The organism is Mesorhizobium sp. M1273 (assembly GCF_040318195.1).
Classification (GTDB): Bacteria; Pseudomonadota; Alphaproteobacteria; order Rhizobiales; family Rhizobiaceae; genus Mesorhizobium.
The window spans coordinates 1-57,168 of the sequence record NZ_JAMYLV010000004.1; the positions used below are offsets into that span (position 1 = coordinate 1).

At 63.4% G+C, this 57,168-nt stretch carries 50 protein-coding genes, 1 tRNA gene and 2 pseudogenes (1 of these 53 only partly in view); 28 read left to right on the forward strand and 25 right to left on the reverse strand.

The window, feature by feature from the left end:
- The 9 genes from NKH30_RS05890 to NKH30_RS05930 form a co-directional block, all read right to left on the reverse strand.
- Positions 1-1,959, reverse strand: a 1,959-nt coding sequence (locus NKH30_RS05890) for a transglutaminase family protein (protein ID WP_352994525.1), incomplete at its 3' end; no start/stop codon positions are given.
- A gap of 443 nt (positions 1,960-2,402) precedes the next feature.
- Complete coding sequence (locus NKH30_RS05895; RefSeq protein WP_352994528.1) at positions 2,403-3,608, reverse strand: acyl-CoA dehydrogenase; 1,206 nt, start codon at positions 3,606-3,608, stop codon at positions 2,403-2,405.
- Between the two features lie 238 nt (positions 3,609-3,846).
- Positions 3,847-6,159, reverse strand: a complete 2,313-nt coding sequence (locus NKH30_RS05900; protein ID WP_352994531.1) for a Tex family protein — start codon at positions 6,157-6,159, stop codon at positions 3,847-3,849.
- A gap of 119 nt (positions 6,160-6,278) precedes the next feature.
- The gene (locus NKH30_RS05905; protein WP_352994534.1) at positions 6,279-7,460 is read right to left on the reverse strand and encodes a serine hydrolase domain-containing protein; all 1,182 of its coding nucleotides are present in this window, start codon (positions 7,458-7,460) and stop codon (positions 6,279-6,281) included.
- Positions 7,461-7,610: 150 nt separating this feature from the next.
- On the reverse strand, positions 7,611-8,645 hold the full coding sequence (locus tag NKH30_RS05910; protein WP_352539328.1) for an ABC transporter substrate-binding protein: 1,035 nt from the start codon (positions 8,643-8,645) through the stop codon (positions 7,611-7,613).
- A gap of 23 nt (positions 8,646-8,668) precedes the next feature.
- Positions 8,669-9,469: an ABC transporter permease gene (locus NKH30_RS05915; protein WP_352469567.1), complete on the reverse strand. Its 801-nt coding sequence runs from the start codon at positions 9,467-9,469 to the stop codon at positions 8,669-8,671.
- Positions 9,462-10,382: an ABC transporter permease gene (locus NKH30_RS05920; RefSeq protein WP_352767162.1), complete on the reverse strand. Its 921-nt coding sequence runs from the start codon at positions 10,380-10,382 to the stop codon at positions 9,462-9,464. The genes NKH30_RS05915 and NKH30_RS05920 overlap by 8 nt, the downstream gene beginning before the upstream one ends.
- Positions 10,382-11,476 carry an ABC transporter ATP-binding protein gene (locus NKH30_RS05925; protein WP_352682561.1) on the reverse strand — a complete coding sequence of 365 codons (1,095 nt, stop codon included), beginning with the start codon at positions 11,474-11,476 and terminating at the stop codon, positions 10,382-10,384. Before NKH30_RS05925 ends, NKH30_RS05920 begins: the two co-directional genes overlap by 1 nt.
- A 139-nt stretch (positions 11,477-11,615) precedes the next feature.
- Positions 11,616-13,283 (reverse strand): amidohydrolase, encoded by a 1,668-nt coding sequence (locus NKH30_RS05930; RefSeq protein WP_352994537.1) that lies wholly within the window; start codon positions 13,281-13,283, stop codon positions 11,616-11,618.
- A 141-nt stretch (positions 13,284-13,424) separates the two neighbouring features.
- Between NKH30_RS05930 and NKH30_RS05935 the strand changes: the two genes are divergently transcribed.
- The 6 genes from NKH30_RS05935 to NKH30_RS05960 all read left to right on the forward strand — a co-directional run bounded on the left by NKH30_RS05935 (position 13,425) and on the right by NKH30_RS05960 (position 20,318).
- Positions 13,425-14,456 carry a histone deacetylase family protein gene (locus NKH30_RS05935; protein WP_352994540.1) on the forward strand — a complete coding sequence of 344 codons (1,032 nt, stop codon included), beginning with the start codon at positions 13,425-13,427 and terminating at the stop codon, positions 14,454-14,456.
- A gap of 232 nt (positions 14,457-14,688) precedes the next feature.
- Positions 14,689-16,332, forward strand: a complete 1,644-nt coding sequence (locus NKH30_RS05940; RefSeq protein WP_352994543.1) for an MFS transporter — start codon at positions 14,689-14,691, stop codon at positions 16,330-16,332.
- Positions 16,333-16,469: 137 nt separating this feature from the next.
- Positions 16,470-17,330: an FAD binding domain-containing protein gene (locus tag NKH30_RS05945; RefSeq protein WP_352682552.1), complete on the forward strand. Its 861-nt coding sequence runs from the start codon at positions 16,470-16,472 to the stop codon at positions 17,328-17,330.
- The gene (locus NKH30_RS05950) at positions 17,330-17,806 is read left to right on the forward strand and encodes a (2Fe-2S)-binding protein (RefSeq protein WP_023675443.1); all 477 of its coding nucleotides are present in this window, start codon (positions 17,330-17,332) and stop codon (positions 17,804-17,806) included. The genes NKH30_RS05945 and NKH30_RS05950 overlap by 1 nt, the downstream gene beginning before the upstream one ends.
- Before the next feature lie 2 nt (positions 17,807-17,808).
- Positions 17,809-20,073 (forward strand): xanthine dehydrogenase family protein molybdopterin-binding subunit, encoded by a 2,265-nt coding sequence (locus tag NKH30_RS05955; protein ID WP_352994737.1) that lies wholly within the window; start codon positions 17,809-17,811, stop codon positions 20,071-20,073.
- Positions 20,073-20,318: a MoaD/ThiS family protein gene (locus tag NKH30_RS05960; protein WP_023675441.1), complete on the forward strand. Its 246-nt coding sequence runs from the start codon at positions 20,073-20,075 to the stop codon at positions 20,316-20,318. Before NKH30_RS05955 ends, NKH30_RS05960 begins: the two co-directional genes overlap by 1 nt.
- An 85-nt stretch (positions 20,319-20,403) precedes the next feature.
- Here the strand turns inward: NKH30_RS05960 and NKH30_RS05965 are convergent, their stop codons facing one another.
- Entirely contained in the window at positions 20,404-20,856 is a 453-nt protein-coding gene (locus NKH30_RS05965) for an Lrp/AsnC family transcriptional regulator (RefSeq protein ID WP_352994546.1), read from the reverse strand.
- Between the two features lie 118 nt (positions 20,857-20,974).
- On the opposite strand from NKH30_RS05965, the gene NKH30_RS05970 reads away from it, so the two are divergent.
- The gene (locus NKH30_RS05970; protein ID WP_352994549.1) at positions 20,975-21,985 is read left to right on the forward strand and encodes a nucleoside recognition domain-containing protein; all 1,011 of its coding nucleotides are present in this window, start codon (positions 20,975-20,977) and stop codon (positions 21,983-21,985) included.
- Between the two features lie 57 nt (positions 21,986-22,042).
- On the opposite strand, the pseudogene NKH30_RS05975 reads toward NKH30_RS05970, so the two are convergent.
- Positions 22,043-22,243 (reverse strand): annotated as a pseudogene (locus tag NKH30_RS05975) (chloride channel protein); the annotation flags it as partial.
- 202 nt (positions 22,244-22,445) lie between these two features.
- Between NKH30_RS05975 and NKH30_RS05980 the strand changes: the two are divergent.
- A complete protein-coding gene (locus NKH30_RS05980; protein ID WP_352612856.1) occupies positions 22,446-22,730 on the forward strand; it encodes an SCP2 sterol-binding domain-containing protein in 285 nt (94 codons plus the stop codon).
- 60 nt (positions 22,731-22,790) lie between these two features.
- Here NKH30_RS05980 and NKH30_RS05985 read toward each other — a convergent pair whose 3' ends face one another.
- A complete protein-coding gene (locus NKH30_RS05985; protein ID WP_352994739.1) occupies positions 22,791-23,393 on the reverse strand; it encodes a GNAT family N-acetyltransferase in 603 nt (200 codons plus the stop codon).
- A gap of 209 nt (positions 23,394-23,602) precedes the next feature.
- Complete coding sequence (gene odc2 / locus NKH30_RS05990; protein ID WP_352612858.1) at positions 23,603-24,736, reverse strand: ornithine/lysine decarboxylase; 1,134 nt, start codon at positions 24,734-24,736, stop codon at positions 23,603-23,605.
- Positions 24,737-25,298: 562 nt separating this feature from the next.
- Between odc2 and NKH30_RS05995 the strand changes: the two genes are divergently transcribed.
- The 4 genes from NKH30_RS05995 to NKH30_RS06010 all read left to right on the forward strand — a co-directional run bounded on the left by NKH30_RS05995 (position 25,299) and on the right by NKH30_RS06010 (position 29,290).
- The gene (locus NKH30_RS05995) at positions 25,299-26,498 is read left to right on the forward strand and encodes an amidase (RefSeq protein WP_352994552.1); all 1,200 of its coding nucleotides are present in this window, start codon (positions 25,299-25,301) and stop codon (positions 26,496-26,498) included.
- A 1-nt stretch (position 26,499) separates the two neighbouring features.
- Positions 26,500-27,399: a LysR family transcriptional regulator gene (locus NKH30_RS06000; protein WP_352994555.1), complete on the forward strand. Its 900-nt coding sequence runs from the start codon at positions 26,500-26,502 to the stop codon at positions 27,397-27,399.
- An 86-nt stretch (positions 27,400-27,485) separates the two neighbouring features.
- The gene (locus NKH30_RS06005; protein WP_352469555.1) at positions 27,486-28,154 is read left to right on the forward strand and encodes a DUF1007 family protein; all 669 of its coding nucleotides are present in this window, start codon (positions 27,486-27,488) and stop codon (positions 28,152-28,154) included.
- Positions 28,151-29,290, forward strand: a complete 1,140-nt coding sequence (locus NKH30_RS06010; protein WP_352994741.1) for a nickel/cobalt transporter — start codon at positions 28,151-28,153, stop codon at positions 29,288-29,290. Before NKH30_RS06005 ends, NKH30_RS06010 begins: the two co-directional genes overlap by 4 nt.
- A gap of 25 nt (positions 29,291-29,315) precedes the next feature.
- On the opposite strand, the gene denD is transcribed toward NKH30_RS06010, so the two are convergent.
- The 4 genes from denD to NKH30_RS06030 form a co-directional block, all read right to left on the reverse strand.
- Positions 29,316-30,293, reverse strand: coding sequence for a D-erythronate dehydrogenase (gene denD / locus NKH30_RS06015; protein ID WP_352682541.1), 978 nt, complete (start codon positions 30,291-30,293; stop codon positions 29,316-29,318).
- Between the two features lies 1 nt (position 30,294).
- Positions 30,295-30,501, reverse strand: a complete 207-nt coding sequence (locus NKH30_RS06020; RefSeq protein WP_352539338.1) for a hypothetical protein — start codon at positions 30,499-30,501, stop codon at positions 30,295-30,297.
- 62 nt (positions 30,502-30,563) lie between these two features.
- Positions 30,564-31,547, reverse strand: coding sequence for a cation diffusion facilitator family transporter (locus NKH30_RS06025; protein WP_352767151.1), 984 nt, complete (start codon positions 31,545-31,547; stop codon positions 30,564-30,566).
- Positions 31,548-31,660: 113 nt separating this feature from the next.
- Positions 31,661-32,347, reverse strand: a complete 687-nt coding sequence (locus NKH30_RS06030; RefSeq protein ID WP_352918228.1) for a GNAT family N-acetyltransferase — start codon at positions 32,345-32,347, stop codon at positions 31,661-31,663.
- Positions 32,348-32,430: 83 nt separating this feature from the next.
- On the opposite strand from NKH30_RS06030, the gene NKH30_RS06035 reads away from it, so the two are divergent.
- Together NKH30_RS06035 and NKH30_RS06040 are read left to right on the forward strand one after the other, a co-directional pair.
- A complete protein-coding gene (locus tag NKH30_RS06035) occupies positions 32,431-33,615 on the forward strand; it encodes a pyridoxal phosphate-dependent aminotransferase (RefSeq protein ID WP_352568120.1) in 1,185 nt (394 codons plus the stop codon).
- A gap of 22 nt (positions 33,616-33,637) precedes the next feature.
- Positions 33,638-34,018, forward strand: a complete 381-nt coding sequence (locus NKH30_RS06040; RefSeq protein ID WP_352837050.1) for a YciI family protein — start codon at positions 33,638-33,640, stop codon at positions 34,016-34,018.
- Here NKH30_RS06040 and NKH30_RS06045 read toward each other — a convergent pair.
- The 4 genes and pseudogenes from NKH30_RS06045 to NKH30_RS06060 all read right to left on the reverse strand — a co-directional run.
- Positions 34,015-34,322 (reverse strand): annotated as a pseudogene (locus NKH30_RS06045) (transposase); the annotation flags it as partial. The gene NKH30_RS06040 and the pseudogene NKH30_RS06045 overlap by 4 nt on opposite strands.
- Positions 34,323-34,347: 25 nt before the next feature.
- Complete coding sequence (locus NKH30_RS06050) at positions 34,348-34,800, reverse strand: hypothetical protein (protein WP_352448203.1); 453 nt, start codon at positions 34,798-34,800, stop codon at positions 34,348-34,350.
- Between the two features lie 191 nt (positions 34,801-34,991).
- Positions 34,992-35,747 (reverse strand): SDR family oxidoreductase, encoded by a 756-nt coding sequence (locus NKH30_RS06055; RefSeq protein WP_352469547.1) that lies wholly within the window; start codon positions 35,745-35,747, stop codon positions 34,992-34,994.
- Between the two features lie 221 nt (positions 35,748-35,968).
- On the reverse strand, positions 35,969-36,715 hold the full coding sequence (locus NKH30_RS06060) for a tellurite resistance TerB family protein (RefSeq protein ID WP_352488764.1): 747 nt from the start codon (positions 36,713-36,715) through the stop codon (positions 35,969-35,971).
- Positions 36,716-36,991: 276 nt separating this feature from the next.
- Here NKH30_RS06060 and NKH30_RS06065 point away from each other — a divergent pair, with 276 nt between their 5' ends.
- Positions 36,992-37,351 (forward strand): YybH family protein, encoded by a 360-nt coding sequence (locus NKH30_RS06065; RefSeq protein ID WP_352539344.1) that lies wholly within the window; start codon positions 36,992-36,994, stop codon positions 37,349-37,351.
- Between the two features lie 22 nt (positions 37,352-37,373).
- Here NKH30_RS06065 and trhO read toward each other — a convergent pair whose 3' ends face one another.
- A complete protein-coding gene (gene trhO, locus NKH30_RS06070) occupies positions 37,374-38,294 on the reverse strand; it encodes an oxygen-dependent tRNA uridine(34) hydroxylase TrhO (RefSeq protein WP_502908719.1) in 921 nt (306 codons plus the stop codon).
- A 169-nt stretch (positions 38,295-38,463) separates the two neighbouring features.
- On the opposite strand from trhO, the gene NKH30_RS06075 reads away from it, so the two are divergent.
- Entirely contained in the window at positions 38,464-39,102 is a 639-nt protein-coding gene (locus NKH30_RS06075; RefSeq protein ID WP_352469543.1) for a 2-dehydro-3-deoxy-phosphogluconate aldolase, read from the forward strand.
- A 43-nt stretch (positions 39,103-39,145) separates the two neighbouring features.
- Here NKH30_RS06075 and NKH30_RS06080 read toward each other — a convergent pair.
- From NKH30_RS06080 to NKH30_RS06090, 3 genes are all read right to left on the reverse strand, one after another.
- Positions 39,146-39,219 (reverse strand) — tRNA-Gln (locus tag NKH30_RS06080).
- Between the two features lie 106 nt (positions 39,220-39,325).
- Entirely contained in the window at positions 39,326-41,179 is a 1,854-nt protein-coding gene (gene mepK, locus NKH30_RS06085; protein WP_352994560.1) for a peptidoglycan L,D-endopeptidase MepK, read from the reverse strand.
- A gap of 359 nt (positions 41,180-41,538) precedes the next feature.
- Positions 41,539-43,116 (reverse strand): sigma-54-dependent transcriptional regulator, encoded by a 1,578-nt coding sequence (locus NKH30_RS06090; RefSeq protein WP_352539348.1) that lies wholly within the window; start codon positions 43,114-43,116, stop codon positions 41,539-41,541.
- A gap of 152 nt (positions 43,117-43,268) precedes the next feature.
- Between NKH30_RS06090 and NKH30_RS06095 the strand changes: the two genes are divergently transcribed.
- The 12 genes from NKH30_RS06095 to NKH30_RS06150 all read left to right on the forward strand — a co-directional run.
- Complete coding sequence (locus NKH30_RS06095; RefSeq protein WP_352539349.1) at positions 43,269-45,104, forward strand: M3 family oligoendopeptidase; 1,836 nt, start codon at positions 43,269-43,271, stop codon at positions 45,102-45,104.
- Positions 45,105-45,494: 390 nt separating this feature from the next.
- The gene (locus tag NKH30_RS06100) at positions 45,495-46,271 is read left to right on the forward strand and encodes a helix-hairpin-helix domain-containing protein (RefSeq protein ID WP_352994564.1); all 777 of its coding nucleotides are present in this window, start codon (positions 45,495-45,497) and stop codon (positions 46,269-46,271) included.
- A gap of 157 nt (positions 46,272-46,428) precedes the next feature.
- On the forward strand, positions 46,429-47,580 hold the full coding sequence (locus NKH30_RS06105) for an aminodeoxychorismate synthase component I (protein ID WP_352539351.1): 1,152 nt from the start codon (positions 46,429-46,431) through the stop codon (positions 47,578-47,580).
- Entirely contained in the window at positions 47,529-48,191 is a 663-nt protein-coding gene (locus NKH30_RS06110; protein ID WP_352539352.1) for an aminotransferase class IV family protein, read from the forward strand. The genes NKH30_RS06105 and NKH30_RS06110 overlap by 52 nt, the downstream gene beginning before the upstream one ends.
- 17 nt (positions 48,192-48,208) lie before the next feature.
- The gene (locus NKH30_RS06115; RefSeq protein WP_352469536.1) at positions 48,209-48,496 is read left to right on the forward strand and encodes a YciI family protein; all 288 of its coding nucleotides are present in this window, start codon (positions 48,209-48,211) and stop codon (positions 48,494-48,496) included.
- Complete coding sequence (locus tag NKH30_RS06120; RefSeq protein ID WP_352539353.1) at positions 48,493-49,449, forward strand: heme-dependent oxidative N-demethylase family protein; 957 nt, start codon at positions 48,493-48,495, stop codon at positions 49,447-49,449. The genes NKH30_RS06115 and NKH30_RS06120 overlap by 4 nt, the downstream gene beginning before the upstream one ends.
- Positions 49,433-50,671, forward strand: a complete 1,239-nt coding sequence (locus tag NKH30_RS06125; protein ID WP_352539354.1) for a hypothetical protein — start codon at positions 49,433-49,435, stop codon at positions 50,669-50,671. Before NKH30_RS06120 ends, NKH30_RS06125 begins: the two co-directional genes overlap by 17 nt.
- Before the next feature lie 122 nt (positions 50,672-50,793).
- Positions 50,794-52,239 carry a homospermidine synthase gene (locus NKH30_RS06130; protein WP_352448220.1) on the forward strand — a complete coding sequence of 482 codons (1,446 nt, stop codon included), beginning with the start codon at positions 50,794-50,796 and terminating at the stop codon, positions 52,237-52,239.
- Positions 52,240-52,426: 187 nt separating this feature from the next.
- On the forward strand, positions 52,427-52,801 hold the full coding sequence (gene omp10, locus NKH30_RS06135; protein WP_023720183.1) for an outer membrane lipoprotein Omp10: 375 nt from the start codon (positions 52,427-52,429) through the stop codon (positions 52,799-52,801).
- A 295-nt stretch (positions 52,802-53,096) separates the two neighbouring features.
- Positions 53,097-55,124 carry a 5'-nucleotidase C-terminal domain-containing protein gene (locus tag NKH30_RS06140; RefSeq protein ID WP_352539355.1) on the forward strand — a complete coding sequence of 676 codons (2,028 nt, stop codon included), beginning with the start codon at positions 53,097-53,099 and terminating at the stop codon, positions 55,122-55,124.
- Positions 55,125-55,274: 150 nt separating this feature from the next.
- Positions 55,275-56,339, forward strand: coding sequence for a ferrochelatase (gene hemH, locus NKH30_RS06145; RefSeq protein ID WP_352539356.1), 1,065 nt, complete (start codon positions 55,275-55,277; stop codon positions 56,337-56,339).
- 130 nt (positions 56,340-56,469) lie between these two features.
- A protein-coding gene (locus tag NKH30_RS06150) for an SPFH domain-containing protein (RefSeq protein WP_352539357.1) crosses the window boundary here: on the forward strand, positions 56,470-57,168 show its 5' portion. 252 nt of this gene lie beyond the right edge of the window; only the first 699 of its 951 coding nucleotides appear in the window; the start codon lies at positions 56,470-56,472; the stop codon falls past the right edge of the window.

Consider the following 57,168-nt stretch of genomic DNA (forward strand, 5'->3'; position numbering starts at 1 on the left):
CCCCCCCCCCACGACCTGGTCGACCTCCGCCCCCAGAGCCCCACCCCGCGGCTTAACACCCCACCCCGGCCGGGCGGGGGGTCCGCCCCACCGCGCGGGGCGCCCGCCGCCGCCGATCTCGGTGATCTCCTGTTCGACACGGTCCTGCTGGCCGGTGGCGGCCGTGAAGGAAACGGCCTGCTGGCGTCGCGCCATTTCGTCGGCGCCTTCCAGTTCGGCCGGAGCGGGCGAAGAAACAGAACCGGGCAAGATCGCCTCACGCGCCGGCAACGATCCGCGCGGCAGCGATGGATCGACGGGCACGATGTAGGGAAACTGTGCCGGCGGCACATACGGCAGCGTACCAAGCGGCAGGCGGTAGCCGACCGGCGAATCGCCGGGCACCAGGAACAGCCGGCCGCGCCGCGTCTTCCACTTCTCTGAGCGCCAGCGCGGTCCGGACGCCTGGCTGTTCCAGCGCTGGACAGGCAGCACATAGCCCGACGGCTTGGTCAGCCCGCGTTCGAACACCCGCGCCATGCGGCTGCGCTCCTCGGGGTCCTCCAGCTTCGAATTGGAAGGATCGACGTTGTCCGGCAGCTTGCCTTCCTTGAGCAGCCATTCGGCGGGATCCTCATAGGCTTCGCTGACCATCGTCTTCTCGATGCCGAGTTCGTCGGCAATCGCCGTCAGCAGGCTTTCGGCCTGCTTCGGTCCGACATCCGCCTCGCTCTTTTCATGTGCGATCAGCGACGGGTCGCTCCACACCGGCTCGCCGTCGGTGCGCCAGTAGAGCGAGAAGGTCCAGCGCGGCAGGCTTTCGCCGGGATACCATTTGCCCTGTCCGTAATGCAGGAAGCCGCCCGGCGCGAAGCGCTCGCGCAACCGGCGGATCAGGGCATCGGCCTTTTCCCGCTTGGTCGGCCCGACGGCTGCCGTGTTCCACTCGGCCGCCTCGAAATCGTCGATCGAGACAAAGGTCGGCTCGCCGCCCATGGTCAGCCGCACGTCGCCGGCCTGGAGTGCTGCATCGACCTCGACGCCCAGCGCGTCGAGCGCCTGCCAGCTCTCGTCGGAGAACGGCTTGGTGATGCGCGGATGCTCGGCGATGCGGTCGACCCGCATGTCGAAACCGAACTCGACATTGGCGAAGCTCGCCATGCCGGAAATCGGCGCGGCATTGCGGAAATGCGGCGTTGCCGCGAGCGGCACATGGCTTTCGCCGGTGAGCAGGCCGGAGGTCGGGTCGAAGCCGATCCAGCCGGCGCCCGGCAGATACACCTCGCACCAGGCATGGAGGTCAGTGAAATCGGTCGCCGTGCCGGGCGGCCCGTCAAGAGCGACGAGGTCGGGCTTCAGCTGGATCAGATAGCCGGAGACGAAGCGCGCAGCGATGCCGAGGTTCCTCAGTATCTGCACCAGGAGCCAGCTCGAATCCCGGCACGACCCCTTGCCGGCGGCCAGCGTTTCCTCGGGCGAGAAGACGCCGGTTTCCATGCGCACGATATACGCGATCTCGCGCTGCAGCCGCGCATTGAGGTCGACGACAAAATTGACGGTGTTGGTCGGGTGGCGCGCGATGGTTTTCAGGAATGCCTCCAACAGCGGCCCCGCCGGTTCCGGCGTTCGGTAGATGGTCAGATCGTCCCGGATCTCTTCGGGGTATTCGAATGGAAACGTCTCGGCCGACGGTTCGACGAAGAAATCGAACGGATTGTAGACCGTCATGTCGGCAACGAGATCGACCTCGATCTTCAGTTCCGTCACCGGCTCGGGAAAGACGAAGCGGGCCAGGAAATTGCCGTAGGGGTCCTGCTGCAGATTGACGAAGTGATTTGCCGGCCCGACCTTCAGCGAATGGCTGAGCACCTTGGTGCGGGAATGCGGCGCAGGCTGCAACCTTATGACTTGCGGGCCTAATACGACCGGCCGGTCGTATTTGTAATGGGTCAGGTGATAGACGGCTGCCAGAATTGCCATGGTGCCCCTGAAGTCGGCGTTTCAAAAGGAGTTCGCTGAACCCTGACACGAATGCTGACCATTCTCCAAGCAGAGATGTTGCGCTGCACCTAAATCAAGCAGCTTTCATAGCTCACGAAACGGAGCGCCGACCCCGGGATTCCGCAGTGTGGCGGCAAGACGTTGCAACGCTGCAGAGCCGAAGTCCGGCGGGTCAGCACCGGGCGCTTCCCGCCGATATCGATGATCGGCAGCACACGCGATGCTTCGTCGAAAAGAGCGGAAAAGAAAAACCCGCCTCGGCGGGCGGGTCGTTGGAGCCAATTAGCACCATACCCAAATTAGTAGCATAGCTGCCGGCACAAAGCAAGAACAAAATGTGGCATGGTCGACGAAAGTTGCCGATCTCCCGCTTTGCGAGGGGAGATACCAGGCACGGAAATCCTGGAAGCGGAGCCTGAACCCTAAAAGAATGCCTGCAACCCGGTCTGCGCCCGTCCGAGGATCAGCGCATGCACGTCATGCGTGCCCTCATAGGTGTTGACGGTTTCCAGGTTCTGGGCGTGGCGCATGACGTGGTAGCCGATCTGGATGCCGTTGCCGCCATGCATGTCGCGGGCCTGGCGGGCGATGTCGAGCGCCTTGCCGCAATTGTTGCGCTTGACGAGCGAGATCATCTCCGGCGCCATCTTGCCTTCGTCCATCAGCCGCCCGACGCGCAGGCTGCCCTGCAGGCCGAGCGCGATCTCGGTCTGCATGTCGGCGAGCTTCTTCTGGAAAAGCTGCGTACCGGCCAGCGGCTTGCCGAACTGCTTGCGGTCGAGGCCATACTGGCGGGCGCGGTGCCAGCAATCCTCAGCCGCGCCCATGGCGCCCCAGGAAATTCCGTAGCGTGCCCGGTTGAGGCAGCCAAACGGCCCTTTGAGACCCGAGACATTGGGCAGCAGCGCGTCCTCGCCGACCTCGACGCCTTCCATCACCACTTCGCCGGTGATCGAGGCTCGCAGCGACAGCTTGCCACCGATCTTCGGCGCCGACAGCCCGTTCATGCCCTTTTCCAGGACAAAGCCGCGAATCTCGTTGCCATGCGCGCCCCCACTTTCGTCGGACAACTTTGCCCAGACGACGAACACGTCTGCGATCGGCGCGTTGGAAATCCACATTTTCGAGCCGGAGATCCTGTAGCCGCTCGCGGTCTTCTCGGCCCGCGTCTTCATGCCGCCCGGATCGGAGCCGGCATCCGGCTCGGTCAGGCCGAAGCAGCCGATCCATTCGCCCGACGCCAGCTTCGGCAGGTATTTCCTGCGCTGCTCTTCCGAGCCATAGGCATGGATCGGATACATCACCAGCGACGACTGCACGCTCATCATCGAGCGATAGCCCGAGTCGATCCGTTCCACTTCCCGCGCGACCAGCCCGTAGGTGACGTAGTTGGCGCCGAGCCCGCCATATTCCTCGGGGATGGTGATGCCGAGCAGTCCGGCCTCGCCCATCTCGCGAAAGATCCCGGCGTCGGTCTTCTCCTCGAGATAGGCTTCCTCGATCTTCGGAGCGAGCTTGTCGGCGGCAAACGCCGCGGCGCCATCGCGCACCATGCGCTCGTCCTCCGAAAGCTGGTCCTCGATCAGGAAAGGATCATCCCAGACGAATGCGTTCTTGTCGGCGGCCATGGCCCTCGGTCTCCCAAACTCATCCATGTCGCCCAAAGCTTGCCCGCGGGCCTGACCCGAGGGTGTTCGGCAGCTTGGGGATAACGACATGCATCGAAACAGAAATCTTGAAACGCGCGGCTTATCGGCTCCCGTCCTGAAAAAATCAAACGAAATAGCTTCGCCGATCCATGAGCATTGGTGATGGATCATCAATGTCGAGCGCCGCCGTCTGACCTGCCACAGCCGGCTCGCGAAATTATTTCCGCTTCAACGCATCGGCCAAAGCGGCGCCGAACGCGCCCTGCTGCACCGGCCGCTCCGGCTGGCGTTGGGGCGCGGGCGCGCGCGGCACCGGCCTGCCGCCATTGTCGCGCGGCTTCGGTGCGCCACCGTCACCATCCTTGCGCATCGACAGGCCGATGCGCTTGCGCTTGATATCGACGTCGACGACACGCACCTTGACCACGTCGCCGGCCTTGACCACCTCATGCGCGTCCTTGATGAACCGATCGGCCAGTTGCGAGACGTGCACCAGCCCATCCTGGTGCACGCCGATATCGACGAAGGCGCCGAAAGCCGCGACATTGGTGACAGTGCCTTCAAGCCGCATGCCGGGCTTCAGATCCTTGATGTCGTCGATGCCATCGGCAAAGGTCGCGGTCTTGAAGCCGGGGCGCGGATCGCGGCCGGGCTTTTCCAGCTCCGCCAGGATGTCGCGCACCGTCGGCACGCCGAAGCGCTCATCGACGAAGACGCGCGGATCGAGCGCCTTGAGTGCGGCGCTGTCGCCCATCAGCGAGCGGACGTCGCGCCCGCAGGCCGCGACGATCTTCTTGGCAACGCCATAGGCTTCCGGATGCACGGCCGAGGCATCGAGGGGTTCGCTGCCGTTTGGAATGCGCAGGAAGCCGGCGCATTGCTCGAACGCGCGGGGTCCAAGGCGGGAGACCTTCAACAGTTCGCGGCGGCTGGCGAACGGGCCGGAGGCATCGCGATGCGCAACGATCGCCTCGGCCAGCGATGCGCCGAGACCCGAAACCCGCGCCAGAAGCGGTGCGGACGCCGTGTTGAGATCGACGCCGACGGCGTTTACCGCATCCTCGACCACCGCTTCCAGCGAGCGGCCGAGGCGGTACTGATCGACGTCGTGCTGGTACTGGCCGACGCCGATAGACTTGGGCTCTATCTTGACCAGTTCGGCGAGCGGATCCTGCAGGCGCCGCGCGATTGACACCGCCCCGCGCAGCGACACGTCGAGGCCTGGAAATTCAGCTGCCGCCGCTGCCGAGGCGGAATAGACCGACGCACCGGCTTCGCTGACGATCACCTTGAGCGGCTTCGGCCCGGACCCGGCGGGCATATCAGCCAGCATGTCGGCCACCAGCCTTTCAGTCTCGCGGCTGCCGGTGCCGTTGCCGATCGAGATCAGCTCGACCTTGTGCAGCCGGATGAGCTTGGCCAGTTCGGCCTGCGTGCCGCGCACGTCGTTCTTCGGCGGGAACGGATAGACCGTTGTCGTCGCCAGCAGCTTGCCGGTGCCGTCCACCACCGCCACCTTGACGCCGGTGCGAATGCCCGGATCGAGCCCCATCGTCGGCCGCGAGCCGGCGGGCGCGGCAAGCAGCAAATCCTTGAGATTGCGGGCGAAGACATGGATGGCTCCTTCTTCGGCCCGCTCGCGCAGATCGCGCATCAGATCGAGCGTCAGGTGCAGCGACAGCTTTATGCGCCAGGTCCAGCCGGCGACCTCCATCAGCCAGCGGTCTCCCGGCAACTGGCGGCCGATGGCGTAGGCGTCGGCGATCATCCGCTCAACCGGTTTCACCGGAGAGGCGTCATCGGCATCGACTTCGATGTCGAGCGACAGAACCTCCTCGTTGCGGCCGCGCAGCATGGCCAGCGCGCGATGGCTCGGCACGTTGGCCCAGCGCTCGACATGATCGAAATAGTCGGAAAATTTCGCGCCGGCCTCCTGCTTGCCGTCGACGACGCGCGAGCGCAGAAAGGCGCGTTCCTTCATGTAGGTCCGCAATCTGCCGACCAGGTCGGCATTCTCGGCGAACTGTTCGGACAGGATGTCGCGCGCACCCTCGAGCGCCGCCTTGGTATCGACGACGTCTTCGCTGATGTAGGCCAGCGCCAGCTCGGCGGGTACAGCCGTACGGTCGGCGAGAATAGCTTCCGCCAGAGGCGCGAGCCCGCGCTCGCGTGCGATCTCGGCCTTCGTCCGGCGCTTCGGCTTGTAAGGCAGATAGATGTCTTCGAGTTCGGCCTTGGTGCCGGCCGCAGCGATCTTTGCCTCGAGCTCCTCGGTCAGCTTGCCCTGCTCGCGGATCGAACCAAGGATGGTGTCACGGCGCGCGTCGAGTTCGCGCAGATAGGCGAGCCGCTCGGCGAGGTCGCGCAGCTGCGTGTCGTCGAGGCCGCCGGTGACCTCCTTGCGGTAGCGCGCCACGAACGGCACGGTCGCACCGTCATCGAGCAAGCCGATCGCCGCCGCGGCCTGCTCGGGCCGGGCGGCGATCTCGGCGGCTATGATGGTTGCGATGCGCTTGATGTCGGCTGCCATGTCGTACCTGTCGCTAGTCGAAACGAGCAGCGACCATAGGCGCAGAGCACTGCCGCGCCAACTGCGCCATTTTCAACCCGGCGAGAGGTCCACAGGAAAGGTCGGGCTGTCTGGATGGATCAGACCATCCGGCTCAGCGCCTCGAAGAAGGAAATCATATCCAGATCGAGCGGATCGTCGACCGGTACCGGCTGCGACGACATCTTTGCGATTACCATTTCGGCCTTCGGATTGACGTAAAGCCACTGGCCGTGGATGCCGATGCCGCAGAAGGCGCCGCTTGCCGCGCCCGTCTGGTACCATTTGTTGCGATAGCGGCCACGCGGAAACAGGAACGCCATCGTGCCGCGCCGCCAGGCCTCGGCGTCGCCGCCAGTTTCGGTCGTGTCGCGCATCCAGGCTTCCGGCACGACGCGGCGGCCATTGGCCACGCCGCCTTGCCGCATCATCTCGCCGACGCGTGCAAGGTCGCGCGGCGTCACCGAAATGCCGCCGGCGGTACGCGCCGTACCTTCCATGTCGACTGTCACCGAGGCGTCGCTGACGGCGCCGAGCGGCGCCCATAATTTTTCGCGCATCAGATCGTCGAAACGCCGGCCCGACGCACGTTCGAGCAGGATGCCGAGCAGGTCGGAATTGGGCGAACGGTAGCGGAACGTCCGGCCATGCGGCTCGGCCAGACCCTGCAGCGTCATGAGGAAAGTGGCCAGGCTCTCGATGCCCCCGCCTGGATTCCACAGCATGGCGCGGCGGTAGCGGGCGAAGGCGCTTTCCGGATCGAGATAGGCCTCTTCGAAATCGAGGCTGACACTCATGTCGAGCACGTGCCGTACACGCGCATCGCCATAGGCCGAGCCGGCGGCTTCGGGCAGATAGCGGCTTACCGGTGCCTGCGGATCGAAAATCCCCTCGCCTTCCAATATGCCGGCAACAATGGCGGTCAGCGACTTGCTGATCGAAAAGACGATGTGGCGCGCCCCAAACTCCATATGCCGCGCGAACCAGTCGCCGACGAATTTGCCGCGTTTCATGATCGTCAGCGCGTCGGTATCGGAGCGCGCGAGAAACGCCGCGACAGTCTCCGCGCCGCCTGCAAGAGCGACCTTTTCGCCAAGTAGCCCGCCGAAATCCTGCTCCGGCGCCTCGCTGCTGCCCGGCTGTGCCGCCACGGCAGCGCTCGGCACCAGCTCGCCGACATTCTGGAACGACCACCGGCTGAACGGGCTTTCCCGCCAATTGCCGAGCAGCACCTCCTTGCGGGCAAAGCCATACCTGGTCTCGAACGCGGTCTTGCCGGCCATGGGCGCTTCCTTGCGGGTCTTTGGCGTTCTAGGCGAGCGCCGCGGCGATGGCGTGCACGGCTTTCAGTGTCGCCACCGATAGGCGACGTTAAAAAAATGCGGACAAAACGGACCCGGCGGGCGCCTGCCGCCGGGTCCATCACGATGCGGTCACTTCTGCAGTTCGGTCCAGATCTTGCTGTAGATTGCCTGCACGTCCTCCGAACACAATTTTTGCAGCTCGCCATGCGCCTTGACGTCTTCCGGGATGATGACTTCCGGCGCATCCTTCATATCGGCCGGCATGTACTTGTCGGAACCGGCAATGCCGTTGGCGTAGCGGTGGAAGGCGGATAGGCCGGCGGCGTTTTCCGGATCCATGATGAAGTTCTGGAACAGCTTGGCGTTCTCGACATTCTTGGCTTCCTTCAGGACCATGACGTTGTCGCTCCAGAGGCCAAAACCTTCCTTGGGATAGAAATAGTGGATCTTGGGGTTCGCCAGCCGCTGGCGCAGGGCTGAGCCGTTCCAGTCGCTGGTCGCCTTGAAATCGCCGGCGCCCATTTTCTCGATGGTATTGTATTCCATCGCGATCCAGTTCGGCTTGGCAGCAACCAGCGTGTCACGCACCTTCTTCAGCGTTTCCTTGTCGCTGGCGCATTGCGCGGCGCCAACATATTTGGTCGCCGCGAACATGACGTCGTTCATTTCCGGCACGACGTTGACCTTGCCCTTCAGTTCGTCGGGTGTGTTGAAGATGATGCCCCAACTGTCCGACGGCCCCTTGTAGACATCGGTGTTCACCACGATACCCACCGTGCCCCAGGCCCATGGCACGGAATATTTGCGGCCCGGATCGAAATCGGGATTGGCCCATTCCGGCGCCACGTTCTTGAAGTTCTCCATCTTGCCGGGATCGGTCTCCTGAACGAGGCCTTCCTTGATCCAGATCGGCACGAAGGTTTGCGAAGGCACCGCGATGTCGAAGCCGGTGCCGCCCTGGCGAACCTTGGCCAGCGCCGTATCGTTCGAATCGTAATCGGTGATGGTCACCTTGATGTTGTATTTCTGCTCGAACTTCTTGATCACGTCGGGGCTGGTGTAGTTGCCCCAATTGTAGATGTTCAAAACGCCGTCCGCGAAAGCGCCGCTTGTCGAGGCGAGCAGCGCCAACCCGACGGCGGTCGCTGATGTCTTCCAGTTCATGTTTTAGCTCCCATTTTCGATTTTCAGTCCCGTTTCCTGCTGATGAAGAAAAACAACGTCACGATGGCGACCGACAAGAGCAGGAACACGGTCGATATCGCGTTGATCTCCGGCGTTATCCCTCGACGTATCTGGCCAAGCATGTAGGTCGGCAGCGTGTCCTGGCCGCCCGATTTCACGAACTCGGTGATGACGACATCGTCGAGCGAGATTACGAAGGCCAGCATCAATCCGGCCAGGATGCCGGGCCAAAGCAGCGGCAGGGTGATGCGGCGGAACGTCTTCCACGGCGTCGCATAGAGATCGGCGGCGGCCCGTTCCAGCGTCAGGTCCATGTTCTCCAGCCGCGCCCGGATCGGCAGGTAGGCGAACGGAATGCAAAAGGCCGTATGCGCCGCGATTAGGTAGCCGAGTCCGGAATAGCCGGTGAATATCTTGATGCGCGAGAAAAAGATCAGCAGCGCCACGCCGGTGACGATCTCCGGCACCATCAGAGGTTGGTTGATGGCGGCATATTTGAAGGTCAGGCCGGGATAGGGCGGCGTGCGCGTGGTGGCGAGCGCCGCCATGGTGGCGAAGATCGTGGCCAGGATCGCCGCGATGGCGCCGATCTGGAAGGAGCGCACGGTGGCGTCGATGACTTGCGTGTTCTGCCACGCCGACTGGAACCATTTGAGCGAGAAGCCGCCCCATTCCGACGTCGAGGTCGCGGCGTTGAAGGCATAGACGACCAGCACGACGATGGGCAGATAGAGCACGACGAAGCAGGTCGCGGCGATCGCGGTGAATCCCGGCTGATGCTTGATTGCGAAGCTGCTAGCCATGACGCATCTCCGACCGGCCGGTGTTGCGCACATAGGCGAGCAGCGCCACCATGACGATGACCATGACGGCGATCGACAGCGCCGAGCCGAGCGGCCAGTTGCGGCCTTGCCCGAACTGCAGCTCGATCAGGTTGGAAAGCATCATGGTCTTACCGCCGCCCAATAGGACCGGTGTGACATAGGCGCCGAGCGCCGGAATGAACACCAGGATGGAGCCGGCGATGACGCCCGGCTTGACCAGCGGGAAAATGATACGCCTGAGCACCTGGAAGCGTGTCGCATAAAGATCGTAGCCGGCTTCGACCAGCCGGAAATCGAGTTTTTCCATGCTGGCGTAGATCGGCAGCACCATCAGCGGCAGATAGACGTAGGCCATGCCGATCAGGATCGCCGTATCGGTGAACAATATCTGGATCGGCGCCGAGATGATGCCGAGCTTGAGCAGCACCGTGTTGATCAGACCTTCGTTGCGGATGATCTGCAGCACCGCGAAGGTGCGGATCAGCAAGTTGGTCCAGAACGGTATGGTGATCAGGAACAGCCAGAGATCGCGCGTCTTCTCGCTGCGCGTCGCCATGAAATAGGCAGTAGGAAAACCAAGCGCCAAAGTAGCGATCGTGGTCACGATGGCAAGCTTGATCGAGCGCCAGAAGATAGTGACATGGGCGGCAGCAATGGAAAGCGTGTCGTCGAAGATGTCGCGTTCCATGAACACCGATGTCCAGGCCTCGGGCGAGAATTGCCACTTCACGTCGCCATAAGGGCCGGGCGTCAAAAACGAATAAACCAGCACGATCAGCAAGGGACCGGTTGCTGCAAGGAAGATGATCAGCAGGGCCGGCGCCGACAGCAGCCAGCGGTCGCGGATGTCGCGCCGTTCGGCCGCCTTGGCGACTTCTTCCGCGCTCGTCATCAATCCCTCAGCACTTGCGCGGCGTCGTTGCCGATCGAGACGCCGACCTTGTCGCCCCGCTCGAAACCGCAGCCTGCGCTGCGCGTGTTCTGCTGGCGCACGGTGAAGGCTTCGCCGCTGTCCAGTTGGACATGAATATGCGTGTCGGTGCCGAAATAGACGATGTTTTCGACGGTTCCGGAAAGATCGCCCTTGCCGCCGGTCAGCTTGGCGTGTTCCGGCCTGACCACCAGCGTCGCATTCTCCTTCGGCTGGAAGCCCTCAGCCACCGTCGCGTCGATCGTCGCGCCGGATTTTAGTGTCGCGCGCGCCTTGCCGTTGCCGATGCCGGTGATGGCCGCGGTCAGGAAATTGGTTTCGCCGATGAAGTCGGCGACGAAGCGCTCGGCCGGCTTGTCATAGATGTCCCAGGGCGTGCCGACCTGCAGGATCTTGCCGGCCGACATCACGGCGATGCGGTCGGACATGGTCAGCGCTTCTTCCTGGTCATGGGTGACGAAGATGAAGGTGATGCCGGTCTGGTGCTGCAGCCGTTTCAGTTCGATCTGCATTTCCTTGCGCAGCTTGTAGTCGAGTGCCGACAGCGGCTCGTCGAGCAACAGCACTTTCGGCTGCGGCGCCAGCGCGCGGGCCAGTGCGACGCGCTGCTGCTGGCCGCCGGAGATCTGGCTGGTGCGGCGGGCACTCAGCGCCTCCATCTTGACCAACTTCAGCATCTCGGCGACGCGCGCCTTGATTTCGGTCTTCGGCTTGCCCAGCATCTCCAGCCCAAAGCCGATATTCTCGGCCACTGTCATGTGCGGGAACAGCGCATAGGACTGGAAGACGGTGTTGACCGGCCGCTTGAACGGCGGCAGCGGCGCGATGTCGTGGCCGTGCAGCAGGATTTCGCCTTCGCTGGGAAAATCGAAGCCGGCGATCAGCCTGAGCAGCGTCGTCTTTCCGCAGCCCGACGGCCCGAGCAGCGTGAAGAACTCGTTCTCGCGGATCGACACCGAAACCGTGTCGAGAGCGGCGACTTGTGCGTCCCCGGTACCGAACACCTTGCGGACGCCGCGGACCTCGATTGCACTCTTACCCGGTTGATCCGGCACGCATTACCCCATTTTCATGTCCGCTCTTGATGGCGGATCCAGTTCCCATTCGATTGTCAGCATATGCCGGTCGGCTTGGCAACCATGCATCTGGATCTCGGTTCAGAACGCAAGCCCCATGCCATAGTCAGCGCCATCATCAACCCCGGTAAGTGGTCTTGCCGCCGCAGATGGTGCTGACCGGACGCACCTTGTGCAAGGAAGCCGGTTCAGTTGCCTCGATATCGGCCGACAGCACCACCAGATCGGCCAGATAGCCTGGTTTCAGCCGGCCCTTACGGTGTTCCATGAATTCGGCATAGGCGCCTTCGACCGTATAGCCCGCAAGCGCTTCCAGCAGCGAGAAGCTCTGGTCGGGATCGCCCTCTGCCCAAGGTTTGCGCAGCACCGCCGCCTGAATGCCCAGGATCGGGTCGACCCGCGACACCGGCCAGTCGGAAGCGAAAACGACATGCGCGCCCGCCTGCTTCAGCGTCCGCCAGGCATAGCTGAGCGGCCATCTTTCGCGGCCGATGCGCGAGAGCGTCGGCTCCAGCGGGAAGTCCATGGCGCCGGGCGGGTGCGGCGGCTGCATCGAGGCGATGACGCCGAGTTCGGCAAAGCGCGGCACGTCGGCGGCAGTGGTGACCTCGATGTGCTCGACCCGGTGCCGGCTGTCGCGCCTGCCGTTCTTCCGCCGCGCCGCCTCGTAACCGTCGAGGACCGCGCGCACAGCGCCGTCGCCTATCGAATGCACGGCGATCTGCAGGCCGCGCCGGTCGGCCTCCACTGCCACCTCGGCGAAATGCTCTGGCGTGAACAGCGGCTCACCGCGCCAGCCCGGCCGGTCGGCATAGTCGTCGACCATGACCGCGGTCCAGCCTTCCAGCACGCCGTCGTAAAACATCTTGACCATGCCGGACGACAGCCATTCCGATCGATAGGAGTTGGCCATGCTCGATGCCTTTTCCAGCTTGTCGAGCGTCATGAAGTTCTTGAAATGAAAAGGTATCTTGGTGCGGCAGAGCAGCCGCCCTTCCTGCTCCAAACCGGCAAGCAGTTCGAGCTGGTAGAGATTGCCGTCCATGTTCTGGATCGAGGTGATGCCGTGGCGGGCGCACCATTCCAGACCGCGATGCATCAGGTCGCGATCGGCCGCGACTTCGGCTGCGGAAGGGTACGGCTCGGGCTCGCCGCCTGTCGCAAGGCCGAGCCGCACGCGGTTCTGCCCGGAAAGCTCGAGGATCGGCCCAAACGCCTCGCCCTCACGCAATTCGCCGGCCGCAAGGCCGTCGGCACCCATGACGATCTCGTTGCCGGGGCCGAGTTGCTTGCCGTGCAGGATGCCAGCCAGCTTCAGCGCCTTGGTGTTGGCCCACATCGTGTGGTGATCGGAAGCCGACATGGCGAACGGCCGGTCGGCGATGATGCGGTCGAGATGATGGCGGGTGACCGGCTCTTCCTTGGAAAGGATGGTATAGTCGACGCCGGCCCCAAGCAGCAATTTGGCGTTCGGCCGTGCCGCAGCGTAGGCGCGGATCGCGTCGCTCAGCGCATCGAAGCCATGCACGCCCTGAAGGTGCAGATTGTCCAGTTCGGCGGCGCCGCCGAAAAGGTGCATATGTGCTTCGATGAAGCCCGGCACCACCGAACCGCCTTGCGCATCGATGATCTTCGTGGCCGGCCCTTTCAGCGCCTCGATCGTCCGGCGATCGCCAACCGCCAGGATGTTGCCGTCCTTTATCGCCACCGCTTCGGCTGTCGGATTGCCTTCGTCCATGGTCAGCACACGGGCATTGGTGACGATCAGGTCGGCATTTGAACTCATGATTACCCGCAGGTCGGTTGCGCTGCCGGCAGGCTAGACGACCGGCTGCCGGGCCAGCAAGCCATGGCTGGTTGGCCCAGCGCCTTGTGAAAGGCAGTGCAGGACGGTTAGGGTCGCCGCGTCTCACCACGGAACAATTTCATGAAGACTGTTTTTTCGCCTTTCCATGCCGGCCATTCCGGCAATGTCGAATTGATCGCCGGCGCCATCGTGCCGGCCTTTGAAAAGCCGTCGCGCGCCGAGTTCATCAGGGCGCGGGTGGAGAGCGAGAAGCTCGGTCCGATCCTGCCGCCGGAAAGCCACGACCTCGCCGCCGCCAGGAAGGTGCATGCCAGCGACTACATCGATTTCCTGCCGACCGTGTGGCCGCTCTGGGAAGCATCGGGCCGCAGCGGTTCGGCCATTCCCTTCACCTGGCCGACGCGCGGCCTGCGCGGCGACGTGCGCCCGAAAGGCATCGATGCGCTGCTCGGCTTCTACTCCTTCGACGGTGGCGCGACGTTCGTCAAAGGCACATGGGATGCGCTCAAGTCGTCCTATGACGTCGCGTTGACCGCCGCCGCGCTGGTCAAGGCCGGTGAGCCTTCCGCCTTCGCGCTGTGTCGCCCGCCAGGGCACCATGCGGGGGCGGCCTTCATGGGCGGCTATTGCTTCATCAACAACGCCGCCGTCGCCGCGCAATGGTTCCGCGACCATGGCGCCGGGCGCGTTTCGATCCTCGACGTCGATTATCACCACGGCAACGGCACCCAGGAGATATTCTATCGCCGCGGTGACGTTCAGGTGCTGAACCTGCATGGCGATCCGATGACCGAATATCCCTTCTTCCTCGGCCATGCCGACGAGCGCGGCGAGGGCGACGGCGAAGGCTTCAACGACAATTACCCGATGCCCTTCGGCACCGGCTGGGAGGTGTGGAACGCCTCACTCGAGGACGCTTGCACGAGGCTTTCGGCTTATGCTCCTGATGTTGTCGTGGTTTCACTCGGTGTCGACACCTTCGAGAAGGACCCGATCAGCCAGTTCAAGCTGAAGACCCCCGACTATCCCAGGATCGGCCGCCGCATCGCCAGGCTCGGCCTGCCGACGCTGTTCGTCATGGAAGGCGGCTACGCCGTCGAGGAGATCGGCATCAACGCCGTCGGCGTGCTGACCGGCTTCGAGGACCGCTAGAAGTGCCGCCGGTGCCTGCCAATCACATGGCAGCGCTCGCGGTACCGCCTGCCTGACCGATCGTTCAGCCTGCGGCGGCACGCGCTGACCCGCCCGCTATCTTGTTGTTGGACCATGATGTTTTTCCAGAATGCGTTCGCCCTTTGCGAAATGATGTTCTATTTTTTGAACCCACGGCTTGCGGGGCCGATTGATCGGAAGAACAAACGCATTTGAGCCCGGGAAGGCATTTATGAACGACGACACACCGGAAAGCGAAAGCGCCTCGGCGCTGGCGCCGTTCCGGCACGGCATCTTCCGGGCGGTGTGGTCCGCCAGCCTCGTCTCCAATTTCGGCGGCCTCATCCAGGGCGTTGGCGCCGCCTGGATGATGACGACGATCGCCACCTCGTCCTATCAGGTGGCATTGGTCCAGGCCTCGACCACCTTGCCGATCATGCTCTTCGCGCTGCTGGCCGGCGCCATCGCCGACAGCTTCAACCGGCGCAAGATCATGCTGATCGCGCAGATCTTCATGCTCGTCGTCTCGGCTCTTCTGACCGTCTTCACCTATCTCGACCTGATAACGCCGTGGACGCTGCTCGCCTTCACCTTCCTGATCGACAGCGGCACCGCGCTCAACAGCCCGTCCTGGCAGGCTTCGGTCGGCGACATGGTGCCTCGCACCAAGGTGCCGGCGGCGATCGCGCTCAACTCGATGGGCTTCAACCTGACGCGCAGCGTCGGCCCGGCGATCGGCGGCATCATCGTTGCCGCGGCAGGTGCCGCCGCGGCCTTCGCCGCCAACACGCTGAGCTATGTCGGCCTCATCGTCGTGCTGGCCCGCTGGAAGCCGGAACTGCCGGCATCGACCTTGCCGCGCGAGACGCTGGGCGCCGCCATGGGTGCCGGCCTGCGCTATGTCGCCATGTCGCCCAATATCGGCAAGGTGCTGGTCAGGAGCTCGGCTTTCGGCTTCAGCGCCGGCGCCGTCCTGGCGCTGCTGCCGCTGGTCGCGCGCGACGTCGTCAAGGGCGATGCCTTGAGCTACGGCATCATGCTCGGCGCCTTCGGCATCGGCGCCGTCGGCGGCGCGCTGACCAGCGTCAGGCTGCGGCAGCTGCTGTCCAGCGAAACCATGGTGCGCATGGCATTCGCCGGTTTCGCCGTCTGCGCCTTCAACGCCGCCGTCAGCAATCATGCCTGGCAGACGTCGCTCGGCCTGCTGCTCGGCGGCGCCTGCTGGGTGACCGCGCTGTCGCACTTCAACGTCACCGTGCAGATGTCGACGCCGCGCTGGGTGGTCGGCCGCGTGCTTTCGGTCTACCAGACCGCGACCTTCGGCGGCATCGCGCTCGGCAGCTGGGTCTGGGGCGTCGTTGCCGACGCGCATGGCGCCGAAGTCGCCCTGATGGCGGCCAGCGTCGCCATGCTGGCGGGAGGCGCCATCGGCCTGCTGCTGCCGCTGCCGCAGCAGGCCGTGCTCAACCTCGACCCGCTCAACCGCTTCCAGGAGCCGCATCTGGGGCTTGATCTCAAGCCGCGCAGCGGCCCCATCGCCATCATGATCGAATATGTCATTCGCAACGACGACGTGCCGGAATTCCTCGCCACCATGGCCGAGCGCGGCCGCATCCGCCGCCGTGACGGCGCCCGCAACTGGACATTGGCGCGCGATCTCGAAAATCCGTCGATATGGATCGAGCACTACCACACGCCGACCTGGGTCGAATATATCCGCCACAATCGGCGCGCCACCTACGCCGACGCCGTCATCGGCGAGCGCATAAGGGCGCTGCACAGCGGCAACGAGCCACCGCGCGTCCGCCGCATGATCGAGCGCCCGACGACAGCCGGCACCGCGCTGGTCATGCCGAAGGGTCCGATCGAGCATTAGCGGCTGGCGGTGCGTCCAGTTGGACGAGCAAAATGAAATTGCGGCGCCTGGCCCAATCCGCGAATGCACGAACAGGATGGCCATTGTGGAGAGACGGTTATATCAGTTGGTGTGACTATGACCACTAAGGGGAGACGATGCGTTACATACGTCCGCTTTCAATTGAAGACGCCGCCGGCCTGTTGGCCGGTTCAGCCGGCACGGCCGCCATCCTCGCCGGAGGCAGCGACCTCTTGGTGCGAATGAAAGGCGGCTTTATCGAACCCGACCTGATCGTCGACATCAAGGCGATCGACGGGCTTGGCGAGATCAGGGAAACAGCCGAGGGCTTCAGCATCGGCGCGGCGGTCCCCTGCGCCGTGCTGGGCGAGAACACGGCCCTGCAGAAGGCATGGCCCGGCGTCGTCGAAGCGGCCAAGCTGATCGGCTCGAAGCAGGTGCAGGGACGCTGCACCATCGTCGGCAATCTGTGCAACGCCTCGCCGGCCGCCGACAGCGTGCCGGCGCTGGTGGCCGCTGGCGCCAAGGCTGTGATCGTCGGCCCGGGAACCAGGCGCACGATTGCCGTGCAAGCGGTGCCGACTGGGCCGGGCAAGACGTCGCTGGCCAAGGGCGAGATCATCGAGGCAATCCTGCTCGACAGCCGTCTGCCGCGTTCGGGCGATGCCTATCTGCGTTTCATTCCGCGCACGGAGATGGACATAGCGGTGGTAAGCGCCGGCGTGAACTTGACGCTCGATGAGCAAGGTCGCGTCAAATCCGCCCGTCTGGCGTTGGGCGCCGTGGCGCCGACGGTAATTCTGGTCGAGGAGGCCGCCGAGGTTCTCATCGGCTCCAAGCTGGACGAAGCCACGCTGGAGAGGCTCGCCAAGGTCTGCTCGGGTGCCTGCCGCCCGATCGACGACAAGCGCGGCACCATCGAATTCAGACGGAAAGTCGCGGGTGTGCTGGCCAAGCGGGCCGCCACGACCGCCTATGCACGCGCAGGAGGCAAATGATGGCTGGTGTGGCAGTATCAACGACAATCAACGGCGACAATGTCGAGTTCCTTTGCCAGCCGGACGAGACGCTGCTTGATGTCCTGCGCGATCGCCTGGGGCTGACGGGCGCCAAGGAAGGCTGCGGCACCGGCGACTGCGGGGCCTGCAGCATCATCCTCGACGATCGGCTGGTGTGCTCGTGCCTGGTGCTCGGCGCGGAGGCCGAGGGTCGGCACGTCGAGACCATCGAGGGCATGGCGCATGGCGACAGGCTGCATCCGCTGCAGCAGAAATTTCTGGAACACGCCGCACTCCAATGCGGCGTCTGCACGCCGGGCTTCCTCATGGCTGCCAAGGACCTTTTGGCCAAGAATCCCGATCCGACCGAGGAGGAGATCCGCTTCGGCCTCGCCGGGAACCTCTGCCGCTGCACCGGCTATGACAAGATCGTGCGTGCCGTTCAGGACGCCGCCAGCGTGATGAAGGGAGCATGACGATGAATTTCGATCCGCGTTACTCCGGACGCAATTTCACCTCTGTCGGCACGCGTCCCATCCGTCCGGACGGCGTCGACAAGGTGACGGGCCGCGCACGCTATGGCGCCGACTTCAACATGGCCGGGCAACTGGTCGGGCGCGTTCTCAGAAGCCCCCATGCGCATGCCACGATCAGGAAGATCGACACGTCGAAGGCGGAGAAGCTCGCCGGCGTCAAGGCCGTGATCACCGCGGCCGACCTGCCCGACCTCACCGACGGCGATGCCGCCATGTACGACATCCTCGACAACTGCATGGCGCGCAAGAAAGCGCTCTATGACGGCCATGCCGTGGCCGCGGTGGCTGCGGTCGATGCCCGCACGGCGAGGCAGGCACTGAAGCTGATCGAGGTCGACTACGAGGTGCTGCCGCATGTCACCGACGTCGACGAGGCGATGAAGCACTCCGCACCCCTGATCAACGACGCCATCTTCACCGAGGGCCTCGAGCAAAAGCCCCGCAAGCCTTCCAATGTCACCAAACGCACCCAGTACGGCCATGGCGACATCCACGTAGGTTTCGGCCAGGCCGACTTCGTCGTCGAGCGCTCCTTCAAGACCGAGCAGACGCACCAGGGTTATATCGAGCCGCATGCCTGCGTGGCCAATGTCAGCTCCGACGGCACCGCCGACCTGTGGGTCTGTACGCAAGGCCATTTTGTCTACCGCCAACACTGCGCCCAGCTGCTTGGCATGGAAGCCTCGAAGCTGCGCGTCACCTCCTCGGAGATCGGCGGCGGTTTCGGCGGCAAGACCCATGTCTGGGCCGAGCCGGTGGCACTGGCGCTGTCACGCAAGGCCGGGCGGCCGGTCAAGCTGGTCATGACGCGCGACGAGGTGTTCCGCGCCTCCGGCCCGACCAGCGCCACCTCGATCGATGTTCGGATCGGCGCCCGCAAGGACGGCACGATCACGGCGGCCGAGGCGACGCTGCGCTATAGCTGCGGCCCCTATGCCGGCACGTGGGCCGAGATCGGCGCCATGACGGCCTTTGCCTGCTACAAGCTCGAGAACGTCAGGACGGTCGGCTACGAAGTGCTGGTCAACCGGCCCAAGACCGCGGCCTATCGCGCGCCGTCGGCTCCGATGGCGGCGTTTGCGGTGGAAAGTGCGGTCGACGAGCTGGCCAAGGAGATCGGCATGGACCCCGTCGAGTTCCGGATCAGGAACGCGGCGCAGGAAGGCACCAGATCGTCCTATGGACCGGTATATGGCCCGATCGGCATCGGGCCGACGCTGGAGGCGGTGAAGAACCATCCGCACATGAAGGCGCCGCTCGGCAAGAACCAGGGCCGCGGAATGGCCTGCGGCTTCTGGTTCAATTTCGGTGGCCAGACCTGCACCGACCTCAACATCGGCATGGACGGCTCGGTCTCGCTTGCCGTCGGCACGGTCGATGTGGGTGGTTCCCGCGCGTCGCTTTCGCTGGTCGCGGCGGAGGAGCTCGGCATCCCCTATGAGCAGGTCAAGGCGGTGGTCGCCGATACCTCCAGCCTCGGCTACAACGACATGACGGACGGCAGCCGCGGCACCTTCTCCTCCTCCATGGCGACGATCTCGGCCGCCCGCAACGCCATCAAGGTGTTGCGGGAACGCGCCGCACAGATGTGGGACATTCCCGTCGACGATGTGGTCTGGGAAAAAGGTCACGCGATTGCCAAGGGCGAGAAATACGGCAACCTTGCAGCATTGTCGCTGAAGGAGATCGCAGCCGCGTCAGGGAAGACGGGGGGACCGATCGCAGGCCACAGTGAGCTCGTCGCCGACGGCGCCGGCGTCTCCTTCGCTACCCATATCTGCGATATCGAGGTCGATCCCGAGACCGGCTCCACCAGGGTGCTGCGCTACACCGTCGTCCAGGACGCCGGCAAGGCGGTGCATCCGACCTATGTCGAGGGGCAATACCAGGGTGGTGCCGCGCAAGGCATCGGCTGGGCGCTCAACGAGGAGTATATCTACGGCAAGGACGGGCGGCTGCAGAACCCTGGTTTCCTGGATTACCGCATCCCGGTCTGCTCGGACCTGCCGATGATCGACACGCAGATCCTCGAGATCCCCAACCCAAACCATCCCTACGGGGTGCGCGGCGTCGGCGAGACCTCGATCGTGCCGCCGCTGGCGGCGATCGCCAATGCGGTGTCGAACGCCGCGGGCGTGCGCATGACCCATATCCCGATGTCGCCGCCGCGCATTCTGGCGGCGATCGAGGCGGAACGGGGAGGCTGATGGTCGAAGTAACGCTCTGGGGGTCGCTCGGCGCGATCGCCGGAGGCAAGAGCAAGGTCGAAATCGAGGCGAAGGATATTCGGGAGCTGTTCAGGAAACTGGCTGAACAGTATCCCGGCCTCGAGCCATACATCGATCGCGGCATCGCCGTCGCCATCGACGGGACGATCTATCGCGACACCTGGTCGAAGGAACTGCCGGAAGGGGCGGAGATATTCCTGCTGCCGCGCCTTGCCGGGGGATGATTTGGGCTCGAGCTCAAGCCGCGCTCCGTGCGGCCAATGCTCGTTTATGAATTCGCGGCCCAGCAGGTCTATCGTAACCCGAACACTACAGCGGAATTGCGGTCACTTCTTTGGCCGTTCGGATCACGAACATCGTGTGGTACCGCGCGACGTTGCTTCGGTCTCGGAACAGTCGCTCGCACAGCGCATCGAACTCTTCCATATCCGTCAGGCGGAGCATGAGGACGGCGTCGGTTTCGCCGCTTACACTGTAGGCCTGAGTGACGGCCGGTTCCTGGGCGGCCAACTCGAGAAAGTCCCGCATATACTGCTCACCATGACGCTCCAGTTCGACGGTGACGATCGCCTTCAAGCCCCGGCCAGCCTTTGCCGGTGCGAGAAGCGCGACAACGCGGCTGATGACACCGCTTTTCTTCAGTCGTCGTATGCGGCGCAGGCAGCTCGAAGGGGAAAGCCCGACTAACCCCGCCAATTTGGCGTTAGTTCGTGAGGCATCATCCTGGAGCAGGTTGAGAAGCCTTCTGTCGATCTTGTCCATGTTGGTCGCGCTCATCGTCGGTGCGTTGCAATTTTATTGCACGGAATCGCAAACTTTGACCACAAATGCGAAGCGTCTCACGCTACTCAGACGGCTCCAGGAATGATGGAGCAGCATGATGGCAATTTGCGCCGCCTTCTATCGCAAGACATTGGAGACGCTTGAAATCTATTGGGAACTGGTTCGCGTGATCGTTCCGGTTGCGATTGCCACGCGGCTGCTGCAGGACCTTGGCGTCATCCAGGCGATTTCTCCGTTCTTCTCCCCGCTCATGTTGCAGGTGGGGTTGCCACCGGAACTCGCCTTTGCCTGGCTGACGGGATTGCTGGTCGGGATCTGGGGCGCGCTTGTGATCGTATTCACCTTGGTTCCGGTTTCGGCGCTCAGCACTGCCGACATGACGGTTCTTTCGGCTCTCTTGCTGTTTGCACATGCCATTCCGATCGAGCAACGGATCATTCAGAGGGCCGGGCCGAGCTTCCTGGTCACCGCGGCGCTTCGTATTGGCGGGGGTTTGGTCTTTGCTGTCCTTCTGCATCAGATATTCGCCGTGACCGGATGGCTGTCAGGACCGGTGAAGCCGGCGTGGATGCCGACGAATGAAAGCACCGACTGGGGCGGCTTTCTCCTGGGTACGCTCAAAACCCTGGGCATCATGCTCGTTGTTCTGCTTGCGCTGAGCTGGGTGATCGAGCTTCTAAAGATGTCGGGCATTTTGGATTGGATGAACAGAGGGCTTGCACCGCTCTTTCGGCTCGCCGGCATCGAAAAGCAGACGGTACCTTTCGCCGCTGTCGGCCTGTTTCTCGGGATTTCCTATGGCGCAGGACTGCTGATCCGCGAGGCGCGCACGCCTAGCGCGGAGCCGCGTCAGATATTCCTTGCCTGCGTGTTCATGGGTTTTGCCCATAGCCTCATTGAGGATACGTTGGTCGTCGTCACGCTTGGCGCTGATGTTACGAGCGTGCTTCTCGGTCGCCTAGCGTTTGCCGTGCTCGCGATCGCCGTGATCGCAAAAGTAATCAAGGCGGTTCCCGACGCTTTTTTCTTCAAGACACTCTTCCACAAGGAAGAAGACAGTTCGCGCAATCGGATTTCGGAGCCGGCGATTAGCGGGCCGTTGACGTGAGCCCTCCTTACGCAGCAGCCGACATGTGTGTCGCATCGCTATCCGGACAGGACGCGGCTACCCCTCGCCCGACAGATCCGGCCGCGACTTGTCGAGTTCCTCGGCATAGCGCCGCATCAGGTGGCCTTCGGTCAGCAGCCCGACCACCTTGCGATCGGTGAAATCCTCGACCACCGCCAATTCCTGGGCGCCGGCGCGCTGGAAGGTCTCGGCCGCCGATTGCACGTTCATGCTCGGCACCAGCACAGCATCCCTGAATTTGGCGAAGGACAGCACCGGCAACCATGCCCGCGTGATGCTGCGGCGATAAAGCCCATCTTCACCTCGGGGAACTGCGTTGACGTAAACGTCAACCCGAAGCTATATGCGCCGGCGGCCGTGGCTGTAAAACCAGGCAAGCGGCTTCGGCCAGATCGAAGCGCCGGCGCGCGACAAACGCAAGCAGACGAGGAGAACCGCCATGAGCGTTCAGGAGATTGCCGACAACATCAGGTCGCGCGTGGCGAGTGCCGGGTTCGATCGCTCGGTGAAATTCGACACCGGCAGCGACGGCGTCATCGTTATCGACGGCGCCGATGTCTCGACCACCGATGCGCCGGCCGATTGCACCATAAAGCTGTCGCTCGACGATCTGGACTCGCTGATATCAGGCGACCTCAATCCGACCATGGCCTTCATGTCCGGCAAGATAAAGGTCGAAGGCGACATGAGCGTCGCCATGGCGCTCAACCAGCTGATCGGCTGATCCACTCCGGTCAGGGATGAAAACAAGCCGCCGTGCAATGGGCGGCTTGTTTCGGATCCGTCACGCAGCGAGGGGCAGCCTCTGTGCCTTCAGCTTGCGCCCGGCCGCCTTCAGCGTGCCTTGCGCGCCGTCGAGCGCGCCGACCACCAGTTCCCGCGCCAGCAGGCGGTGCCGCTCGTAAGGCCCCGGCATGGCCAGCGAGCCGGTCTTTGCGGCCGAAAACCCGAAGCGCTCGTAATAGGGCGCGTCGCCGACCAGCAGGATCGCCGCATGGCCAAGCCGCTCGGCCTCAGTGACCGCATGGCGCATCAGCGCCGAGCCGATGCCGGCATTTTTCAGCGCCGGGTCGACCGCAAGCGGGCCGAGCAGCAGCGCTGCCTTGCCGCCCTCGCCCAGCACCACGTCCCACAGCCGCACCGTGCCGGCAACAGTGCCCGACGCGTCGCGCGCGACAAAGGCCAGGCCCTCCGAAGGCCGGCGGCCGCGCCGCAGCTTTTCCGACGACTTCTTCCGGCGCTTCGGCCCCATGGCGCGATCGAGCAAAGCCTCGCGCGCCGGGACGTCGGCGGCGGTTTCGGCGACGACCGCAATCTCCGCCCTCGAGGGGGAGATGTCGCCGAAGGCGACAGAGGGGGTTGTCGCGCGTGAAGCGCCGGCCTCCATCTGCGGCAGGAGGCCGAGTCCAGTCGAACCGCCCCCCTCTGGCCGCTTCGCGGCCATCTCCCCCTCGAGGGGGGAGATTCCCACGCCTTCAACAACGAAATCTACAATGTCCATTTCCGCGATCCTTCACGAGCGGATTGTTCCACAGGCGAACCCGGGCGGGCGACAGGCGCCCATCTCCGGATGATCTGATCGGTTCTTTCGAACCGTCAGATCACGTAGGATCGGAGAGGCTCGAAGCCGTTGAAGGCGACCGATGCATAGGTCGTCGTATAGGCGCCGGTGCCCTCGATCAGCACCTCGTCGCCGATGGTCAGCGACAAGGGCAGCGGGTACGGCGTCTTTTCGTACATCACGTCGGCCGAATCGCAGGTCGGGCCGGCGAGCACGCAAGGCGCGGTCTCGCTGCCGTCATGCGCGGTGACGATCGGGTAGCGGATCGCCTCGTCCATCGTCTCGGCGAGACCGCCGAACTTGCCGATGTCGAGGAACACCCAGCGCACATTGTCGTTATCGGCCTTCTTCGAGATCAGCACGACCTCCGACTTGATGACGCCGGCATTGCCGACCATGCCGCGGCCCGGCTCGATGATCGTCTCGGGGATCGCGTTGCCGAAATGCTTCCTGAGCGCCGAGAAGATCGCCTGGCCGTAGGCCTGCGCCACCGGCACATCCCTGAGATAGCGGGTCGGGAAGCCGCCGCCCATATTGACCATCTTCAGCACGATGCCTTCGTCGGCCAGCGTCGCGAACACCTTCTTGGCGTCGGCCAGCGCGCGGTCCCAGGCGGTCAGGTCGGTCTGCTGCGAGCCGACATGGAACGACACGCCATAAGCATCGAGACCGAGCGCCCTGGCATGGCGCAGCACGTCGACCGCCATCGCCGGCACACAGCCGAACTTGCGCGACAGCGGCCATTCGGCGCCCTCGCCGTCGGTCAGGACGCGGCAGAACACGCGGGCGCCGGGAGCGACGCGGGCGATCTTCTCGACCTCCTCGACGCAGTCCACCGCAAACAGCTTGATGCCGAGCTGGTAGGCGCGCTGGATGTCGCGCTCCTTCTTGATGGTGTTGCCGAAGGAGATGCGGTCCGCCGGCGCACCGGCGTCCATCGCCATCTCGACTTCGGCAACGGAAGCGGTGTCGAAGGACGAGCCCATCGCAGCAAGCAGGCGCAGGATTTCCGGCGCCGGATTTGCTTTCACCGCATAGTAGATCTTGGAATCGGGAAGCGCCTTCTCGAAAGCACGGAAATTGTCGCGCACGACATCGAGGTCGACGACGAGGCACGGGCCGTTCGGACGTCGGGTGGCGAGAAAGTCAAGGATGCGCTGGGTAGCCATCGGGTCTCTCCATCAGCGCCTTGCGGCGCGCACAAAGGCTTGCGGACGCGGGCTCTCGGCCTCGCGAACACGCGGTGGACAAAGGCGGGACGTCAAATCCATGGAACCAGCCGGTGGAGACCCCGGAACCATGAAGCGCCGTCTCGCGGCGGTGAACCTTGGCCTTGCCCGGCCTCGGTTCGCTTTGTCTGCCTTGGCTTGGATGGGAGACCCGTCCGCACTGCCGGCAATGAAGGTGTGCCTCTTCAGTAACCCCGGTCTTTGGACGACCGGCAGAACACCAGAAAGGCCCGCACCGTCGTTGCTTCAAGGTGTCCTCGGTTGGCGGTTGGCCGCTAAACCGACTGGAGGGGTTGGCTCCAGTTACCTTACCGATTGCCCTCACCATTCGAGGATCGGCGGACACCCACAGGCACGTGCGACTTTGGGCAAGCGCGATATAAGATCGAAAGATTTCACAATCAATAAAAATCGTATGGCAGGTTGTAAAATTTGTGGCATCGAACAATGCTGCGGCACCAGAAGAACAATGCTGCGGCAAGCACATCCGGATATCGAACGCATGACAGGCACTCGCGGCCCGCTGAACGCTTTTCTCGACCTTGATCAAGTCCCTGTTACCAATGCGCAATCCGGCCCGCTTGCCGGCCTGCGGCTGGCCGTCAAGGACATCTTCGACGTCGCCGGCTACCGCACCGGCTGCGGCAACCCGCAGAAGTACCGGGACGCTTCACCGGCCATGGCGACCGCGCCGGCCGTCCAGGCGCTGCTTGATTCGGGCGCCCGCTTCGTCGGCAAGACGCAGACCGACGAACTCGCATTTTCCCTGCTCGGGCTGAACGCGCATTTCCCGTCGCCCATCAACCCGGCAGCACCCGACCGCGTCACCGGCGGCTCGTCCTCCGGTTCTGCCGCGGCAGTCGCCGGCGGGCTGGCCGACATTGCAACCGGATCGGACACCGGCGGCTCGATCCGAGCGCCGGCAAGCTTCTGCGGCCTGATCGGCCTCAGGACGACGCATGGCCGCATCCCGCTCGACGGCGCCATGCCGCTGGCGCCTTCGCTGGACACGTTCGGCTGGTTCGCAAGCGACATCGTCATCTACGAAAAGGTCGGCACGGCGCTGCTCGGCGACGATCCGCATTCCCACGAACTGAGACGCCCCGTCGCTCTCGCTGCGCTGGACGGCCTCGTGCTCGGCCCGCACGAGGCCGACGAATATCGCGCCATGCTCCGCAGTGTCGCTTCGGTGCTGGGCGCACTGCGCAGCGTCGGGCCGCTGTCGCATTCGACCGACGATCTCTATTGGTGCTTCCGCAAGCTGCAAGGCTATGAAGCCTGGCAAAGTCACGGCGCCTGGATCGCCGGCGGCGACCGCATGCTGGGACCCGGTGTCAAGGAGCGTTTCGAGCACGGCGCGACAATCGACGCGGCAACCGCGCAACGTGAAACGGAACGTCGCGTTTCGATTCGCCTCGAACTGGCCGGCCTGCTTGGCGACGACGGCGTTCTTGTGCTGCCGACCGCTCCGGGTGCCGCGCCGCTCAAGGCCGCGTCATTCGACGATTTGCAGACCTATCGCGAGCGGGCGCTGAGACTGCTCTGCCTTTCCGGCCTGTCCGGCTTTCCGCAAATCACGCTGCCGCTCGGCAAGACCGGCGGGGCGCCGTTCGGCCTTTCGCTGCTCGGTCCGAAGAACAGCGACCGGCAGTTGATTGCGCTGGCCGCCCGCATCCTTTCGGCCCACCAAGGAGGCGCATAACATGGATACGCTGACCCGCATGCGCGCCTTCATCGACGTGGTCGAGGCCGAAGGATTTTCGGCGGCGGCGCGCAAGATCGGCCGCTCGAAGGCGCTATTGTCAAAATATGTGCGCGAGCTGGAGGACGAGCTCGGCGCGCTGCTGCTCAACCGCACCACCAGGCAGTTTTCCCTGACCGAGGCCGGCCACACCTATTACCGGCGCGCCTCGGAGATCGTGCGCGAGGTCGACAGCCTTGCCGATACGGTGCGCGAATCCTCCGGCGACGTGCGCGGCAGGATCAAGCTGTCGGCGCCGCGCACCTTTGCCGACGCGCCGATCGGCCAATCGCTGATCGACTTCGCCAAGCAGCATCCCGACATCGTGCTCGACATTCATCTCGACGACCGCTTCGTCGATCTGGTCGAAGAGGGTTTCGATCTGGCAGTGCGCATTTCGCGGCTGGAAAATTCCTCGTTGATCGCCAGGCGCCTGGCGCCATTTTCGGTACGGCTTTGCGCGTCTCCTGAACTGATCGCCAGGCACGGCATGCCGGTCAGGCCGCAAGACCTTGCCCGCGTGCCTTGCATCATCGACACCAATGGGCGCTGGCTCACCAACTGGCCGTTCAAAGGCGACAGCGGCGATACGGTGAGCGTTTCGGTTTCCGGCCCGATCGAGGTCAACAGCCCGATGGCGGCAAGGGCCGCTGCCGTGGCTGGATTGGGATTTTCCGTCCTGCCGGATTTCATCGCCGCGCCCGACATCGAAAGCGGCAAGCTGCTGACTGCGCTGGATGACCGCATTCTGCCCGGCGGCGGCATTTTTGCCGTCTATCCGCACCGGCGCTATCTGCCTGCAAAAGTTCGCGTTTTCGTCGACTTCCTGGTGCAGTGGTTCAAGACGCTGGACAACGCATGAGCTTTCAGCCGCGTTGCGGTCCCATTTTCGCCCGCTTTCTGGTAACTGTCGGCAATTCACCGAAGCTGATTGAATCGCGACCGAGAATGCACCTGAAACGGCAAGCAATCATGCTGGCTTCGGCCTTGACCGCGACGTTTGCCGCCGTCGGACCGGCTGAGGTGCATCCCCACGTCTTCGCCGAAGCCCGCCTCGAAGTGGTCCTCGGCCCGGATCACCAAACTGTGAAGGCATTGCGCCATGTCTGGCGCTTCGACGATTTGTTTTCGAGCACGGTGATGATGGAGTTCGACAAGAATTCCGACCTGAAACTCGACGACAAGGAGCTGAAGGATGTCGCCGACACCGTCCATGCCTCGCTTGCCGAATTCAACTATTTCCAGCTCGTCACCGTCGATGGCAAGGACGTGGCAATGACCCCGCCGCCGCATTTGATGGCCAATTTCGACAATGACCAGTTGATCATCCTGTTTGAATCTGAACCGAAGGTGCCGATCAAACTGAGCGGCAAGATAGATATCGGCGTCTACGACCCGACCTTCTACACCGCGATCGATTTCACCGAGGATGCCAATCTGCAGGTCGATGGGTTGCCGCCGACCTGCACCAGCAAGGTTGTCCGCCCGAACCCGGACGAGGCGATCGCCCAGAACCAGAAGACCCTGACCGAGGCCTTCTTCAACGATCCGACAGGCACCGACATGAGCAAGATCTTTGCCACCAAGCTTGAACTGACCTGTCAGCCGGAAGGATAGATCCAGTGACCAAACCGTCCCTGCGTTTGGCATTCGGTCTTCTGGCCGCCGCCTTTGTGATGACGCACTTTCTCGGCTCCGCCCACGCCCAGAGTTCACTCGGCATCGGCACCAATGACGGCATGGCTCCAACCGCCACCGGCCCGTTCGCCCACATCCTGATGTGGATCAATCTGCGCCAGCAGGAATTCTATCATGCGCTTGCCGGCGCGATGAAGGCGATGCGCCAGGACGGCAGCAAGTTGTGGCTGCTCATCGGCCTGTCCTTTGCCTATGGCATTTTCCACGCCGCCGGCCCCGGTCACGGCAAGGCGGTGATCTCTTCCTACATGGTGGCCAATGAAGTGGCGCTCCGGCGCGGCATCATGCTGTCCTTCGTCTCGGCCCTGCTGCAGGCGCTGACGGCGATCGTGGTGATGCTGGTCGCCTATTTCTTGCTGCGCGGCACTGCCGTCTCGATGACAGACGCCGCATGGTTCCTTGAAATCATGAGCTATGTCTTCGTCACTCTGTTCGGCGCCTGGCTGCTGTGGCGCAAGGCCGGCCCGGCCATCCTTCGCCTGTTCGGCGCAAATCCGGGCTACAGCCTCTCGGCTGCCCATGCCGGCCATTCACATTCCGCGCATGCCCATGCGGCACATTCCCACGCGCTTGATGCGCATGACCACCACGATCATGCGCATGACCATCATGACCACGGCGCCCACGACCACGCCCATGCTGCGCACGATCACCACAGCCATGCGGCGGGCGAGGTCTGCGAGACCTGCGGGCACTCGCATGCCCCCGACCCGGCGCTGCTTTCTGGCGATCGCTTCGATTGGCGCACGGCCTGGTCGGCGGTCGCTGCCGTCGGTATCCGCCCCTGTTCCGGCGCGCTGATCGTGCTGAGCTTCGCCCTGCTGAACGGGCTATGGTTCGGCGGCATCCTGTCGGTGCTGGCCATGGCCCTCGGCACCGCAATCACCGTCTCGGCTCTGGCGACTCTTGCGGTGACCGCGAAGAACTGGGCGGTGTATTTCGCCGGCGACGGCCGCATGGGCAACCGCATCCATTCCTTCGTCGAGATCGGCGGCGCCGCCTTCGTCTTCCTGTTCGGCCTGCTGCTGCTTTCGGCCAGCCTGACTGGCGCCTGAGCTCGTTGCGTCCGATCGGGGCGCTTTAACTAGGGATATTGCCCCCCAACTCGTCTTCGATATGGACGCGGATGATCTCGTCGAAGCTCGTTTCGGCGGCAAAGCCAAGCTCCCTCGAGCGCCGCGCCTCGAAGCGCGTCGGCCAGCCCTTGACGATCGCCCAGATCGTCTCGTCGGGCTCCTCGCGGATCAGTTTCACCGCCTTGGCGCCGGCGACCCGTTCCAGCGCTTCGATCTGTTCGCCAACGCTGACGGCGACGCCCGGCATCGTCAGGTTGCGGCGTGGGCCGACGGCGGTACCGTCGATCTGAGCCGCATGGATCAGGAAATTCACCGCCGAACGCGGGCTGGCGTGTGTGTGTATGACCGAGCGCGGCACCGGCAGGATCGCTTCATGGCCGCTCAGCGGCTCGCGGATGATACCGGAGAAGAACCCTGAGGCCGCCTTGTTCGGCTTTCCCGGCCTGACGCAGATGGTCGGCAGCCTGATACCGATGCCGTCGAAGAAACCGCGGCGCGTATAGTCGGCAAGCAGCGCCTCGCCGATCAGCTTCTGCGTGCCGTAGGAGGTCAGCGGCGTCGGGTGGAACTCGTCCGGAATGATGTCGGGAAACGGTGCGCCGAACACGGCGATCGACGAGGTGAAGACGACGCGTGGCGTATAGGCGGCCAAGCGGATGGCATCGAACAGCGCCCTGGTGCCGTCGAGATTGACGCGATAGCCGAGATCGAAATTGGCCTCCGCCTCACCCGACACCACGCCGGCGAGATGGAAGATCACGTCGGGGCGCGGCGCGACCAGATTTGCGGTCGCTCCCGGTGCGGCAAGGTCGCCGGTGTGGAGGGTAATGCTGACACCTTCGAGCACCGGCGCTTGCGGCGGCACGATATCGTGAAGATCGAGCGCGGCGATCTTGCGGCCGCCGAGCGTCCCGTCCTTGGCCAACCTGGCGATGAGTTTGCGGCCGACCATGCCTGCCGCGCCGGTAATCAGAATGCGCATGTCACTTTCCCTTTTTGCGCTGGCTGCGGCTACGCAGCCAGAACACGACGAAGATTGCCACCATGAAGATCGCCGCGACGACACCGGCAAGCACCGTCGAGACCCTGCCGACCGCCAGCATCACTGTTGGAAGATAATAGGCTGCGATGCCGAACAGCAGCAAAACCCAAGCGGCGCCGATCGCCGCATTGCGGGTGTCGCGGTCCATCACGCGGCGCCAGGGTGGCGAGAGTTCATGTCGATCGTTGCCAATGCCCAGAACTCCCGAAGTCAGTGATAATGGCCGCGGTGCGGTGCCGCATCATGCGCGTGATCGTGCTCGTCATCATGCTCATGGCTGTCGGCACATCGGCCGAATTCCGGTTCGACCGTGGCATGGGCTATGCCATGTTCCGCCGCAAGCCGCTTCTTGATCGCGCTTACCGCCATATGCGCGTCGACGCCGTCATTGAGGCAGGCATGCAACGTCGCCATGTTGCTGGAGCCGTCGAGCGACCAGACATGCATGTGATGCACCTCGCGCACGCCCTTGATCGAGCCTTCGATGTCCCTGGCGATCAGGTCGCGGTCGAGGCTTGCCGGCACGCCTTCGAGCAGGACGTGGGCTGCCTCGCGCATCAGCGACCAGGCCGTGGACAGGATCAGCAGCGAGACCAGGATCGACAGGATCGGATCGATGGGCGTCCAGCCCGTCGCCAGGATCACCAGCGCCGCGACGATCGCCGCTGCCGAGCCGAGCAGGTCGCCGAGCACGTGCAGGATGGCGCCGCGCATATTCAGGCTGCCGTGGTCGCCGCCGTGCAGCACGTAGAACGAGCCGAGATTGACCAGCAGGCCGGCGATCGCGACGACCAGCATCGGCCCGCCGAGCACCGGAGCCGGCGCTTGCAAGCGGCCCCAAGCCTCGTAGACGATCCACAGCGCGATGGCGAAGATGGCGATGCCGTTGGTGTAGGCGACCAGCGTCTTGACCCGGCCGAAGCCGTAGGTGAGGCGCACGGTCGCCGGCCGGCTCGCAAGGTGAAAGGCATACCAGGCAAGGCCGAGCGCGACGCAATCGGCAAGCATATGGCCGGCATCCGCCAGCAGCGCCAGTGAACCGGTGAAGATGGCGCCCAGCGTCTCCGCGACCATGAAGCCGGCGGTCAGGCAGGCAGCGATCAGCACGCGCTTCTTGTCGGTCGAGCCATGCACATGACCTGCGCCATGGCTGTGGTCGTGGCCCTGCGCAGCGTGGTCGTGGGTATGCGCCATCTATAGCCCCTGCTAGAGCCTGATCTATCCCGGCAGACTCGGGATGGAGGCTCTGTCTTCTCGTTTGACCATAATCCTATCCGAAAACCGGATACCACTTTTCGGGAGCATGGTCAGGCGCCGAACTCGGCGCGAAAATCCTCGAGCCGCCGCTTCTGCTGGCCATCGCTGTCGAAATTGGCCGGATCGAGCCACGCTTCATAGGCTCTGCGCAGATCAGGCCATTCCTTGTCGATGATCGAATACCACGCGGTATCGCGGTTTTCGCCCTTGACCACAAGATGCTGACGGAAAATGCCCTCGAACTTGAAGCCGAAACGTTCCGCCGCGCGCTTCGACGGCTCGTTGCGATTGTTGCATTTCCATTCGTAGCGGCGGTAGCCAAGCTCGTCGAAGACATACTTCATGAACAGGAACTGCGCTTCCGTCGCCGCCGGCTTTCGCGAGATCAACGGGCCCCAATAGATGTTGCCGATCTCGATGACGCCGTAGGCGGCGTCGATGCGCATCAGCGTCTGGCGCCCGGCGACCTTGCCGCTGGCCTTGTCGATGACTGTGAAGAACAGCGGGTCCTCGCTGGCTTCTGCCTTGTCCAGCCACGGCTGGAAGGCGGCACGGCTCTCCGGCGGGTAGTCTGGCAGCCAGGCGAAGCGGCCGCCGGCATCGGCCACCGACGAGGCCTCGAACAGGCCGTCGCCGTGTTTTTCGGCGTTGAGCGGCTCCAGCCTGACAGTTCGCCCCTCCAGCACCTTGCGTTCGGGCCGCGGGCGCGGTTGCCAATTCTTGAGATTTTCCGACACCGAAAACTCCAATCCGTTTGACTTTTGCGGGCGGACGCTCACAAAAACGCACGCTCGCTGAAAGAACCACACGGACGGGAAAAATGCTCCACACGATTTCGGCCTTCGACCGCCTCGGCGAGGAAAATGCGTTCGCGGTGCTGGCGCGTGCCACGGCACTTGCCCACCAGGGCCGCGACATTGTCAATCTCGGCATCGGCCAGCCCGACTTCAAGACGCCGCAGCACATCGTCGAGGCCGCGATCAAGGCGCTGCGCGATGGCCATCACGGCTATACGCCGGCCAACGGCCTGCTGGCGACGCGCGAAGCGGTGGTACGCCGCACGCTGGCCACCACCGGCGTCGAAGTCTCGCCCGAAGCGGTGATGATCCTGCCCGGCGGCAAGCCGACCATGTTCGCGGCGATCCTGATGTTCGGCGAGCCGGGCGCCGAAATCCTCTATCCCGATCCCGGCTTTCCGATCTACCGCTCGATGATCGAGTTCACCGGTGCTGCCCCCATCCCGGTGCCGATGCGCGAGGAGAACGGCTTTGCCTTTTCGGCCGCGGAAACACTGGCGCTGATCACGCCGAAGACCAGGCTGCTGATCCTCAACTCGCCCGCCAACCCGACCGGCGGCGTCACCCCCCGCGCCGAGATCGAGAAGCTGGTCAAGGGCCTGGAAGCGCACCCGGACGTCGCCATCCTCTCCGACGAGATCTACGACGTGATGACCTATGACGGCGAGACGCACTGTTCGCTGCTCGCCTTCCCCGAAATCCGTGATCGGCTGATCGTGCTCAACGGCTGGTCGAAGACCTGGGCGATGACCGGCTGGCGCATGGGCTGGTCGATCTGGCCGAACGGCGACAAGGGCGCGCATCTCTACGACAAGGTGCGCAAGCTGGCGGTCAATTGCTGGTCCTGCGTCAACGCGCCGAGCCAGTATGCCGGCATTGCCGCCATCGACGGCCCGCAGGACGATGTCGACAAGATGATGCGCGCCTTCGACCGCCGCAGGAAGGTCGTGGTCGAAGGGTTGAATGCCTTGCCCGGCGTTTCCTGCATTACGCCGAAAGGCGCCTTCTATGCCTTCCCCAATGTTTCCAAGACCGGCTGGAAGGCCAAGAAGCTCGCCTCGGCGCTGCTCGAGGATGCCGGCGTGGCGCTGATCGGCGGCCCCGATTTCGGCATTCTCGGCGAAGGCTATGTCAGGCTGTCCTACGCCAATTCCGAGGAGAACATCCTGCGCGCGCTGGAGCGGATCGAGGCGTTCCTGGCGAAGTGAGGACGACGAAAGGAGAAGCCAGATGTTCTATGCCATTCTTGCCTATCACGAGGAAGAAGCGATTACGGCACTGACGCCTGAGCAGGATGCGGCGCTGATGACCGATCTTCTCCAGATCAACGATCGGCTCTACCGGCAAGGCACCCTTGGGCCGGCGGCCCGGCTCGGCGCGACACAAGACGCCTGCACCTTGCGCGGGCCAGGCACCGGAATGGTTATCGACGGCCCTTTCGCCGAGACCAAGGAACAATTGCTGGGGCTCTATGTCGTCGACTGCGCCAGCCGTGACGCCGCCATCGACATTGCGCGCGACCTTCGCCGCGTCAATCCGACAGCCGTCTACGAAATCCGCCCGATTTCGCTCTATCTTCCCGGCGTGCCGCTTCCGGTCACCCGGCCCTAGGACGTAGACTCATAGCTACGTGGCCAGATGCGGATTGCGACCAGTTTTAGGGCGGCAAGAAAGTTCTCAGCCAGCTTGTCGTAGCGCGTCGCGATGCGACGGAACTGTTTGGCTTTGTTGAAGAAGCGCTCGATCAGGTTACGGGCTTTGTATAGGAAGGGCTGAAGCAGATCGGGGCCTTGCGATAGGCTTTGGGCGGGATATTGGCCCAAGTGTTCTGGTCGGTGATGGCAGTGCGCAATGCGTTGGCATCGTAGCCCTTGTCGGCGAGCAGCATCGCACCTTCAGGCAAATCTTTGATCAAGTCCGCTGCGGAGGCAGACATTTGGCTATGAAAGTGCCGTCCAGACCACACTCTCAAGATCGGGAGAGTAGCGGGCGATGATAGCCTCTTGATCATTTTCCTGCGTAAGAATTATCTGCTTCCCAGTAGCGTCACCGAGCAATCGCATAAAGCGGTCAAGCTTCTCAACCTCGGTTTTTCCGCTGACTTGCCTTGGATCGAAGTCGAACTCAATTTCGACAGCGCTGAAGAAGTGACATGCAAGCTGGATTGGCCCGACGTAAAAAGACAGTAAGCTGCCTGTTTCGCTTTCCAGGGCCGCTTCGACGCCCAATGGCATCGACTCGATCTTGCCGGAGACACTGAAACTAGCAGGCGGGGTCCATTCGAGGAGGATGTCCCAGACGACCTGCCAATCTGCCTCAGACGTGTTCAGAACGTAGATGTCTCGCCAGGAGCCGTCCCAAGCGAAATCCGATGCTATCTGTTCCCAATTCATGCATGAACCATTCTCTATGACTGCAATTCAAGCATGACATGTGCCATGACCGCTTTCCACAAATCCCAAGCCCGCTTTCCACCTATCCCGGTCATTCCGCATTTATGAGTTTACGGCCTAGTCTAGTGCATGTCGCCCAAAGTGCGCAGCGGTTTTGGGACAACGACATGTATACAACCTGGACCGGTTGCCTACCCTCGCCCGACAAACGGCATCTTCGTCGCCATCACGGTCATGAACAGCACGTTCGCGTCGAGCGGCAGGCTGGCCATATGGAGGACGGCATCGGCGACGCGCTCGACATCCATCACCGCTTCGGCGGCAATGGTGCCGTTGGCTTGCGGCACGCCGACCGTCATCGCCTGCGCCATGTCGGTCAGCGCGTTGCCGATGTCGATCTGGCCGCAAGCAATGTCGAAGGGCCTGCCGTCCAGCGCCAGCGTCCTGGTCAGCCCGGTGATGGCGTGCTTGGTCGCCGTATAGGGCACCGAGCCCGGCCGTGGCGCATAGGCCGATACCGAGCCGTTGTTGATGATGCGGCCGCCCATCGGCTGCTGCCTGCGCATGGCGCCGAACGCGGCGCGAGCACACAGGAACGAGCCGGTGAGATTGACCCCAACGATGTCGTTCCACACGTCGACCGGGATGTCGTCGATCAATGTCGATTTGTAGCTCGTGCCGGCATTGTTGAAGAGCAGGTCGACGCGCCCGAAAGCCGCAGCCACCGTCTCGAACAGATCGTCGACCTGATCGGCCTTGCTGATGTCGCAGGCGAAGGCCAATGCCTTGGCCTGCGTCGGCCCGGCCGCGGCGATCGCATCCTCCAGCACCGGCTTGCGGCGACCGCAGAAGACCGTATTCCAGCCGGCCTTGAGCAGCGCCGTGGCGACGCTTTTGCCGATGCCCGTGCCGGCGCCGGTGACGATGGCGGTTTTATAGTCGGTCATGGCTGTACTCCCTGAAAGGGATGAGGCATCGCAAATGACGGGAACCATGGCAAGCCGGCCCAAAGCCTGTGCTCACAAAAAGGGCGGCCGTTGGCGACCGCCCCTGATCCGAACCGGGCATGGGAGGAGGAAAACCGATCCGACTGACTGAAATCATGCGCTCACCGGATTAACGAGAAGCTAACGCCAACGGCGCCGAGCTCCGAGGCTTCCTCTTCGAGCTACCAGCGCGAGCCTGCGACCGGCTTGGCCGTGCTGCCCGCTGCCGGCACCTTCGCCGCCGTCACCGTCGCCTCGACATGGTCGACCAGCGCATCCGGCAGGCCGAGACGGCCGGCAAGCAGGTCGAGATAGCCGCGTTCGGCCCGCGTGTCCGGATCGATGGCAAGACGCGAGGCGGTGTAGAGTTCCAGCTTTTGCGCATCGGTCTTGGCCCCGGCGATCAGCACATCCAGATCGAGCGGCGCCTCCAGTTCCGACATCAGGAATTTCTCCGCTTCGGCGCCGACGCCGGCGAGGCTGAGCTTGCCGGCGATCTTCTGCCGCTCTTCGTCATCGACGTGACCGTCGGCCTTCGCCGCCGAGATCATCGCCCTGACCAGCGTCAGCGTGAATTCGTCTTCGCCCTGCGGCGCTTGCGACGGATGGAAGGCGGTATCGGCCGGCGGCGGCAGCAATTCCGGTTCGCCTGCAGCTTGCGTCTCGGCCGGCGCGTTGCCGTTCTTGTAGTTCTGGTAGGCCTTGTAGGCGAGGCCGCCGATCGCAGCCAACCCACCAAGCTTCACCGCCGCACCGGTGACCTGGCGGCCTGGGCCGGTTCCGAGCAGCACCGCGGCCAGCGCGCCGGCGGCAAGCGGATTGTCCTTGGCCATCTGCACCGCCTGCCCCGCCTTGTCGCGGACAGTCGATCCGGTGCCGGGAACTTGCGAGCCGAGCAGATCGTCGAGGAGCTTCTTGGGATCGAACATCAATGCCTCCAGAATTGGCCCGGCCGAAGGTGCGCGGGCAGGTTTGCACGTCGAAGACCTAGGTCCCGCAGTTTGACATTACAATGACGCGGCGCATCCTTTTGCCCGCTGCCACGCATGACTTCGCACCGACATCTGCTGGGATTTCACGCGGAAATTATAATGCTGCAGCCTCCATCCGCGTCAAAAAACGCGCGACGCTCTGGACATCGGACGTGTCGAAACCGCCCCCGACTTCGACTAATGTCGCGGCATGTCGCTTGAGAGGAGCCTGGCATGACCGATGAGACAGACCGCCAGCCGGCACGCGACCCCCAGGAACTGGAGCGCCTGTTGATTTCACGGCAATGGGTCGGAGACATTGACGGCATGGCCGCGCTTTTCGAGCAGCATGCCGTCATCGACAGCGGTGGCGGACAGCTGACGTTCGGCCGCGAAGCCATCCGGGGGCTGTTCGCGGAGATCACCGCAACCGGCCGAAAATTTCAGTCCGGAGATCAGCGCCCGGCTGTCGTCAATGGCGACCTGGCGCTGACCTCGACCCGGCTTCCTGACGGCACCATCACCACCGAGGTCGCGCGCCGGCAGAACGACGGGACATGGCTGTGGGTCATCGATCGTTTCTCTGTTGCTTAACGTAAAGTTGCTTAACGTGAAGCTAACTTCCGATGTGACGATCGCCCCGCGCTTGCGCCAGTTCGACCTGGCGCTGGCGCTCGGAGTAGCGGGCGCGATCTTCGTCCGAGCGGGCATCGAAGCAATGCGGGCATGAAACGCCGGTGGCATATTCCGGCGACAGCCGGTCTTCTGCAGCCAGCGGATGCCGGCAGGCGCGGCAGAGTTCGGCCTCGCCTTCGACCAGCCCGTGCGATACCGAAACGCGCTCGTCGAAGACGAAGCATTCGCCTTGCCAGAGGCTCTGTTCGGCGGGCACATCCTCGAGATATTTCAGAATGCCGCCTTTGAGGTGGAACACATCCTCCAAACCGAGCGACTTCACATAGGCCGTCGCCTTCTCGCAGCGTATGCCGCCGGTGCAGAACATGGCGACCTTGCGCCCGTCGAGCTCGCGCCGATGCTGCTCGACCCAGGCCGGGAATTCGCGGAAGCTGTTGGTGGCGGGATCGACAGCGCCCTTGAAGGTGCCGAGCGACACCTCGTAGGCATTGCGCGTGTCGATGACGATGGTGCCCGTATCCGAGATCAGTGCATTCCAGTCGGCCGGCGCGACATAGGTGCCTGCACCTGCCGCCGGATCGATATTCTCCACGCCCATGGTGACGATCTCGCGCTTCAACCGCACCTTCATGCGGTGGAACGGCATCGTTGCGGCGCTGCTGTATTTGATCTCGAGGCCGGCGAGACCGTCGATGGATTCGAGATGATCGATGAGCGCCGCGATTGCCGTTTCACTGCCGGCGACCGTGGCGTTGATGCCCTCACGCGCCAACAGCAGCGTGCCTTTGATGCCGCGTGCGTAGCAGAAGGCGGCGAGCGGCGCGCGCAGCGCCTCGAAGGTGTCGAGCCGGGCGAAGCGGTAAAGCGCGGCAACGCGGAAGGCTTGGCTGGGAAGTGTCATCACCAAGCCACTAGACGCTCACGACAGCCGGATCAAGGCAGAGCCGGGAGCGGTCTGATCGCGGAAGGTTTCGAACACCACGCGTGACATCGCGACACGCCGCGTTTCGTGGACAGAAAAACCTCCTTCTGCTAACCGGTCGACTTGATCAACAGAGGAGAGACGACGAATGCCCAGCACGACCGAAAAGCTCCTGTCGCTCCTCAACGGCCAGCCGGTCATACCGGTGCTGAAGATCGCCAATCCCGCCGACGCGGTGCCGCTGGCCCGGGCGCTGGCCCGCGGCGGCCTGCCGGCGATCGAGATCACGCTGCGCACCGCCGACGCGCTGGAGGCGATCCGCCGGGTGGCGGGCGAGGTTGAAGACGCCGTCGTCGGCGCCGGCACCATCCTGGACGCCCGCCAGTTCGGCGAGGCGGCGGCCGCCGGTTCGAAGTTCATCGTCAGCCCCGGCATCACCCGCGAGCTTCTCGCGGCAGCCAAGGACAGCGACGTGCCGTTGCTGCCCGGCGCCATCACGCCGGGAGAGGTCATGGCCGCCCGCGAAGCCGGCCTGCGCTTTCTGAAATTCTTCCCGGCCGAACAGTCGGGCGGCATCGCTTCACTCAAGGCTTTCGCCTCGCCGCTTGCCGACGTGAAATTCTGCCCGACCGGCGGTATCACCGGCAAGAATGCCGCCGACTACCTCAGCCTGCCCAACGTCATCTGCGTCGGCGGTTCCTGGGTGGCGCCGGACGATCTGGTCAAGGCCGGCAAATGGGACGAGATCGAAGCCTTGGCGCGCGCGGCAAGCAAGCTCGGGCGCTAGCATCTTCTGCATCAAAAGCCGCCGCCGATCTGGTTCGCCGGGCTGGTTCCCGCTCATGGGCTCGAACCACGATTCACGCCTTCAAAGGGCGCTGTCCTACCATTAGACGAAGCGGGAGAATGCCGACCGCTGGTTAGCATCCCTGGATGAAGGAAGCCAGTGCCGGCGGTGGAGGCCGCGCGGGGGTGCCAGCGCAGCCTTTACGATATTTACCCAGCGCGGCCTACTCGGTCTTGAAGCGGGCCACCGACATGAACTTGACGGCTTTGCCGGTGAACCGGTTTGCGTCGGCCATCTCGTTGCCCGGCTGGAAGCCTATCGTATAGACCTCTCTCGGTGCCGTACGGACGAAGTCGTAGGCGTAGCGCGGCGCCGTTGTCGCATCTGAAACGGTTGCGACATACTCACCGCTGTGCAGCGCCCACCGGGCGGCCTGCGGCGCGGCGGCGACCACCACCGGCTTGGGGCTGGGCTTCAGGTCGCGAGCGGTGGCCCTGGGTTCCTTGCGTGTGGTCTTCACGCCTGCACCGATGACGGCGGCCGGATCGGAGCCGGCCGGGCGGGCAACGATGGCCTCGCGCGGCGATGCCCCGTCGCTCGATGCCCCGTCGTCGCTCGCCGGTTCCTCGAACACCGATGCTTGCTCGGAAAGCGACGCGACCTTGTATTCGTCGGTCGCGCTGACCCTTTCCAGAACGGCCTTGACCTCGTCGGGCTGGGAACTGTCGGGCCGCGCCGACGGCAACACCGAGAATGCGTCGGTGGCGGTGTTGCTCCGCTCGGCCGCACTCGCCAGCGCCAGCAACACTTGCTTGTCCTGCGGCGCAAGACTAGCAGGCGAAAGATCGGCCGGCAGCGAATGATCGGGCCGCCAGCTCGGCACGGGAACGTTGTTTGCCGCGACCTGCACCGGGCCGGCCGCAGCAGACGGGTCTGCTATGCCGAACGGAACATTTGCCGGCGCCACGCTTGCCGGCGCTTGCGCGGTCGCCACCGCCTGTTCAGTCGATCCAGCCGCATCCGCCACGCCGAACGGAACGTTCTCAGGCGGCTGGGCGCCGACGTCCGTCTTCGGGCGCGGAGCAAAATCCGGCAGCGGAATGCTGCGCGCCGGCAATGCCGCGATGATCGTCTCCGGCGTGTCATCCTCCGGTTCAGGCGCAGGCGCCGGAGCATCGGCGACTTCCGGAATCTCGGCGCGCTTGGCATCCTGAGGCGCGACGATGGCAATGCCAGGCAGGTTGCTGCTCTTGGCGGACGGCGCCGGCTTCACGTTACGGGGCTTTTGCGCCGGCTCGGCCATCGCCACGTCGGCGCTGTCGTCCGCCTCGTCGTCGCCACCGCCGAACAAGGCTGCCAGGAACCCGCGGGATTTTTTGCCGCCGCCGCTTGCGCTGGCGAGCTCGATGGCCGGTGCGCCGGCGCCCTTGCGGGCCTTGTAGGAGGCGAGCGCCTGTTGATAACCAGGCAGCGGCTTGCCGTCGCTCGGCACATGCAGCGTCTTGCCGTTGGGGAACACGCGCGCCAGTTCCTGGCGGCTGATGCCGGGCCAGTGGCGCACATTGCCGACATCCATATGCACGAAGGGCGAGCCGGAGCTGGGGTAGTAGCCGACGCCGCCGCCCTGCATCCTGAGGCCGACGTCGCGCAGCTTCTTCAGCGGCACGCCGGGAATATAGAAATCCATCGCCCTGCCGAGCATGTGCTGGCTTTTTTCGGCGACGCCCCTGCTGCGGCTGCGCAGCATCGAATTCGTGGCCGGCGAACGATAGCCGCAGACGACCTGTATGTAGTCGGTGGCGCCGCTCTCCCGATAGGCCTCCCAGACCAGGTCCAGCAGGCGCGGATCCATCTTGGTCGGCTCGTTGCGACGCCAGTCGCGCAGGATGATGTTGATCTTTCGCAAGCCCGCCTGGTCGTAGCGGCCGTTGCGCTTGTAGACGATCTCCGCCTTTTCATGCGTGTGGAGATGATAGAGCTTCAGCGAACGTGTCTCGGCGCTGGCGCCGGTTGCCGCCGCTGCAAGGAACCCGACGGCAACAATCACCGCTGCCAGCCATCTCGGCCAGACGCTCATGTGATAATGCCGCCCGTTTTCGTGTCGTTCGATTCTGTTCAAATCAAAAGGCCTTGCAGGCTGCCGTTTTGTCCCCGGATTTGACCAAACGGATGCGTGGTGTGTGCATCCGAATATCGATCCTAATGGTTAATCATCGCTTATTGAAGCCGAAATGCGGTAACACGGTGGCGATATCCCGCCAAAAATATTGCGCAGGATATCTTGGTAAACCGCTGGTTTAGATCATGTTTTGGCGCCAGCTCGAAACACGATCTGTTACCGTCCGCCTTAATACGTGAACACTGTGGCGAACACATCATTTCGAGGCGCAGTTGCGTGGAATGATGTCCGGATGAGAACCGGCTTGGCCCTGTGACTCAGGAAGCGAGCCGTTCGACGCGGCCGGTTTCCGGGTCGATGCCGTATTCCTTGAGCTTGCGGTAGAGCGTCGACCGGCCGATGCCGAGGCGGCGGGCGACTTCGCTCATCTGGCCGTTATAGTGATCGATGGCGAGCTTGATCATTTCGAGTTCGACGTCGGCCAGCGCACGCACATTGCCGCGCTCGTCGAGCGCCCGCAGCGTGCCGAAACGAGGCCTGGCCGGTGCATCGGGCTCGGCCGCGGCGACGCCGACGGCGGCCGGGACGTTATCACGCGGCTGGCTGCCCGAACCCACTCCGGAAGCTGGCCACCCTGGAGTTGGCCCCCCTGAAGCTGGCCACCCTGGAGCTGGCAAGGCGATACCCGAATCGAGATTGACCGTGCCCTCGACTTGCGCCCGGATCTGCGGGAATTCTTCTTCGGTCAGCATGTCGCCGTCGGCGAGCACCGAGGCCCGGAAGACGGCGTTTTCGAGCTGCCTTATGTTGCCCGGCCAGTCATAGGCCTGCAGCATGGCAAGCGCCGCAGCCGAGATGCCCCGCAGGCGGTGGCGCGGATCGGCGGGCGCCACCTTCTCCATGAAGTGCTCGACCAGATAGGGGATGTCGCCGCGACGGTCGCGTAATGGCGGCACGAAGATCGGATAGACGTTCAGCCGGTAGAACAGGTCCTCGCGGAACTTGCCGTCCTTGACCTGCTGCAGCAGGTTGCGATGGGTTGCCGAGATCAGCCTGATGTCGACCCTGACGGTCAAGCGGCCGCCAACCGGATCGACCTCGCCGTCCTGTACGGCGCGCAACAGCTTGACCTGCACGTCGAGCGGCAGGTCGCCGATCTCGTCAAGGAACAGCGTGCCGGTGTGCGCTTCGACGAACTTGCCGGTATGTTTTTCGGTGGCGCCGGTGAACGAGCCCTTCTCGTGCCCGAACAGGATCGATTCGACCAGATTGTCGGGGATGGCGCCGCAATTGACGGTGACGAAGGGTTTCGAGCGGCGGTCGCCGCTGCCCTGGATGGCGCGCGCCACCAGTTCCTTGCCGACGCCGGATTCACCTTCGATCAGGATCGGAATGTTGGACGCCGCCGCCTTGCTGCCGAGCCGGATCACCCGATCCATCGCCGGACTGTGGGTGATCATGTCCTTGAACGTCAGATGGCCGCCGCGCTGCCGTGACGAGCGCTTCACTTCGCCTTCGAGCGCTTCGACCTTGAGGGCGTTGCCGATCGACGCCTGCAGCCTGTCGGGAGAGGCCGGCTTGACGACGAAGTCGAAGGCGCCGTGACGCATTGCCGAAACGACGGTTTCGATGCCGCCCTGCGCGGTCTGCACGATGACGGGAATATGGATGCCACGCTCGCGCATCGCCTTCAGCACGCCGATGCCATCGAGGCCCGGCATCATCAGGTCGAGGATGATCACCGACACGTCGCGCGCATTGGGTCCGTCGACGAGATCGAGACCGGCCTCGCCGCCATCGGCGACGATCGCGGTGTGGCCGAATTTCGTCACCGCCGCCTCGAGCAGCCTGCGCTGCACGGGATCGTCATCGACTATGAGTATGGAAGCTGCCATGACTGATCCGACCGTGCCCGCCCGAGAATGCGCCCTATGGATCATCTTGGCACAGGGTTCTAAATAAGCTTTCAAAAAACCCGGTGAATGAATTCCTTAGGATTTGACCGGCTTCTCGTTTCCTCGAATTTTTGTGTCTGGAAGGATCGGCAATGCGCATGGTTTTTGCTCGAAAGCTGGCGGCGGCGCCCGGTCAGGGCGTGGCGGAGCTTGGCGACCTGCCGGAATGGAATCTAGCCGATCTCTATTCGGGCATGCAGGCGCCCGAGTTGAAGCGCGACATCGCCAAGGCCGCCGCCGATGCCATCGCCTTCGAGAGCCGTTGGAAAGGCACGCTCGCCGCCGAGGCCGGGCGTGGCGGCGCCGGCAGGCTTGGCGAGGCGCTTCAGGCCTATGAAGCGCTGGAGGAGCTGATCGGCCGCATCGTCTCCTATGCCGGGCTTGTCTATGCCGGCAACACGTCGGATCCGCAGCGCGCCAAGCTCTATGGCGACATCCAGGAAAAGATGACCGATGCCAGCGCGCACCTGCTGTTTTTCGCGCTCGAGCTGAATCTCATCGACGATGGTGCGATCGAAACCGCACTCGCCGCCGATCCGGCCTTCGCCCATTACCGGCCCTGGGTGCTCGATCTGCGCAAGGATAAGCCCTATCAGCTCGAAGACCGCATAGAGCAGCTCTTCCATGAAAAATCGATCACCGGGCGCGGGGCCTGGAACCGCCTGTTCGACGAGACGATGACCGATTTGCGCTTCGACGTCGACGGCGAGGAGCTGACGCTGGAGCCGGCGCTCAATCGCCTCCAGGACGCAGACAGCGAGGTGCGCCGCCGGGCGTCCGAGGCGCTGGCCACGACCTTCCGCAAGAATTTGCGCGTCTTTACGCTGGTCACCAACACGCTGGCCAAGGACAAGGAGATCTCCGACCGCTGGCGCGGCTTCGAGGACATTGCCGATTCCCGCCATCTCGCCAATCGCGTCGAACGCAGCGTGGTGGATGCGCTCGCCGCCGCGGTTCGCGACGCCTATCCACGCCTGTCGCATCGCTATTACGCGATGAAGGCGCGCTGGCTCGGCATGGAGGTGATGAACCACTGGGACCGCAATGCGCCATTGCCCGAGACCCCACAGGCGGTCATCGGCTGGGACGAGGCCAAGAACACCGTGCTTTCCGCCTACCAGCGCTTTTCGCCCGACATGGCGGAGATCGCCAGAACTTTCTTCGACCGCAACTGGATCGATGCACCGGTGAGACCCGGCAAGTCGCCTGGCGCCTTCGCCCATCCGACCGTGCCTTCGGCGCATCCCTATGTGCTGCTCAACTACATGGGCAAGCCGCGCGACGTGATGACGCTGGCGCACGAGCTCGGCCACGGCGTGCACCAGGTGCTGGCCGGCGGCCAGGGCGCCCTGATGGCATCGACGCCGCTGACGCTGGCCGAAACCGCATCGGTGTTTGGCGAAATGCTGACCTTCCGCTCGCTGCTCGAGCAGACCACCGACAAGCGCGAACGCAAGGCCATGCTCGCCCAGAAGGTCGAGGACATGATCAACACGGTCGTGCGCCAGATCGCCTTCTACGAGTTCGAGCGCAAGGTGCATGCCGAGCGCAGGAGCGGCGAACTGACCTCCGACAAGCTCGGCCAGTTCTGGTTGGAAGTGCAGGCGGAAAGCCTCGGGCCGGCGATCAAGCTGCGCGAAGGGTACGAGGTTTTCTGGACCTATATCCCGCACTTCATCCACTCGCCTTTCTACGTCTATGCCTACGCATTCGGCGATTGCCTGGTGAACTCGCTCTACGCGGTCTACCAGAACGCCGAGCGCGGCTTTCAGGAGAAATATTTTGCCATGCTGCGCGCCGGCGGCACCAAGCATCATTCCGAGCTTCTAGCGCCGTTCGGCCTCGACGCGGCCGACCCTGCCTTCTGGCAGATCGGGCTTGGCGTGATCAGCGGACTGATCGACGAGCTGGAAACACTGGACAAGTGATGCGCAACACTGGACGATGCGCAACACCGGATGACCGGGTTTTCCAGAACAGTTTAGCAGCAACGCATATTGGCGATGGTCTATTCTTGTCTTGGTTATTTGTTCTTAAATAACTTTCCATGGAAGTTTTCCGTTAGATTCCCGTAAGCTGTATGATAGCGTCCGCCCTCAAGCTCAGCCGGGCACGAATGGATCCGGTCGGAAAATCCCGACCGGCCATGGCGTGTCGGCGGATGCGACAACGGTTGTTGGCCAGGGGCAAACCGGTCGCCGACAGCTCGATCGAAGCCGGCTGTTCTGCAAATTGCGGAACCACCATCGAATGGTCCTTCGCCGAGGTCATGGCTCTACAGGCCAGGGCGGACGGATCGGACTGGAGAGAGAAAGACAATGGGCACTTTTTTCTACATGCTCCTGGCGTTCCTGGTAGGTGTGTTGGTTGGCTGGTTCATTTGGGGACGCCTGCGTGGCGAACTCGACAGTTTGCGCGGCGATCTAGACCGCAGGCGCAGCGAACGCGACAGATTGCGGGCCGATAGCGACCGTCTGACCGGTGAGTTGGATGCATGCGGCCGCGCCCGCGCCGATCTCGAACGCCGGCTGGGCGAGGCGAAAACCACCCAGGCGCCAACCGCGAAGGCGGCAACAGCCAAGGCGCCAGCCGCCAATGCCGGTGCGACCAAGGCGGCGATGCAGGCGCCGTCAACCCTGATTTCGACATCCGCACCAGCCAAACCGGCGCCGAAGAAATCTGCAACGGCGAAGGCCGCGACCGCGCCACGCGCAAGTGCCGCGAAAACGGCAACGCCGAAACCGCCTGCATCGAAAGCGAGCGCCGCGCCGACGGCAAGCAAGGCTGCGCCGGCGGCAAGCAAGGCCGCGACCGGCAAGGCAACAGCTATTGCCCCAGGCAAAGCCAACGACCTGCGTCGCCTGATCGGCATCGGCCCCACCAACGAGCGGCTGCTCAAAGGGCTTGGGGTCACGACCTATGCCCAGATCGCCGCCTGGACACCCGACGATGTCAAGCGGATCGAGGCGACGTTGAATTTCGACGGCCGCATCGAACGTGAACGCTGGATCGAGCAGGCGAAACTGCTTGCCGCCGGCGACGAAAAGGAATTTGCGCGCCGCTTCCCGACCGCGGGAGAAGCCAGCAACACCTGATCCATCGCAAGGCGGCATCGGGAACAAGGCGGCGCTCTCGGGCGCCGCTTTTGTTTTTGCCCGCCGCGCCTTTGCGTCTTTGGACGCCGTTCCCTCGATTGCGCACGGTCGAGCCCCCATATAGATCGATCGCTGGTGACCGCAGCATCCGAGCCTTATGTCCCTGCCCCTGCCCTTTGCAATTTTCAGGAACGACGAGACCGCGCGGCAGCTCGTTTTCGACCGGCCGGCCGAGATAATCGCAGCGCATGGCGAGGCGGATTTTTTACCGGCGCTGGAAGCCGCGCAGGCTGCACATGACGGCGGCAAATGGCTGGCCGGTTATTTCTCCTACGAGGCCGGTTACCTGCTCGAACCCAAGCTCGTTCCGCTGCTGCCGGCCGGCCGCCGCGCCCCGCTTTTTTGCCTCGGCGTGTTCGATGCGCCGGTCGAGCAGACGGTCGCGCCAGGCGATCCGCCGGCCAGCAACGGCCCAATCTTCGACGCCAAGGCAGCCTGGTCTTCGGACGACTACGCCAAACGCTTTGCCAGGCTGCATGACCACATCCGCAAGGGCGACTGCTACCAGGGCAATCTGACCTTTCCGGTCCATGCGCAGTGGTCGGGCGACCCGCTGGTCGCCTTCAACGCGCTGACCGAACGCCAGCCGGTGAAGTATGGGGCGCTGGTCGCGCTCGGCGATCCGATCGTCTTGTCGCGTTCGCCCGAACTGTTCTTCGAGGTGGACGCGGAAGGCATGATCGAGACGCATCCGATGAAGGGCACCGCGCCGCGCGGCGCAACAAAAGCCGAGGACGATCGCCTGAAAGCGTTCTTGCGCAACGACGAGAAGAACCAGGCCGAGAACCGGATGATCGTCGATCTCCTGCGCAATGACATTTCACTGATCAGCGAGGTTGGCACGCTCGATGTGCCGGAGCTTTTCCGCATCGAGAGCTACCCGACCGTCCACCAGATGGTGAGCCGCGTGCGGGCGAAACTCTTGCCCGGCCTCGCCATCCATCAGATTTTCGCCGCGCTGTTCCCCTGCGGCTCGATTACCGGCGCACCGAAGATCCGCGCCATGGAGATCCTGCGCGAGCTGGAAAGTGGCCCGCGCGATGTCTATTGCGGCGCCATAGGCTGGATCGCGCCCGGGGGCCGGATGCGCTTTTCGGTGGCGATCCGCACCATCTCGCTCTTTGCCAATGGCGAGGCGGTCTACAATGTCGGCGGTGGCGTCGTCTTCGATTCGACAGCCGAAGAGGAGTACCAGGAGTGTCTGCTGAAAGCCCGTTTCGCGACAGGAACACTGCCGATTTCGAACTGATCGAAACAATGCGCTGGGAACCCGGCTCGGGTTTCCTCCGTTTCGACCGCCATCTCGCGCGGCTTTACGGCTCGGCAAGCGAACTCGGTTTCGCCTGCGATCCGACAAGGGTCGGCGAAGCGCTGATGAATGCGGTCGGCCACCAACAGATCGCGTTGCGCACCCGCCTCGTCCTGTCGCGCAAGGGCGAAATGGCGGTGTCGGTGCAGCCCTACGAGCCGCTCGCCGCAGACAAGGTCTGGACCCTGCAGCTGGCGCGCGTGCGGCTTGATTCGAGCGATATGCTGCTGCGCCACAAGACCAGCCGCCGACAAACCTATACGCGCGCGCGCGCCGAATATCTCGCCGGGCGCGCCGACGAGGTGCTGCTCGCCAATGAGCGCGGCGAAATCTGCGAGGGCACGATCACCAATGTCTTTGCCGATTTCGGCGACGGCGTGCTGGCCACGCCGCGGCTCGATTGCGGCCTGCTGCCTGGCGTCCTGCGCGGCGAACTGCTGGATCAAGGCCGCGCCGGTGAAGCGGTCTACACGTGGAACGAACTGAAATCGGCCAAGGCGCTGTTCGTCGGCAACTCGCTGCGCGGATTGATCCCGGCGCGGCTGGGCTGAAGCATCTGGAGACAACAATGTTCGTGGTTTCGCTGAACTACAAGGTGCCGCTGACCGAGATCGACCGCCTGCAGCAAGCGCATGTCGAGTGGCTGAAGGCCTGCTATGCGCAAGGTATCTTTGTCGCCTCCGGGCCAAAGCGGCCAAGGACCGGCGGCATCATCATCGCGCGTGGTCCACGCGAAGTGCTCGAAGCCAGACTGGCGGACGATCCCTTCGCCAAGGCAGGTGCCGCCGATTACGAAATCACCGAATTCACGGCGAGAATGGCCGCCGCCGCACTGGAAGCCTACAAAGAGGCATGAGCTTCCGCCCGCCGACCCACACACCCTATGACGGCTCGTCGAAACTGTTCACCATCGGGCTGAAGCCGCTCAATCTCGATAGCTGGATCGAGGTCGACGAATATCTGCTGCCCTATCTTGCCGAGAAACGCCGGCTTTATGCGGAAATTCCCGGCAAGGTTTTTGTCGAGGAGCAAACAACGCGCGACGCTCAGCGCGAAGTGCTCGATCTGCTCGGTGCGCATCTGGCGGCGAACTTTCCTGAGACCCACAGGCGTACCGACAATGCGATCGAGGTGATCGGCGGCATCGACAATCTCGAGGGCTCAGGCACCTCAGCTTCTTTCAGCGATGCGCCGCTTGTCGCGGCCTCGTTGCTCGTCCAGGAGGATTTGATCCTGATGCGTCGCGACGAGAGCGGCTGGCGTCTGGCGGCCGGCTCGCTCTGCTTCCCGTCGTCATGGTCGCTGATCGAAAAATTCGGCAAGCCGCTGCAGCAGATCCACGCGCCGGTACCGGGTTTCGGCCCGGGCACACGCCCGGCCGATCTCATCAACCGCATGTTCGACGGCCTCCAGGGCCAAGCCGTCGAGCGCTACAACTGGTCGATCCAGGCGGGCGACGCACTCTACCACCCGCTCTCCAACCTCGAACGCGTCGACCGCGCCAGCAATCGCCCGTCGAGATTCCCGGATGGCGACATCGACGCCCATGCCTTTATCCGCGTCGAGCGGCAGACGCTGAGAAAGCTCCCCGTTTCGGGCGACGTACTCTTCACCATCCGCATCCATCTCGACCCGCTCGCCGTGCTGGAACGCCACCCCGACCGCGCGGCGCTCGCGGCGTCCTTGGCCGAACAACTTCTGGCGCTGGACGAGGCACAACTCGACTACAAGGGGATGACCGCCGACCGTGACCGGCTGGTGGAAACACTGAAAATGATCGCTGGGGGGAACAATGATCCAGCATCTTAGCAGGCCGGTCACGTTCATGGCCGCGATCCTGGTGCTGTCGACAGCAGCCGAGGCGGAGCCGGTGACTTATGCCGGCAAGCTTGGAAAGGCCGATATCGTCGTCGAATTCACCGGCGACCCCGCGGCGCCCGGCGGCCCGCTGGCCGGCCGCTATTTCTACCGCTCGAAGGGCGTTGACATCCCGCTGCAGGCCCGGTCTCAAAGGGGCAGCAAGTTCGAACTGGCCGAGGAGGAGGCATGCGGCGCCGACAATTGCGATGACGGAAAGGCCGCGCCGATTGCCGCTGTGTGGCGCCTGGCCTCATCCAGTAACGGCAAGACCCTTGAAGGCAGCTGGAACGGAAAGAAGGCGCTGCCGCTCAGATTGGAACGGGTCGCAAGTCGGCAAGTGACCGGGAACGAGCCCGGCACCCCGCTCGATCTCTACGATTTCAGCTTCATGAAGTTCTTCGCCAATGACACGCCGCTCACTATGGAAACGTCCCCTTATGACTATCTGCGGATGGACACTCAGCTCGATAACGGCAAGACGACTGGTTGGCCGGACGCAACCTACCGCTATGTCGTCGACCCCCGCACCAGGTTTGCCACGCCGCGCATTGTCGAACTGTCCGGCGACGTTCCGATCGAGGCCGCGAATGCTCTGCTGCAAGAGAGGCACTGGCGCGCAAACATCGGCGCACTGGGCTGCGTGGCGGCGCAATATGCCGGTTTCAACGACGGCGGGCCAATTGACGGTATGAACGGCGGCACGCTCGGCGGCTATGAGGACAGCACATTCGAAGTGACGTCGCTGACTCCGCGGCTGATGAGCTGGCGGGAGTCCGGCAGCATCTTCTGCGGCGGAGCGCATCCGACCAACTATTCGGACGCCTACATCATGGATGTGCGGCGCGGCGTCCTGCTTGGCCTTCAGGACATTTTCTCGGATACGGTGGATGGCAAGCCCGGTCCTTCCCTGGCCTCCTTCGTCAAGCAGCGGCGCAAGAAACCGATCGATCAGACCGATATCGATCACGAAGCCGAATGCGGCATGGACGATCTCATCGGCGAATATCTAGCGGTCAGCCTCTGGCGTGAGGGCGACAAGCAGGTTCTGGTTTTCGGGCTCCAGACCCTGCCGCATGCCATCCAGGCCTGCGCCGACGATCTGCTGGAACTGCCGGTCTCCGAGGCACGTGACCTCTTCAAGCCTGCATTCGCGAGACTAGTCGAGCCGTAGCCGGGATGGCGCGGCGTGAGGCCGGCCGTCCGCTTTTCGCTTTATTGTGACAATGATCTATGGTTTGTCGCGCCGCGGCCAAGCCGCTGTTCCGAAGCGTTTTTTGAGGGAGTAATCGATAAATGGCGAATGAAAACTGGCCCGTTTACGGTGAGATCACCGGCCCTGTAGTGATGATCGGCTTCGGCTCGATCGGACGGGGAACGCTGCCGCTGATCGAGCGCCATTTCAAATTCGACAAGTCGCGCATGACGGTCATCGACCCGCGCGACACCGACCGCAAATTGCTCGACGAGCGCGGCATCACTTTCATGCAGGATGCGGTGACCAAAAAGAACTACAAGAAGCTGCTGACACCACTTTTGACCAATGGCGGCGGCCAGGGCTTTTGCGTCAACCTGTCGGTCGACACTTCCTCGCTTGAGCTGATGAAGCTCTGCCGCAAGCTTGGCGTCCTCTATATCGACACGGTGGTCGAACCCTGGCTCGGCTTTTATTTCGACGAGAAGGCCGACAACGCCTCACGCACCAACTATGCGCTGCGCGAGACCGTACGTACTGAAATCGCGAAGAACCCGGGCGGCACCACGGCGATCTCGTGCTGCGGCGCCAATCCGGGCATGGTCTCGTGGTTCGTCAAGCAGGCACTGGTCAATCTCGCCACAGATCTTGGCCTCGACTTCTCGGAACCCGCGCAGCACGATCGCGAAGGCTGGGCCAGGCTGATGAAGAAGGCCGGCGTCAAGGGCATCCATATCGCCGAGCGCGACACCCAGCGCACCAAGAAGCCCAAGCCGATGAACGTGTTCTGGAACACCTGGTCGGTCGAAGGCTTCATTTCGGAAGGGCTGCAGCCGGCCGAGCTCGGCTGGGGCACGCATGAGGCGTGGATGCCGAAGAACGCCAAAAGCCACAAGAACGGTTCGAAGGCCGCGATCTATCTGGAGCAGCCCGGCGCCAATACACGCGTGCGCACGTGGTGTCCGACGCCCGGCCCGCAATACGGTTTCCTGGTGACACACAACGAAGCGATCTCGATTGCCGATTTTTTCACGCTGCGCGGCAAGAAGGGCAAGGTGCAATACCGGCCGACCTGCCATTACGCCTATCATCCCTGCAACGACGCAGTGCTGTCGCTGCACGAGATGTTCGGTGTCGCCGGCAAGGCTCAGCCCGTGCATCACGTGCTCGACGAAAATGAACTGGTCGATGGCGTCGACGAACTCGGCGTGCTGCTCTACGGCCACGCCAAGAACGCCTACTGGTACGGCTCGCAGCTGTCGCTGGCCGAGGCGCGCAAGCTGGCGCCCTATCAGAACGCCACCGGCATGCAGGTCACGTCGGCGGTGCTGGCCGGCATGGTCTGGGCGCTGGAAAATCCCGAGGCCGGCATCGTCGAGGCCGACGAGATGGATTACAAGCGCTGCCTCGACGTGCAGGGCCCCTATCTCGGGCCGGTCAGGAGCTATTATACCGACTGGACACCGCTCGACAATCGGCCTGGTCTGTTTCCCGAGGATCTCGATACCAAAGACCCGTGGCAATTCCGCAACATCCTCGTTCGATAGCAGCGTTGCCTCGACACTCGGCCAGCTTGCAATCGCCCGGAAATCGGGCGATTGAAGAGGGGCGGCCTAGAGCCACGTGCGTCCATTTGGACGCACAAAGTACGCTCTAGCACTTTGAATGTGCGCATCGTGCTTTCCGAAAATCGGATCGATTTTCGGGCCGATGCGAGAGGAGAGGATCTTGAAGATGACGATTGCGCAAAGACTGCTTTCGGCTGGCATTGCCGCGGCCGCTACGGTCGCGTTGGCGGCCTGCACGACAACCGGCCCAGGCGAGCCGCCGGTGATCACGGCCAAGGGGGTTGAAGGCTCCTGGATCGACGCGCAGGGCACGGGCTTGTCCACCTTCAAGGGCGGCAGCTTCGCGACCGTCGCAACCGACACCGGCCAGAAGCTTGCCGATGGCAGCTACACCATGACCGGCGGCACCTCAGTCGAGATTCATGGCACTTCGCTGATCCGCCAGACGCCAATCAGCTTCAACTGCCTGATGGTCTCCACCAGCCAGCTCAATTGCACCAGCGCGAGCGGGCAGAATTTTGTGCTGACCAGGCGCACCTGAAATCCGATTCCGAATTGACTTTGCAAAAGACGGCGGCTTCAAGCCGCCGTCTTCTTTTTACGCCGGCAAAGCTGATGCCGATTTCCGCTTGCATCGACTGAAACGCGATGTGAACATAGCCCAAGAGGGCTGTTACATCCCAGTCAAACAAGAGCGTTAAACGCCTCTGCGCATGACCCCGAAAATCGGAGTCGATTTTCGGAAAGGATCATGCGCAAAATAAAAATTGGTACAGCGTCCTTTGCGCGTCCCAAATGACGCGCGGCGCTGTACTCAAGTTATCCGGGAGACGAGAATGAAGAAGATTGCTGCCATCGCCGCGCTGTCGGCATCGGCGCTTGGCCTGTCGGCAGGGGTATCCTTTGCCGACTACACGCTCAACATCCTGCACATCAACGACTGGCACAGCCGCATCGAGAGCAACAACAAGTACGAATCGACCTGCTCGGCCGAGGAGGAGACCAAGGGCGAATGCGTCGGCGGCGCCGCCCGCCTGGTCACCGCGATCGCGCAGGAGCGCAAGAAGCTGGAAGGCCAGAACGTGCTGCTGCTCAGCGCCGGCGACAATTTCCAGGGCTCGCTCTTCTACACGACCTACAAAGGCAAGACCGAAGGCGAATTCCTCAACCAGATGAAATTCGATGCCGAGGCTCTCGGCAACCATGAGTTCGACGATGGCGAGTCGGCGCTGGCGCCGTTTCTCGACATGATCCAGTTTCCGGTGCTCGGCGCCAATGTGAAGGCCAATGCGCAATCCAAGCTCGGCGACCGCGTCAAGCCGTCGATCGTGGTCGAGGTCGGCGGCCAGAAGATCGGGATCGTCGGCGCGGTCACCAACGACACGCCGGAGCTTGCCACCCCTGGCCCGAATATTGCCATCGAAGACGACGTCAAGTCGATCACCGCTGAGGTCGAGAAACTGAAGCGAGAGGGCGTCAACAAGATCATCGCGGTGACCCATATCGGCTACAAGCGCGAGCGCGACGTGATCGCCAAGATCCCGGGCGTCGACGTGGTGGTCGGCGGCCACAGCCATTCGCTGCTGTCCAACACCGACCCCAAGGCGGAAGGCCCTTATCCGACGATGGTCGACAATCCGGACGGCTACAAAGTGCCGGTCGTCCAGGCGGCGTCCTATTCGAAATATCTCGGCGAGTTCAAGGTCGTGTTCGACGACAACGGCGTCGTCAAGGAGGCCAGCGGCGATCCCATCCATCTCGACAAATCGATCACGCCCGACCCCGCCGTGCTTGCCCGCATCAAGGAACTCGGCGCGCCGATCGAGGCCTTGAAGAACAAGGAAGTCGCCGAGACCACCAAGGCGATCGACGGCAGTCGCGAAAACTGCCGCGCCCGCGAATGCGAGATGGGCAATCTGGTCTCCGACGCCGTCCTCGACCGGGTCAAGGGCCAAGGTGTCGAGATCGTCATCTCGAATGGCGGCGGCTTGCGCGCCTCCATCGACCAGGGCACCGTCACCATGGGCGAGGTTCTCACCGTCCTGCCGTTTCAGAACACGCTGGCGACCTTCCAGATCTCCGGCAAGGATTTGCTTGCCGGCCTCGAAAGCGGCCTCAGCCAGGTCGAGGACGGCGCCGGGCGCTTCCCGCAGGTTGCCGGCCTGAAATATGCGTTCGACAAATCGGCGCCGCCTAACGGACGCGTCAAATCGGTCGAGGTCATGGAAGGCGGCGCCTGGACGCCAATTAAGCCGGACAAGGATTACCTGGTCGCCACCAACAACTATGTCCGCCAGGGCGGCGACGGCTACAAGGTGTTCGCCGAGAAGGCCAAGAACGCCTATGATTACGGCCCGGGGCTGGAACAGGTCGTCGCCGACTACCTAGGCGCGCACCGGCCCTATACGCCGAAGCTCGACGGCCGCATCACCGAGATCGCCGCGACCGTGGCCCCGGCCGCAGAACCTGCCAACCCTGCCGAACCGCCAAAACCTGCTGAGGCTGCGCCGGCAAAGCCCGTTGAGCCGGCAATGCCCGAAATGCCGGCCGGCTCCGGCGACATTTCCAAGACGCCGCCGGCCGTCCCGGCTGAAACAGCGCCGGCACCCGCACCCGCCGAGCCGGCCCAGCCGGCGGCACCTGCGGCTCCGGCCACACCGGCTCCGGCGACCCCTGCTCCGGCCGAGCCGGCACCGGCCGAAAGCAGCCATGTAATCGTCGCCGGCGATACCTATTGGGATCTCGCGGTGAAGGCTTATGGCGACGGCACCAAATGGAAAATAATCTCCGATGCCAACAAAGCCTACGAGCCACGCCGCCTTCCGGTCGGCGCAACCTTGACGATCCCGGCGGCCTCGAAGTAATCCGGCCGCAGGAACGCAATGCACCCGCCCGGCAGACCGGGCGGGTGTTGCATTTCTGGGATAAGGTGCGGCCAGACGCAGCATTTGAAAACCGGCGCGGCATCGCTACTTTCGCCGCGGCACCGTTGGTTCGCGGTGTTGGAGAACCTCATGACGCTTGCCAACCCTGCTGAAATCAAAGCCGAGAAGACTGCCGCCTCGCCGTCGGCAGGGCGCCCTCTGGTCAGGACCGGCAAGGTCGGTGTCATGCTGATCAATCTCGGCACCCCGGACGGCACCGGCTTCAAGCCGATGTGGCGCTACCTCCGGGAGTTCCTGTCCGATCCGCGCGTCATCGAGCTCAACAAGGCGATCTGGTATCCGATCCTCTACGGCGTGGTCCTCACCACCCGGCCGAAGAAATCAGGGGCCAACTATGCCAGGATATGGAACTGGGAGCGCAACGAGTCGCCGCTGCGAACCTACACCCGCGCCCAGGCCGAGAAGCTCGGGCTCGCGCTCGGCGAGCTACCCAATGTCGTCGTCGACTGGGCGATGCGCTACGGCAACCCTTCGACCGAGAGCGTGGCCGAGAGACTGGTCGAGCAAGGCTGCGACCGCATCCTGTCTTTCCCGCTCTATCCGCAATATTCGGCGACGACGACTGCGACTGCCAACGACCAGCTGTTTCGCGCGCTGATGAAGATGCGCCGCGCTCCGGCCATTCGCAGCGTGCCACCCTATTACAACGAGCCGGCCTATATCGAGGCGCTCGCCCGTTCGATCGAAAAGCATCTGGCGAGCCTCGGATTCGAACCGGAAATTGTCATTGCTTCCTATCACGGCATTCCGAAACCCTATTCCGACAAGGGCGACCCCTACCAGGCCCATTGCCTCGAGACGACCCGACTGCTGCGCGAAAAGCTCGGCTGGGATGAAAACAAGCTGATTACCACCTTCCAGTCGCGCTTCGGCGCGCAGGAGTGGCTGCAACCCTACACCGACAAGACGGTCGAAAGACTAGGGCGCGAAGGCGTGAAATCGGTCGCCGTCGTCAATCCAGGATTTTCCGTCGACTGCATCGAGACGCTGGACGAGATCGGCAGGGAAGCGTCCGAGACCTTCTATCATGCCGGCGGCGAAAAGTTCGCACATATCCCTTGCCTCAACGACAGTGCCGAGGGCATGGCGGTGATCGAGGCGATGGTGCGGCGCGAGCTGTCCGGCTGGGCCTGAACAGATCACCCGTCTATGCACCCGCAATCCGTGATCACCTGATTGTAACATTGCTGAAACACACTTAAGTGTTTGGTGGAATCGGTCGCGTGGAATATCCAACATAGCCGGCCTTTGAGGGGAGAGCCAAATGGGTTTCAGTGGTTTTGATATCGCGCTTCTAGTTCTTGTCGCCCTTGTCGTGCTGGTGCTTATCAAGGGCATCCGAACAATTCCGCAAGGCTATAATTATACCGTCGAACGTTTTGGCCGTTACACCAAGACATTGAACCCAGGCCTCAACCTGATCGTGCCTTTCGTCGACCGTGTCGGCGCCAAGATGAACATGATGGAGCAGGTGCTCGACGTACCGACGCAGGAGATCATCACCCGCGACAATGCCACCGTTGCCGTCGATGGCATCGCCTTCTATCAGGTGCTTAACGCGGCGCAGGCCGCCTACCAGGTCTCCGGCCTGCAGAATGCGATTCTCAATCTCACGATGACCAACATCCGCACCGTGATGGGCTCGATGGACCTCGACGAACTTTTGTCGAACCGCGACGCCATCAACGAGCGCCTGCTGCGCGTCGTTGACGAGGCGGCGCATCCCTGGGGCATCAAGATCACTCGTGTCGAGATCAAGGACATCAACCCGCCGGCCAATCTCGTCGAATCGATGGGCCGACAGATGATGGCCGAGCGCAATAAGCGCGCGCAGATCCTCGCCGCCGAAGGCCTCAAGCAATCGCAGATCCTGGAGGCCGAAGGCCGCAAGGAAGCCGCCTTCCGCGATGCCGAGGCGCGCGAGCGCTCGGCCGAGGCTGAAGCACGCGCCACGCAGGTGGTG

What these genes read in the sequence shown, in the direction of transcription:
- NKH30_RS05895 (WP_352994528.1), bottom strand. Translation starts at nt 3,608, where the DNA reads ATGGCCGCCGACAAGAACGCATTCGTCTGGGATGATCCTTTCCTGATC.
- NKH30_RS05900 (WP_352994531.1), bottom strand. Translation starts at nt 6,159, where the DNA reads ATGGCAGCCGACATCAAGCGCATCGCAACCATCATAGCCGCCGAGATC.
- NKH30_RS05905 (WP_352994534.1), bottom strand. Translation starts at nt 7,460, where the DNA reads ATGGCCGGCAAGACCGCGTTCGAGACCAGGTATGGCTTTGCCCGCAAG.
- NKH30_RS05910 (WP_352539328.1), bottom strand. Translation starts at nt 8,645, where the DNA reads ATGAACTGGAAGACATCAGCGACCGCCGTCGGGTTGGCGCTGCTCGCC.
- NKH30_RS05915 (WP_352469567.1), bottom strand. Translation starts at nt 9,469, where the DNA reads ATGGCTAGCAGCTTCGCAATCAAGCATCAGCCGGGATTCACCGCGATC.
- NKH30_RS05920 (WP_352767162.1), bottom strand. Translation starts at nt 10,382, where the DNA reads ATGACGAGCGCGGAAGAAGTCGCCAAGGCGGCCGAACGGCGCGACATC.
- NKH30_RS05930 (WP_352994537.1), bottom strand. Translation starts at nt 13,283, where the DNA reads ATGAGTTCAAATGCCGACCTGATCGTCACCAATGCCCGTGTGCTGACC.
- NKH30_RS05935 (WP_352994540.1), top strand. Translation starts at nt 13,425, where the DNA reads ATGAAGACTGTTTTTTCGCCTTTCCATGCCGGCCATTCCGGCAATGTC.
- NKH30_RS05940 (WP_352994543.1), top strand. Translation starts at nt 14,689, where the DNA reads ATGAACGACGACACACCGGAAAGCGAAAGCGCCTCGGCGCTGGCGCCG.
- NKH30_RS05945 (WP_352682552.1), top strand. Translation starts at nt 16,470, where the DNA reads ATGCGTTACATACGTCCGCTTTCAATTGAAGACGCCGCCGGCCTGTTG.
- NKH30_RS05950 (WP_023675443.1), top strand. Translation starts at nt 17,330, where the DNA reads ATGGCTGGTGTGGCAGTATCAACGACAATCAACGGCGACAATGTCGAG.
- NKH30_RS05955 (WP_352994737.1), top strand. Translation starts at nt 17,809, where the DNA reads ATGAATTTCGATCCGCGTTACTCCGGACGCAATTTCACCTCTGTCGGC.
- NKH30_RS05960 (WP_023675441.1), top strand. Translation starts at nt 20,073, where the DNA reads ATGGTCGAAGTAACGCTCTGGGGGTCGCTCGGCGCGATCGCCGGAGGC.
- NKH30_RS05965 (WP_352994546.1), bottom strand. Translation starts at nt 20,856, where the DNA reads ATGGACAAGATCGACAGAAGGCTTCTCAACCTGCTCCAGGATGATGCC.
- NKH30_RS05970 (WP_352994549.1), top strand. Translation starts at nt 20,975, where the DNA reads ATGGCAATTTGCGCCGCCTTCTATCGCAAGACATTGGAGACGCTTGAA.
- NKH30_RS05980 (WP_352612856.1), top strand. Translation starts at nt 22,446, where the DNA reads ATGAGCGTTCAGGAGATTGCCGACAACATCAGGTCGCGCGTGGCGAGT.
- NKH30_RS05985 (WP_352994739.1), bottom strand. Translation starts at nt 23,393, where the DNA reads ATGGAGGCCGGCGCTTCACGCGCGACAACCCCCTCTGTCGCCTTCGGC.
- odc2 (WP_352612858.1), bottom strand. Translation starts at nt 24,736, where the DNA reads ATGGCTACCCAGCGCATCCTTGACTTTCTCGCCACCCGACGTCCGAAC.
- NKH30_RS05995 (WP_352994552.1), top strand. Translation starts at nt 25,299, where the DNA reads ATGACAGGCACTCGCGGCCCGCTGAACGCTTTTCTCGACCTTGATCAA.
- NKH30_RS06000 (WP_352994555.1), top strand. Translation starts at nt 26,500, where the DNA reads ATGGATACGCTGACCCGCATGCGCGCCTTCATCGACGTGGTCGAGGCC.
- NKH30_RS06005 (WP_352469555.1), top strand. Translation starts at nt 27,486, where the DNA reads ATGCACCTGAAACGGCAAGCAATCATGCTGGCTTCGGCCTTGACCGCG.
- denD (WP_352682541.1), bottom strand. Translation starts at nt 30,293, where the DNA reads ATGCGCATTCTGATTACCGGCGCGGCAGGCATGGTCGGCCGCAAACTC.
- NKH30_RS06020 (WP_352539338.1), bottom strand. Translation starts at nt 30,501, where the DNA reads ATGGACCGCGACACCCGCAATGCGGCGATCGGCGCCGCTTGGGTTTTG.
- NKH30_RS06025 (WP_352767151.1), bottom strand. Translation starts at nt 31,547, where the DNA reads ATGGCGCATACCCACGACCACGCTGCGCAGGGCCACGACCACAGCCAT.
- NKH30_RS06035 (WP_352568120.1), top strand. Translation starts at nt 32,431, where the DNA reads ATGCTCCACACGATTTCGGCCTTCGACCGCCTCGGCGAGGAAAATGCG.
- NKH30_RS06040 (WP_352837050.1), top strand. Translation starts at nt 33,638, where the DNA reads ATGTTCTATGCCATTCTTGCCTATCACGAGGAAGAAGCGATTACGGCA.
- NKH30_RS06050 (WP_352448203.1), bottom strand. Translation starts at nt 34,800, where the DNA reads ATGAATTGGGAACAGATAGCATCGGATTTCGCTTGGGACGGCTCCTGG.
- NKH30_RS06055 (WP_352469547.1), bottom strand. Translation starts at nt 35,747, where the DNA reads ATGACCGACTATAAAACCGCCATCGTCACCGGCGCCGGCACGGGCATC.
- NKH30_RS06060 (WP_352488764.1), bottom strand. Translation starts at nt 36,715, where the DNA reads ATGTTCGATCCCAAGAAGCTCCTCGACGATCTGCTCGGCTCGCAAGTT.
- NKH30_RS06065 (WP_352539344.1), top strand. Translation starts at nt 36,992, where the DNA reads ATGACCGATGAGACAGACCGCCAGCCGGCACGCGACCCCCAGGAACTG.
- trhO (WP_502908719.1), bottom strand. Translation starts at nt 38,294, where the DNA reads ATGACACTTCCCAGCCAAGCCTTCCGCGTTGCCGCGCTTTACCGCTTC.
- NKH30_RS06075 (WP_352469543.1), top strand. Translation starts at nt 38,464, where the DNA reads ATGCCCAGCACGACCGAAAAGCTCCTGTCGCTCCTCAACGGCCAGCCG.
- mepK (WP_352994560.1), bottom strand. Translation starts at nt 41,179, where the DNA reads ATGAGCGTCTGGCCGAGATGGCTGGCAGCGGTGATTGTTGCCGTCGGG.
- NKH30_RS06090 (WP_352539348.1), bottom strand. Translation starts at nt 43,116, where the DNA reads ATGGCAGCTTCCATACTCATAGTCGATGACGATCCCGTGCAGCGCAGG.
- NKH30_RS06095 (WP_352539349.1), top strand. Translation starts at nt 43,269, where the DNA reads ATGCGCATGGTTTTTGCTCGAAAGCTGGCGGCGGCGCCCGGTCAGGGC.
- NKH30_RS06100 (WP_352994564.1), top strand. Translation starts at nt 45,495, where the DNA reads ATGGGCACTTTTTTCTACATGCTCCTGGCGTTCCTGGTAGGTGTGTTG.
- NKH30_RS06105 (WP_352539351.1), top strand. Translation starts at nt 46,429, where the DNA reads ATGTCCCTGCCCCTGCCCTTTGCAATTTTCAGGAACGACGAGACCGCG.
- NKH30_RS06115 (WP_352469536.1), top strand. Translation starts at nt 48,209, where the DNA reads ATGTTCGTGGTTTCGCTGAACTACAAGGTGCCGCTGACCGAGATCGAC.
- NKH30_RS06120 (WP_352539353.1), top strand. Translation starts at nt 48,493, where the DNA reads ATGAGCTTCCGCCCGCCGACCCACACACCCTATGACGGCTCGTCGAAA.
- NKH30_RS06125 (WP_352539354.1), top strand. Translation starts at nt 49,433, where the DNA reads ATGATCCAGCATCTTAGCAGGCCGGTCACGTTCATGGCCGCGATCCTG.
- NKH30_RS06130 (WP_352448220.1), top strand. Translation starts at nt 50,794, where the DNA reads ATGGCGAATGAAAACTGGCCCGTTTACGGTGAGATCACCGGCCCTGTA.
- omp10 (WP_023720183.1), top strand. Translation starts at nt 52,427, where the DNA reads ATGACGATTGCGCAAAGACTGCTTTCGGCTGGCATTGCCGCGGCCGCT.
- NKH30_RS06140 (WP_352539355.1), top strand. Translation starts at nt 53,097, where the DNA reads ATGAAGAAGATTGCTGCCATCGCCGCGCTGTCGGCATCGGCGCTTGGC.
- hemH (WP_352539356.1), top strand. Translation starts at nt 55,275, where the DNA reads ATGACGCTTGCCAACCCTGCTGAAATCAAAGCCGAGAAGACTGCCGCC.